Here is a 57,671-nt window from a genome sequence, read left to right as displayed (position 1 = left end):
TCACCTCGATGCCATAGGACGCAGGAATCAGGACGAAGTCGCCGGCCACGAGTTCGAGCGGCGCGTGATCGTCGATCGTGATGCAGCACCCGCCATCGAGGATGACGCAATAGAAAGGCTCGCCCGCACCCGAACGACTGATGCGCCAGGGGCCGGCGCCGAGGACGAGTTTGGAGAAGCGCGCACTCGGCTGCAGCAGCGTCACGACTTCAGCCAACGGATCGATCATGGCCGGACTCCTGCAAACGAAATTCGGACCTTTGATTGTAGCAAGTACGGTCTGCGCGATCTATCGTATGGACACACGCAAACCAAAGGAGATTCCATGCAAACCGTGCTGATCACCGGCTGCTCGTCCGGCTTCGGGCTCGAGATCGCCCGCTACTTCCTGGCCCGTGACTGGCGGGTCGTCGCCACGATGCGTACGCCGCGTGACGACGTGCTGCCGCCTTCGGAACACCTGCGCGTGCTGGCGCTCGACGTCACGAAGCCGGAAAGCATACGCGCGGCCGTCACGGCTGCGGGCCCGATCGACGTCCTCGTCAACAATGCAGGCTATGGCGCGGCGTCCCCGGCTGAGCTTGTTCCGATCGACGCCGTGCGCGAGGTCTTCGAGACCAACACGTTCGGCACGATCGCGGTGACGCAAGCCGTGCTGCCCCAGTTCCGCGCGCGCAAGGCCGGCGTCGTCGTGAACGTTACGTCGAGCGTGACGCTGAAGGCGCTGCCGCTGATCGGCGCGTACCGCGCGAGCAAGGCGGCGGTGAACGCGTTCACCGAGTCGATGGCGCTCGAACTCGAACCGTTCGGCGTGCGAGTGCGCCTCGTGCTACCAGGCCGTTCGCTGGAGACGCGCTTTGGAGAGAACGCGCGTGCCCACATCCACGGCTTCGACAATGAGGCCTATGCGGGTCTCGTCAAAGAAGTCATCGCGCGTCTGGAGGACACGGCGTCCCCGCTCACCCAGGCACAGGACGTCGCCGAAGCCGTGTGGCGCGCGGCGACCGATCCCTCGACTCCGATGCACATTCCCGCCGGTGCCGATGCACAGGCGTGGGCAGCTGAGGCGAGCTAATCAACACCAGGAGATTTGCATGCAGGACAATGTCATCGCGCTCGTCACCGGCGCCAATCAGGGAATCGGTCTGCAGATCGCGAAGGATCTCGCGTCACACGGCCTCACGGTGCTCGTCGGGTCGCGCAATTTCGAACGCGGTGAGGCCGCGGCCAGGGAGATTGGGCCGAACGCGCGTGCGCTCCAGCTCGACGTGACGGATCAGGCTTCGATCGCCGCCGCCGCGCAGCGCATTCGCGACGAGCATGGCCGCCTCGACGTGCTCGTCAACAACGCCGCGATTTCGAGCACGAACCGGCAGCCCGGCCAGTCCGTGGAGGACTTCGCGAAGACCACCCGCCCGAGCAATGTCTCTTTCGACGAAATGCGCGCGGTGTGGGACACCAACGTGTTCGGCGTGCTGGCCGTTTATCAGGCGATGCTGCCGCTCCTGCGCAAATCGATGGCCGCCTGCATCCTCAACGTGTCGAGTGGTATGGGATCGCTCACGACAAACTCGGACCCTGCGTTCCCGTGGCGCTCGATCTTCGGTCCGGTGTACCCCGCGTCCAAGACGGCGCTCAACGCATTGACCGTTGCCATGGCGATCGAACTGGAACCGGAGGGCATCAGGGTCAACGCCGTTTCGCCGGGCTACACGCGCACGAACCTGAACGGCTTCACCGGCACGGAGACCGTCGAGGAAGGTGCCCGCGAAGCGGTACGCGTCATTCTGCTGGGTCCGAACGGCCCGTCGGGGACATTCACCCGCTGGGAAAATCAGACGATTCCGTGGTGAACGAGGGGCCGCCGCTGAAGCACCCTCATTAAAAGCGACGCGGCCGATCTAGCCCAGACTGCAGCGCACCGCAAGATTCCCTAATTTTGTTGTTGCGCCGTGTCGACACGAAGCGCCGCTATTTTTGTCGGCTAGATGAATGTCACACAGCTTGAGTAATCTGGCTATGCGCCTGCACACGGAATAGCCCCCGTCAGGTGCCCCCCTCGGCCGCGTCCCTGTATGCGGCTTTTTTTATGCACTGCAAACATTTGAGGCGGCTTTCAAAAGGCACACCACTTTCTTGCGGGCAGCATGGCGCATGAAAAGGGGTACTATGAAAGTGCTGTCGAACGCCAGGCCTCGCCGCGCCTGAGCGTGTAACGTCTCCTTACCATGGGGCCCGCCATGATCCAGTATCACTCCACTCCCGATTCGCCCGTCGTCGAAATCACCGTCGAAGGCAAAATCACCGACCACGATTTGCGCGAAGCCATCGAGCGCATGCGTGGCGATCTTGAACTGAACGGGAAAACCCGTGTGCTCGAACGCATCGAGCATTTCAGCGGTATCGAGCCAAAGGCGCTGTGGACCGACATGACGCTAGCCGTGTCCGTCGCCCGCAAGGTCACGCGCGCCGCGGTGGTGGCCGATGCGGCCTGGATTCGCGCCTCGATGCATTTGGCGCGATTCTTTACCAAGGCTGAAATCAAGGCGTTCCACGTCAACGAGCTGGAACAGGCGCGTGCCTGGATCAACGCGTGAACGTCGCCTGCAACCGCACGCTTCGGACGGTGGGCGGCGAGGAGCCGCCCACTGTTCCCCAACGTCGGATTGACTGATTTCGCAGTCACGATGCGTTTCGCCTTCATGGCAGCAGGCAGCGCCGTATCGAGGACGGCGTGGACACAATTTATTCCGGCAGATCGACGAAGGGTCGCCAAGTACCCGCCGCCAAGCCCCTGCGCGTAGCGCCTATCGACAGAACCGCAAAATCGCATCGGCAACGTCCTTTGGCGCTTCGCGCTGCGGGAAGTGGCCTACGCCATCGAGTACCTTCCTCTCATACCGTCCAACGAACAACGACTCCCGCCCGCTGGAACTATCGGGATGGTTGCAGGTGTCCGCGCCGCCGTGCAGCACCAACGTTGCGACCGACAGCCTCGGCGCGGGATTCAGACGCGCCTCATCCTCGGCATAGGCAGGGTCGCCGTCGACAAAGCCCCAACGGTGTCGGTAGCTATGAAGCACGACCTCTGCCCAATCGTCGCCCTCGAATGCCTGCGCCGCTTCGTCGAAGTCGGCCGGCGCATACCAGCCAGCCGGCGCCCAGGTATCCCACATCTGCCGGGCGAAAACCTCACGTTCGTCCCGCACCACGCGAGCGCCTCGCGGCGTCGCCATGAACCAGTGGTACCAGTAATTGCGCACCTGCTGCAGGGTCAGAATCTGGTTCGGATCATTGGTACCGTATCCCACTGATAGCATCACCAGCTGAGAAGCCACGCCGTCACGCAGGCCGCACGCATTCGCGACCGCGCGTGCGCCCCAATCATGGCCGACCAATACCGGCTGCTCAACGCCCAGCACGGCGAGAAAATCCAGAAGATCGCGGCCCAGCGCGGACAACTGGCCGCTGCGTGGCGTGGCCGTATCGCGAAAGCGGGTGGGCGCGAAGCCCCGCAGCGCCGGCGCGAGCACGCGGTAACCCGCATCGGCCAGAATGGGCGCGACGTTCTTCCAGGACTGGGGGCTGTCCGGCCAGCCGTGCACCAGCACCGCTGTGCGCGCCCCCTGCGGGTTCCATTCGAGCCAGGCGATGTCGAGCCGCCCGGTGGCGGCATGTTGGTAGGTGTTCATCGTGTTCCTCGTGCAAACAGGGAAGTCCCACGATAGCTCGACGCCTCGTGCCGATTGGTGAATAATCACTAATCATTGGTGATTTTTTGCGTTGAATGATCTGATGGACATTCTGCCCACTGCCGACGGTGTTCCGCTCGATACCGTGTTGCTGCGCACCTTTTTCGAAGTCGTGGACAGCGGCAGCTTTGCCACGGCCGCCGAGCGTCTGGCGCTGACCCCTTCGGCCGTGAGCGGACATATCAAGCGCCTCGAACAGATCGTCGGTGTCGGACTACTGACACGCACGACTCGCCACCTGGAATTGACGCAAGCCGGCGACACCTTGTACGCCTACGGCCGAAACATCCTGGATCTGGAACGCGAAGTCCGCGCGAAACTACGCGGTACGCCGCTGCGCGGGCTGCTGCGAGTCGGTGCATCGGAAGATTTCGCGGGCGCCTGGCTGCCCCAGGTGTTGCAGCGTTTTCGCCGCCAGCATCCCGAAGCGACAATCGACCTGAGAGTCGGCATCACGGCCGATCTGTTGCGTCAGCAGGAGCGCGGCCGTCTGGATCTCGTGTTCGGCAAGCAATGCAGCCGTGTCGGCAAAGGCGGCACGCTGCTGTGGGAAGAGCCGCTAGTCTGGGCCTACGCGGAAGATGCGGATCTGGATCTCGACCAGCCGCTGCCGCTGGCCGCTTTCCCCGATCCCTGCATTTATCGCGAGTCGGCGATCACCGCGCTGAACAGGGCCGGTCGAGCGTGGCGCCTCGTGTTCGAGAGCAGCAGCATGGCGGGCTGCCTGTCGGCGGCGAGATCGGGTTTCGCAGTGACGGTCATCGCCGATAGTCAGCGAGTCGATGGCTTGCGCTTGCTGGGTCGCAAGGAAGGACTGCCCGCGTTGCCAGCTGCCCGTTTCTACGCGTTTCCTCGTACCGACTCGCCGGCCTGCGCGACTTTGATCGATGCTGCATGCCGCGCAGGCCAGCAGGGCCGCTTCAGCCCACGCGCACTTCGCGGGTGATCAGTCGAGCCCGCCCTGGCACAAATACTTGATGCTCAGGTAGTCGTCGAGGCCGTACTTCGAGCCTTCGCGCCCATAGCCAGACTCCTTCACGCCGCCAAAAGGCGCCGCCTCGCTGGCCACGGCGCCTTCATTGATGCCCACGATGCCGACTTCCAGTTTTCGCGCCACGCGATCGATCCGGCGCACGTCGTTCGTGTAGAAGTAAGCCGCGAGACCGAAAGGCGTGTCGTTTGCGATCCTGATGACCTCATCCTCGTCCGTGAAGCGGAACAGCGGCGCGACAGGGCCGAACGTTTCCTCGCAGCACAGCACCATTGCGTCGGTCGCGTCGGCGAGCACGGTGGGCGCGTAATAGTTCGGCCCCAGTTCGGCGAGCCGCTTGCCGCCCGTTAGTGCGCGCGCGCCATTCGCCACGGCATCCTCGACGTGCTTCGCGATCTTCTCGATCGCACGCTCGTTGATCATCGGACCGATCTGCGCCTTCGGGTCCGTTGCGGGTCCCACGTGAAGCGCTGCGACGCGCTTCGCCAGCAGATCGCCAAATCGTTCGTAAACCGATTCATGCACGTAGATGCGGTTGGGGCACACGCAGGTCTGCCCGCCGTTGCGGAACTTGGCCGCCATCAAGCCGTTGACGGCTGCCTCGAGGTCGGCGTCCTCGAACACGATAAACGGCGCGTTGCCGCCCAGTTCCAGCGAGAGCTTCTTGAGCGTGGCTGCCGATTCGCGCGCCAGATGCTTGCCCACTGCGGTCGAGCCTGTGAAGGTGATCTTGCGCACGCGGTCGTCGGCGAGCCAGTCGGCAACAGCGGCGATCCCTTCGTCCCGCGCGGCCGAGATCATGTTGAGCACGCCGTCGGGCAAGCCCGCTTCCTGCGCGAGCGCGGCCAGTGCGAGCGCCGTAAGTGGCGTGTCCTCGGCGGGCTTCGCCACGACTGTGCAGCCTGCAGCGAGCGCCGGTGCGATCTTGCGCGCGATCATTGCGAGCGGGAAGTTCCACGGCGTGATCGCGGCGACCACGCCAATCGGCTCCTTGATCGCGCTCATGCGCTTGCCGCGCTGCGTCTGCGGAATGATGTCGCCGTAGACCTTGGTCGCCTCTTCGGCAAACCATGCGACGTACGACGCACCATACGCAACCTCGCCGCGCGCCTCCGCAAGCGGCTTGCCCTGCTCCATCGACATGAGGCGCGCGAGGTCCTCGGTGTTCTCGACAATGAGCGCGTGCCAACGGTTGAGCACGTGCGCCCGCTCGCGGGGCAGCCTGTCGCGCCAGGCGGGCAAGGCGCGGCTCGCCGCATCCGTCGCCGCGCGGGCGTCGGCGGCGCTGCTGCTGGCCACCTGCGCGAGCGTGCCCTGCGTCGCCGGATTCGTCACGGCGTAACGGTTGCCTCCGGCGGCGGCGATCCACTTGCCGTCGATGAAATTATCCTGTCGAAGCAGTTCGCCTCGCGTCAACTCCAAACTCACTGCGTGCTCCTTTCTACAAGGGATGTCGTGATCCGTTAAACCGTCGCGACGGGTGTGACCGGCGAACCGAACGCGCGCGGCATTAGCCCGCCGTGCGCACGTCCGCGAAATCGCGCGCGAGCTTGCGCGCCGCGTTCGCGAACATCAGGATGTCCACGCCCGTCGCGACAAACGTGCAGCCGAGCTCCAGGTAGTGACGCGCGAGCGCCGGGTCGGACGTGAGTGTGCCCGCCGCCTTGCCCGACGCGACGATCGTGCGGATCGCGTTGTCGATCGCCTGCTGCACTTCGGGATGCGTGGCCTTGCCGCGATGGCCCATCGAGGCCGCGAGATCGGCCGGTCCGATGAACACGCCGTCCACGCCGTCCACCGCGCAGATCGATTCGAGGTTGCCCAGCGCCGTCGCCGTTTCGGCTTGCACGAGCAGGCACACTTCGTGATCCGAAATATCTAGATAATCGGTCCGCAGACTCCAGCGCGACGCACGGCCCACGGCGCTGCCCACGCCGCGAATGCCATGCGGCGGATAGCGCACGGCGGCGACGAGCGCGCGTGCTTCTTCGTCGGTATCGACCATCGGCACAAGCAGGTTGCGCGCGCCGATATCGAGCAGCCGCTTGAGCAGCGCCGGATCGCCGTTCACGGGGCGAACGACCGGCTCGACCGGGTACGCCGCCACGGCCTGCAATTGCGCGAGGATCGTGCGCAGTTCGTTGGGTGCGTGCTCGCTGTCGATGAGGAGCCAGTCGAAACCGGCCGTCGCGCTCACTTCGGCGAGATACGGATCGGCCATGGAAAGCCAGAAGCCGACTTGCTTCCTGCGCGCGGCGAGCGCGGCTTTGAACGGATTAAGCCCTGACGTCTGCGGGTTCATGAATGCGTGTCTCCTGTGAGGGGTCGCCGAATTGAATGGGTTCCACCTTCCCGAGGAGGAACAGATAGTTGAGGATCGCGATGCCGATCAGCGCCGCCGAGAACAGCAGCGCGGCAACGAACGAGCCGGTCGCGCCGACGATGGCGCCCGTGACGATCGGGCCGACCACACCGCCGAGATTCGACACCGTGTTTTGCAGCCCCGCGATCATCGAAACCGCATTGGGCGGCGCGACGTCGCCGGGCAGCGCCCACACTTGCGAGGCCGCGACCGTGGTGCCGGACTTCGCGATGCACAGCAGCAGCACCGCCACGAGCGCCGAATGCGCGAACGCCGCGAAGCCGATGCTCGACGCCATCACGAGCCCGATCACGAGAAAGAGCTTGCGCGTTGCCGTGAGAGAAAGCTTGCCGCTCGCGAAGACGCGATCCGAGGCCCAGCCCGCGAAAATCTCGACGACGATCGACACGAGCAGCGGCAACGAGGCCATCCAGCCCATTTGCAGCACGCTCATGCCGCGTTCCTTCATCAAATACGTGGGCAGCCACGTGATGAAGAAGTACGAGTTGTAATTGATCATGAAAAAGCCGATGCACATCGCCCACACATTGCGGTGCGCAAGCAGCTTGCGCCACGGCGGACGCACGGGCGGTTGCGCGCTGTGCACGCCTTTATCGCTTTCGATGTGCGCGAGTTCCGCCGCATTCACGCGCCGATGATCGGCGGGTGAATCGGTGAAGCTCACTAGCCACACGACGAACCACACAACGCCGAGCAGGCCCGTGAGCACGAAGGTCATCTTCCAGTCGAACGCGGCCAGCATCCACGCGATCAGCGGCAAGGCAATCGCGCCGCCCAGCTTCGAGCCGCTGTCGAAGATGCCCGCGACGGTCGCGCGTTCCTTGCGCGGAAACCAGCGCGTGGCGATACCGGCGTTGCTCGGGTACGCACCCGCCTCGCCCACGCCCAGCGCCACGCGCAACGCGACGAGCGAGCGAAAGCCGCTCGCGAGGCCCGTCATCGCGGTTGCGAGCGACCACCAGAGCACCGCGAAACCCAGCACTTTCTTCTGGCCCAGGCGATCGGCGAGCAAGCCCGCGGGCAATTGCAACAGCGCATACGACCAGAAGAACGCCGACATGACGATGCCCATCTGCATCGCGTCGAGATGAAACTCCGACTGAATTTTCGGGGCTGCCGCCGAGAGCACCGTGCGATCGATATAGTTGATCGCGATGGCGGCCCACATGAGGCCCGCGACCCACCAGCGCATCTTCGATCGGCCATGCCGTTGTGCAGATTCGAGCATCTGCTGTCTCCCTTCCTGTTCTATTGATACCGATTCAAGGCGCGCAGTTACGCGCCTTCAGCTCACGATACCCATGTGCCAGGGCACGAATTCGTTGTCGCCGAGTCCGAGCAGTTCGCTCTTCGTGCGCTCGCCGGAAGCCGCGCGAACGATCAGATCGAAGATGTCCTGACCCATTTCCTCGATCGTGCGTTCACCGTCGATCACGACACCGCAGTTGATGTCCATGTCCTCTTCGAGGCGCGTGAACATAGGTGTGTTGCTCGCGAGCTTGAGCGTCGGCGCGGGCTTCGAGCCGAACATGGAGCCGCGGCCCGTCGTGAAGCAGATCAGGTTCGCGCCGCTCGCGATCTGCCCCGTCACCGCGACGGGATCATAGCCGGGCGAGTCCATGAACACGAAGCCCGCGCGATCGATCGGTTCTGCGTATTCGTACACGGCCTGCAGCGGCGTCGTGCCGCCCTTCATCGCGGAACCGAGCGACTTTTCGAAGATGTTGGCGAGACCGCCCTGCTGGTTGCCCGGCCCGACCACGCCGTTGAACTGACCATTCTGGCCGCGCGTATAGCGCTCCCACCACGCGAGCCGGTCGAGCAGCTTCTGGCCGACTTCGGGCGACACGGCGCGGCGGGTGAGCATGTATTCGACGCCATGAATCTCGGGCGTTTCGGACAGGATCGCGGTGCCGCCGTGCCGCACGAGCAGGTCCATCGCCGCGCCCAGCGCCGGATTCGCGGTGATGCCCGAGAAGCCGTCCGAGCCGCCGCATTCGAGACCGATCTTCAGATGGCTGACGGGCACCGGCGTACGGACGATGTCGTTTGCGGCAGGCAGCATGTCCTGCACGGCCTTGATGCCGGCTTCGATCGTCGCGCGCGTGCCGCCCGTGTCCTGCATCACCAGCGCGTGCACGGCCTTGCCCGTCTCCAACCCTTGCGAGTCGAGCAGATCGCCCACCTGGTTGCGCTCGCAACCCAGTCCGACGATGAGCACGCCGCCCAGGTTAGGATGACGCGCGTAGCCCGCAATGGTGCGGCGGAGCACGTCGAAGTGCTCGCTCGGCGAGGACATGCCGCAACCGCTGGTTTGCGCGAACGCGACCACGCCGTCGACATTGGGATAATCGCGCAGGCGTTCGGGCGTGAAGTAATCGGCGATATGGCGAATGACCGTGGCCGAACAATTGACCGACGCGATGATGCCGACGAAGTTGCGCGTGGCGACGCGGCCGTCGGGCCGCACGATGCCGTTGAACGTCGCGCGCTGCTCGGGCGCAACGTAATCGACTGGCTTTACGTCGAGACCGAAGCCTGGATCGCGGTCGAAATCGACGAGCGTGATGTTGTGCGTGTGAACGTGGTCGCCGGGCTCGATGTCGCGCGCGGCCACCCCGATCACGGTGTCGTACTTGCGGATGGGCTCGCCCGACGCAATGCGCCGCGCCGCCACCTTGTGGCCCGCGGCGACCTGCGCGCGCAGGCGAATCGCTTCGCCTTCGATCAGGACTTGATGCCCGATCGTCAGCGGCTCGCGCGCGATCAGGACGTTGTCGTTTGGGTTGAGCCGGATCAACGGCCCGCTATAGGACTTGTTGGACTGGAGCATTCGCCTGTCTCCGCTGACGATCCGGACGGCGCGCAGGGGCACCTGCTCCGGTCCCATGCGAGATGGTTGCTGGCGGCGCCGGGAAACGCGCTGCCTATCGTTCTGGAACAAAGTTACCGGTTAATGTAACCGGTAACATAGATGCCATCGTAGTACAGTTTTGGGATAATTGCCAACACCTTTTTGCAGCAGGAGCGCCCGCGCCCGTGACCAAGACCTCGACAGAATTCGCCCCGCCCGCCACCGGCACCGCGTCGCGGCGTGCCCGCAAGAACACCGGCCGGGTCACGCTCAGCGATCTGGCCCGTCTGACCGGGGTCACGAAGGTCACGGTTTCGCGCGCCCTCAACAACCCCGAGCTCGTTTCGGTCGAAACGTTGGAGCGCGTGCGCGAGGCCGTGCGGCAAACTGGCTACACGCCCGACCTGATCGCGGGCTCGCTCGCCTCGAATCGCAGCCACCTCGTCGTCGCGCTGATCCCGGCGATGGCGGGCAGCGTGTTCCAGGAAACCGTCGCGGCCCTGACCGCAGAGCTGGAGACGGCCGGCTATCAGTTGCTGCTCGGCCAGAGCGGCTACGACGAATCGCGCGAAGAGGCGCTGCTCGACGCCATCATCGGCCGGCGTCCGGCCGGCATCGTGCTCACCGGCGTGATCCACTCGGAGGCGTCGCGGCAGAAACTGCGCGCGGCCGGCATTCCCGTGGTCGAAACGTGGGACATCACGCGCTCGCCGCTCGACATGCTGATCGGTTTCTCGCACACGCGCGTGGGCGAAGCGGCTGCGCGCTACCTGCGTGAGCGCGGCGCGCGGCATCCGGCCATCGTCACCCCGGGCGACCGCCGGGCGAAGCTGCGCGCCGACGCCTTCATCGAAGCCTTCGGCAGCGAGCGCGAGATTCCCGTGGCCGCCGTGCCCTCACCCGCGCATCTCGGCGACGGACGACGCGCGTTCGCAAAGCTGCTCGACGACCATCCGCAGATCGACGCAATCTTCTGCGGCGCCGACATCATGGCGCTCGGCGTGCTCATGGAAGCCCATGCGCGCAAGCTCGACGTGCCGGGACGCCTCAGGGTGATTGGCTACGGCGACCAGAATTTCGCCGCCGACGCCGACCCGCCGCTCACGACGATTCGCATCGACGGCACGAAAATCGGCAAGCTGGCGGCGTCCATGCTGATCGAGAAAATCGAGACCGGCACGAGCAAGCGCGCGAAAGTGGACGTCGGTTTCACGCTGATCGAGCGCGGCTCGGCCTGAGATTCGTCGTCTCGCGATGACTACGCAAAAAGGCCTCGCAAACATCGCGAGGCCTTTTGCTTTTAGTGCCTGAAAGCGCGCTCAGAACTTCGTGCGGATACCCGTGAACACGTCGACCTGGCGATTCGTGGACGATGCGCCGCCCGCATAGGCGATCGCCGCGATCCGGCTGTAAGTCGAACCCACGCGCGTCGACGCGTCGCCGGCCGCGAGTTGATACGTGCCCGAAAGGTAGACGTCCGTGCGCTTCGAGAGCGCGTAATCCACGCCCAGCGTGAACTGATGCCACTTCGGCTTGAGCGTCGCGCCGCCCGTGCCCGGCAGACCGTTCGCGCGGCCGTCGGTGAACGTGTACACGCCGATCAGCGTCGTGGCCGGCGTGAGCAGGTAGCGCAGGTTCGCGTCGTAGTTGTTGAACTTGCGCGTGGAACCGTCGTTGTAGTTGAGTTCGGTGTGGCTGAACGCAAAGCCCGCAATCGCGCTGCCGATCTTGTAGTTCGCGCCGGCCACCGCAATCTGCTGACGGGCTACGCCGCCGTCGAGCCCGTAGAAGAATCCGCCGCTGTAGTCGTCGCCGGTCGTGCTCGACGCGCCGCCGATCGCGCCGCTCGTGTTGGTCGTCGTGTTCGGATGATCGAGCAGCACGTAGCCGCCGCCGATCGAGAGCGGTCCGTTCACGTAATTCGCGGCGACGCCCCAGGCGCGATTGTTGCCGAAGCCTTGCCCGGCCGAGCCGCTCGCCTGGTTGCTGAACGCGTACATGCCGTCGACAGTGAAGCCCGCGATGGTGTCGCTGCGGAACTTCAACGCGTTGTTGATGCGGAACGTCTGGTTCAGGTTGTCGTTGTCGCCCACGTGGGTGGACGGCGACCACGTGCCCGGACCTGCGTACTGCGCAACGAGATCCGCCAGCGGTTCATACTGGCGGCCGAGCGTGAACGTGCCGATGCCGCTCTTCGCAATGCCTACGAACGCGCTGCGGCCGAACAAACGCCCGCCTTGCGCGGCCGTGCCGTCGCTGGGCTTGAAACCGCCTTCGAGCGTAAACACCGCGCTCAATCCACCGCCGAGATCCTCGTTGCCTTTCAGGCCCCACCGGCTGCCGCTCAGGCGGCCGCTCGTCAGCTGGAACGCCGAGCCGCCCTTGATGTTGTTGACGTAGCCAATACCGGCATCGACGAGACCATACAGCGTGACGGAACTCTGGGCCTGCGCCACGACGGGTGCGACGGACAAAAGCCCGGCCGCTGCGAAAAGTGCTTTTTTCATACAGGTGACCTGTCTGGTTTTAATATTTACAGGAGTACTACGCATTCCGGCTTGAAAGGAATTAGCGGGAATTTTTCCATCGACAAAACGAGGGCCGAACCGGTGGATTTACGGGGCGTTGCTGTACTCGCGCGCCTGCGGCTGCGTCGAGGCACCGTCGAGACGAATCGGCTCGACCTTGCCCAGCAGGAACAGATAGTTGATGATCGCCACGCCGATCAGCGCCGACGACACCACGAGCGCGGGCACGAATGAACCCGTCGCGCCGACGATCGCGCCCGTCACGATCGGGCCAACCACACCGCCGATGTTCGATACCGTGTTCTGGACGCCCGCAACCATCGACACGGCGTTGCGCGGTGCGACGTCAGCTGGGAGCGCCCAGACCTGCGAAGCCGCCACGGTCGTGCCCGACTTCGCGATGCATAGGAGCAGCACCGCAACGGCGGCCGAGTCGGCGAACGCGGCGAAACCAATGCTCGATGCCATCAGCAAGCCGATCACGAGAAAGAGCTTGCGCGTGGCGGTGAGCGAAAGCTTGCCCGAGGCAAACACGCGATCCGAGGCCCAGCCCGCGAAAATCTCCACGACGATCGAGGCGAGCAGCGGCAGCGACGCCATCCAGCCCATTTCCATCATCGTCATGCCACGCGCCTTCACGAGATACGTGGGCAGCCACGTGATGAAGAAGTACGAGTTGTAGTTGATCATGAAGAAGCCGATACACATCGCCCAGATGTTGCGATGCGCAAGCAGCTTGCGCAGCGGCGGCCTCGCCGCCCGGTCGCTTTGCTCCGCCAGCAAATCGCTCTCGATGTGCGCGAGTTCCTCGGAATTGACCCGCTTGTGGTCACGCGGCGAATCGCTGAACGTGAACTGCCACACGACGTACCAGATCAGGCCGAGCAATCCAGTCAGCGCGAAGGTGATCTTCCAGTCGAACGCCGTGAGCATCGCGGCGATGAGCGGCAGCGCAATGGCGCCGCCGAGCTTCGAACCGCTGTCGAAAATGCCCGCGACCGTCGCGCGCTCGCTGCGCGGGAACCACTTCGACGCAATGCCCGCGTTGCTCGGATACGCGCCCGCCTCGCCCACGCCAAGCGCCACGCGCAACGCGACGAGCGATTTGAAACCGTTCGCCACGCCCGTGGCCGCCGTCGCCAGCGACCACCAGAGCACCGCGAAACCCAGTACTTTCTTCTGGCCCAAACGATCGGCGAGAAACCCCGCGGGCAATTGCAGCAGCGCGTATGACCAAAAGAACGCCGACATGACGACACCCATTTCGACCGCGCTCAAATGGAATTGCGACTGGATGCGCGGCGCCGCCGCCGACAACACCGTGCGGTCGATGTAGTTGATCGCGATCGCCGCCCACATGAGGCCGGCAACCCACCAGCGAATCCTGGAACGGCTCCGCGCGTTGGTGGCGAGATGCATCTCGTGTCTCCTGTTCTATTAATAATGGTCGCTTCCGGCCGCGCCGGGGTGAATCCCGGCTTTGCCCGCCGCAATGTTACCGTTTACTGTAACCGGTAACATTGGGCGCAATCGTAGTATGCCCGCCGGAGAAATGCCAGCGTCTTTTCCTTGGGGTAATTGCGGATACCCGCCTTTCAATTCGCAAGGATTGCCTGCGTTGGCGAGTATGAAACGGCGGAGGACTGGCAAGCGGAACAGGTTGATTTGATATTCCCGCAGGCTCTCGTGCAGACAAGTTACGGACCTCGCGCCATCAACCCAGTATTCGGCGTGGATTTGTTCGTGTGACCAGTAGGAGTCTTAACTAAATTGACAGGCGTTCGCCGCGTGCAGCGAATCTGTCGATGCTTTCGGAGCCTGGCGCGCCCGACTTCTAAGCTATACACCGCCCCTGACACGTTCCCAACCGTGCCTCACAGCCGTCTTGAAGCGTTCCCATCCACTTTCCGGATATCGCGACTCCCAGTTCGCGCGCGCACTCGCTTCCACGCCCTGCCAGTCTGACCCGCGAAACCGCTCGTCGCGTCCGAGCGTGGCGCCGTGTGAGTAGGCACGTCGATACTCGTCGAATGACGCACCCGTGTTCGCGTAATGTGCGTCGTAGTCCTTTTTAAATTCGCTGTCGTACGGGTGTGGGTCGTCATGCTGGGCGCCGAGACCGGGGTCGCCCATGAAGCCCGTCATTGGACGCTGGGCGTTTGCCGCGGCGGCGTTGCCGTCGGGCGCTTGCGCGGCGTGAGGCTGCTTCTCCCCTGCCGGGGTCGGCCCTCGCCCTGCCGCGGCAGGAGCACCCGGGGAAGACGCCGGCCGCGCCGCCGATGCGGCCCGCGTGTCGCCTGGCCACCCGTGTGTGACTTCCAGCGGCTTGGCGCGTTCGCCGATCACGCCGCCGCCTGGATGCGCTGTGTGTTCCGGACCTTGCGCCTTCGCAGAGCCCGTACGCCACGCATTGGCGCGCTCCTCGATGTCGGCAGCGCCCATGCGGCTCATCGTTTCAATCGCCTGATCGACCTGTGATTCAGAAACATCGGCGCTGACTACCGTGCCACCGCGACGGATGAATTCCCTGTAATCCTCCGCATCGGATGGATACGCTCCCTTCGTGAAGATGCGCGTGAACAACTGTTCCAGTCGATCGAAGACTTTCTTGTGGTGGTGCGTATCGACAGCGCCCTGCACATAGACACGTGGCCCCTTTTCGCGGGGAGCATCAGCCGATATCGAGTAGATGGCAATATCCGCTTGGGCTATCCCAGCCTCGCCCAGTGCGCGCTGCGCCGAACTCGCATTCGCGTAGCTGTCGTACACGCCTACCACGGTTGGCCTCATGACTTTCCCCTCCGCAATTGCGCGCGGCGTCCTCGCCGCCTGTCGGCGCAAGCCGCATAACTCGTGCCCGCGTTCGTCGTATAGACCGCCACGAAGAAGCTTGCACGCCTTGGATTGTAGGCCGTGACCGATATGCGCGTAACATGATCCGCGAGCTCGCACGAGATCGACAGTCGCATCGGAGAGATACAGGTCGATCGACACCTCGGGGTAGAAGCCCGGCAGCAGCGGCGCGACCCAGCGCAGGCCGAACGACATCGGCACGGCCAGGCGCACCGGTCCGCCCGGCTGCACCGACATTTCGCGCGCCGCGCTCTCCGCTTCCTCGGCCTGCCGGTAGATCTCGCTCGCCTTCGCACAACTTTTTGTAGAAGCTTCAGCAGATGGCAAAGATCTCCCGGTGATGCGCTCGTCGTGTTATCGGCATCGCAGACGCAAGATCAGCTTGGGGCGGTATTGATCGGGTCAACTGTAATCTGCTCAAAGCGCGTCAGCGTCGCAACGCTACACACCATGATCTCGTACAAGTCGATTGCCAGCCCGGTCTCGATACCGCGCCGTTCGAGCCCGGATATCCGGCGCTCCTGCTCGGCCACCAGTTCGAAGGCGCGCGCAACGCGCTGATGCTGCCGATTCGCGCTTGCCGATGTCATGCCCGATTTTCCCACCCCGTACGCGGCGCGACGCGACTTCGTGAATTCGCTTGCGCTTCCATACTTCTTGCGCTCTGAAAGGCTCGCAAGGGCATCGAGAAGCAGGCTTGGGTCAAAAGGTTTGTGGAGAAAACCTTCGGCAACGATACCTGCGCGTGTGTCGTCTCCAGACATGAGAATGACTGAAACATCGCAAAACCGTGGGATAGCTCGCAACATCGATACGGCGTCCGGCCCTTCGAGAACAGGCATGTGGACGTCGGAGACAATCACCTCTGGCGTGGCGGCCAGGGCCGCCGAAACCGTTTCCAGGCCATTGCCGGCGGTCGCGACTTCATGGCCGGCGTCGCCCAGCAAGGTCTGAAGTGCATCACGAAAAGCGGTATCGTCGTCAGCCAGTAGTACGCGGCTCATCGCTATTTCCCATACAGTTGGCTACTTCGCCGCATCGGTCGTTCCCACCGACAAATACCAGAAACTGATTTCGGAAACCACGGAGCGGTCGTGCCCCGAATTGGCTCATTGCTCCACTAACGAGGTGCTAGAAAATTTGCGACGTCCTGCACGGCGTCACTGGCGCTTGTTAGGGATGCAAATAAATGAGGCAGGCCGGACGGCTTGTGTAGTGCTCCAGTTGCATAGTGGGAAGCAAACCCTTCAAATACACTACACCCTGTAATGTTTGGTAATAATCGGCGCATACAATCGTATTCGTGACAGCTGTCCGTCGACGGCGATAACGAAAGGTGCTGACCAGATAGGCGCGCCGGGAGCAGAGGTTACATGCAGGAAAGCAAGGGTGACGCCGGCGTCGCACAAGTTAGCCTCGAACAGGCTTCCGTCTCCACTGGCGTCGCGCACCTGCGGGACTTGACCACGGGCGGTCAGCCGGCACCGCCCGTCACTCCGTTGCCCCCGGAATTACCAGCTACCCGCAAAGGCGCGCGGGCATTGGCGACTTCACGATTGTTCGTCGGGCTGCTTGCATTCGCGCTCGTTTGCGCCTGGCTCCTGCCTGGCACGCTCGGCCACGATCCCTGGAAGCAGGACGAAACCTACACCTTCGGCATCATCGAGCACATGCTCGACACCGGCGATCTGGTCGTCCCGACCAGCGCCGGGCAGCCCTTCGTGGAAAAACCGCCCGTCTACGATTGGGTAGCCGCCTCACTCGCGTGGATGTTCGGCCGCTTTCTGCCGCTGTACGACGCGGCCCGTCTCGCGAGCGTCGTCTTCGCTGCACTCACGCTTGCCTGCACGGCGCGTCTCGCCCGGCGCGCTACCGGCGCCGTGCGGTGGACCGATCCGCGCGTGCCCGGAACGCTCGCACTCTTCGCCAGCACGCTGGTAGTCGTCAAGCATATCCACGACATGATGACGGATGTCGCGCTGATGGCCGGCGCCGCGCTGGCATTCTGCGCACTTTACGAGCTTGTCTGCGCTCACTTGCGGATGGAAGGCGGCTTGCGTCGTTCTCCTAACGGAGGCCGCAACACAGCACCCGCGTGGCCAGAATCCACAACTTCACAGCAAGCGTCCAGCGACTGCGAGAACAGCCGCATTCAAGGGCGCGCTGCCCGTCATGCCGCTGCGATGTTCGGTATTGGCGTCGGCATCGCCTTTCTGGCGAAAGGCCTGTTCGTGCCGCTCGTGTTGGGTGCGACCATCTGCGCGGCGATGCTGCTTTACCCTGCGTGCCGCAGCAGCCGTTTTGCGCGCTCACTGGCACGTTCGGCGCTCTACTTCGCTCCCTTCGCGCTGATCTGGCCGCTTTGCTTCTATCTGCGCTCCGAAGCGCTATTCAAGATCTGGCTGTGGGACAACAACATCGGCCGCTTCTTCGGCTTTTCGGTGGCGCAACTCGGCTCGGAAAACGTCGGGCACCTGTTTGTGCTGCGCACGGCGTTGACAGTCGGCTTTCCGGTCGTTCCGCTCGCCCTCGTGGCGCTTGCGGGCGGCGCATGGCGACGTCTACGCGATCCCGAAGTCGCACTGCCGGTGCTGTTTTCGGGGATTGGCTTCGCGGTACTGCAGGCGTCGTCGACAGTGCGCGAGCTCTACATCCTGCCGTTCATTGCCCCGCTCTCGCTGTTAGCCATGCAGGGAATCCGCTATCTGCCGCCGCGCGTGCACCTCGCGTGGGATATCATGAGCCGTATCGTATTCGGATCGTTCGTGGTGCTTGTATGGGTCGTGTGGTGGAAGATGACGGGCGCCCCCGAGACCCACGGTGTCCTGCATTTGCTTGGCCGCTGGCTGCCGCTCGAATGGGTGATGCCCATTCAGCCGAAGCTGATCATCGCGGCGCTCGCCCTCACGCTCGGGTGGGTATTGCTGCTTCCCCGGCTCAAGTCAGCGGGCAACTGGCGCGGCGCATTCAGCTGGTGTCTGGGCGCCATCGTCGCATGGGGGCTCGTCGGCACGCTGCTGCTGCCCTGGCTCGACGTCGCGAAGAGCTATCGCGCACCGTTCGAGGATCTGCGTGCCAAACTGAACAGCACCTGGAAAGCCGGAGACTGCATGGCGAGCAGTGGGCTGGGCGAATCTGAAGCGCCCATGCTCTATTACTTCGCCGGTGTCATGCACGTGCCCACCGCGGACCCTCAGACCACGTCCTGCAACTGGCTCATCGAACAGGGTCGACCTGCAGACGGTCAGTCGCCCGTCGGGGGCTGGCGACTGTACTGGGAAGGCAGCCGTCCGGGTGACAACGACGAGGTGCTGCGCGTCTATCAGCGCATGGCGACGAAGACGGCTTCGTAATCGGTGCCGCTGAGCCGTTTGAAGATCGCTTCGCCGAAGGGCATGCCGCGCGGTTGAAGCCGTCCCTGGCCTCCAGGACTGGCAAACTCATTTGCCGATTGGCTACACAATCCGTCTCAGGTCACGGTTGCAAAACTACCAGGACCGAAGAACAGGCGGCTTTCACACCAGCGACGCTTAGTTGGACAGGAAGTCCAGCACCATGCGATTGAACTTGTCCACGTGTTCCCATTGCACCCAGTGACCACAGCGGTTGAACATATGGAATTCGGCATTGGGGAGACCCGCCATCAGACGAAGACCCATGTCGTAGGGAAGGAACTATCCACTATCCCGATACTGCAAGAACCGTAGCCCGACTGAGTCAACGCTGAGCAAGAAGGGGGCAAGGGCGAAGACTTGAACTCACAACTCGACCTGTTTCGACTCGCCAGCGCGATAGCGGTCGGCTGCCGGCGCACGAGACGGTGGGCCGGCACTTACGCCATCAACCGCAAATGTGCGACGTCTCGGCCCCGTGCATCCGATCGCCGATCCGATTCAACACCTTGCTTTCCTGACATCGCCGCTCGTGCGCTCAGACAGAATGGCGCTCGCGATGACCTGAAAGAGATGGTCGGCCCGTGGTGCGAATGAGGGTTGGTCACCGAGCCAGCCGAGCGCCGACATCAGGGCGAACAGGTCGTCGCCATTCACATCGGCACGCGCGGACCCCTCGGCCTGAGCACGGAGCAGCAAGCGCTCGCCCGCTGAGTGCACCGCTGCACATGAAGCGTAAAGCGCGGAGTCCGGGGTCGCGTGGGCACTCGCCATCATCGCGACAACGCCGCTATAGCTATGGACGAATGCCACCCCTTCGCGAAACCAGGACACGAGCGCTTCATCAGGTGGATTCGACCTTTCGAGTTCGACTGCCTTCTGCGTCAGCGCGTCCAGATCCTCTCGCAGCAGCGCTTCGAACAAGGCTTCTCGAGTCGGGAAATGACGAAACAGCGTGGCCAACCCGACGTCGGCCCGGCGGGCGATATCTCGCATTGACGCATCGGCACCATGCGCGGTGACGACGTCCCGCGCAACTGCTAATAGATGGTCGTAATTCTTTCTGGCGTCGGCCCGCATAGTTTTCTTGACAAGTGGATCGGTGATCCGTATCTTCGGAATCTGGATGTGGATCAGTGATCCACAAGATACAGCGATTTTGTGCAAATGGGAACAGAGACGCTGTCCGACACCACGAAAGGAGCCATTATGGGAAAGCTCGAGGGTAAGGTTGCAGTCATCACCGGTGGATCGAGCGGCATGGCGCTGGCAAGCGCCAAGCGGTTCGTTGAAGAAGGTGCCTACGTTTTCATCACGGGCCGGCGGCAGCAAACGCTGGACGAAGCCGTCAACGCGATTGGCCGGAACGTCACCGGCGTGCGCGGCGACGCCGCCAATCTCAACGATCTCGACCGCTTGTTCGATACCGTCAAGCGGGAAAAAGGCAAGATCGATATCCTCTACGCGAGCGCCGGCTGGGGCGAAGCCGTACCACTGGGCGAGATTACCGAGCAGCACTACGACGCGATCTTCGACCTGAATGCGCGCGGCACGCTGTTTACGGTTCAGAAGGCGTTGCCGCTGTTCAACGATGGCGGATCGATCTTCATGACCGGGTCAGTCGCTTCGGTAAAAGGCTTTCCTGGTTACGGCGTGTATGCGGCGAGCAAGGCGGCGTTGCACTCATTCGCACGCACGTGGCTCAACGAGCTAAAGGGCAGGAATATCCGCGTGAACGTGCTGAGCCCGGGGCCGATCGCTACACCGATGCAAGACCAGGTTCTCGACGAAGAGGCGAAGCGGATGTTCGAATCCGTGATCCCGCGGGGAAAGATGGGGCGCCCCGAGGAAATCGCGACGGTCGCGTTGTTTCTTGCTTCAGACGATTCGAGTTTCGTGAATGGGGTGGAGTTGTCCGTCGACGGCGGCTTGTCGGCTATCTGAAATCGTGCCGTAAAGCCAGGAGTGAGTGATCCAGATTGTGTATATAAATATGGATTCCTGATCAATAGGCGGAATTTCCGCCTGCATGGAGAGTTCGCATGAGCTATTCGATTATTGGCTTTGGCGCCGTAGGCCAGGCGCTCGCCCGAGCGTTTGCAAGAAAGAACATCGACGTGAGCGTCGCCAGCCGGCGCCCACCCGATGCGTTGATGGAGCAGGCACGAGCGATCGGCCCCACCGTTGTCCCGAGAACGCTGCAGGATGCGATCGCGTCCGACACGATCTTCCTGGCAGTTCCGTTTTGGGAACATCGCGAAGTCGCGAAACTGCTCACGACCTGGCAGGACAAGACGATCATCGACACGACAAATGCTTTCGGCGTTCCCGTCGCAGACCTGGAAGGACTGCCGTCGTCCGCGGTTGTCGCCCGGGCGTTTGCCGGCGCCAGGTTCGTAAAGGGCTTTAACCATCTGCCCGCTGCCGTTCTGGCCGCTGATCCGAACGTGAAGGGCGGCAGCCGTGTCGTATTTCTGTCGAGCGATGACGAAAATGCGGTGGCACCGGTCGCAGCTTTGGCCGAACAGCTCGGTTTCGCGCCCATTGCGCTAGGCCCGCTCAAGGATGGCGGCTCGCTTGTCCAGGCCAAGGGGAATAGCTGGGCTCAGCTGATCTTCAAGGATCTCGTCAAGTTCAAATAGCGGCGCGTTGCGACAAAGTCAGATCGGCCACGCGCATCGCTAAATGCGTGCTGGTGATCTGGCCGGGAATCAGTTGGCGCGCTCCTCACCGCCCGCGAATGAATTAATAGGCGCCACCCGTATCGACGGTCAGGTAAAGCATGTCATGCTCGAGAATGCTGATGAAATGTTCGTCTTCCTGGATCAATTCTTCGAGGACATCGCTAGTGGATAGCACGCCGATTACCTGTCCTGAATCGATGACCGGCATATGCCGGATCCGCCTCGTATGCATCAACGCCAGGCACTGGTCACAGATATGCTCTGGCGTGACGTAAATCACCTCGGAAGTCATGATCTCGCCGACCTTCGTCTCTGCCGCGTTGCGCCCGGCCAGTTCGACCTTGCGCGCATAATCGCGCTGAGACAGGATGCCGACAAGATTGCTGCTCTGCAGCACCAGCACGGTGGTGACATCCTTATCGGCCATCAGACGCAGCGCCGTCAGCACTGAGTCCGCGGGGCCGACCGAGATCACCTCCCGGGGGTTCCCGGACAGAATTTGCCGGGCTGTTTTTCGCTCCTTTTTCATGGTCGTCTCCTATAGAAGACTGGCAGTTGCGCGCCGACGCCATCAGTCGGCTCACAACGAAAGGGTACGCTCCTTCGCGTCGCTAAAGGAATGTCTGCTGCCGCGAAAACCAGGAGACATTCAGCGTCGAAAACGGAAGCTCAAGGCATGGGCCACTATTGCCGCGTGAGCATGAGGTTCAGGTTCTGAACCGCAGCTCCGGATGCGCCTTTGCCAAGATTGTCGAAAACCGCCGACAGCAGGACGTGCCCGTGTTCCTCGTCGTGAAATACGCTCACGTGCATGTCGTTCGTGCCGTTCAGTACTTGCGGATCCAGCTGTTTTAAGGCGCTCGATTCGTGCAACGGCAAAACTCGTACGTGAGTTGCCTCGGCATAGTGGCGTGCGAGGCATGCGTGTAGCGTGGCGCCATCCACGCCGGGTGCCAGCAGCGGCAACGCCAGCGGCACCGTCAGCACGATGCCCTGACGGAACGATCCGTACGCAGGAACGAAGATGGGACGCTGCGCAAGCCCGGTATGCTGCTGGATCTCCGGCGTGTGTTTGTGCGCGAGTTCCAGGCCATAGACCTGGTATGAAGGCGCGTTGGCGGCTCCCTGTCCCTCATGTTCCTCCACACCGGCACGTCCGCGCCCGGAGTAGCCGGATACAGCATGAATGCTGATCGGGTAATTGCCCGGTATGAGCCCGGCGTGCACCAACGGACGCAGCAGGCCGACTGCACCGGTCGGATAGCAACCAGGATTGGTGACCCGACATGCGTTCGCAATTTGCTCAGCCTGCCCCGGCGTCATTTCCGGAAAACCGTAAGTCCAGTCCGGCTGCGTGCGGTGAGCGGAGCTTGCGTCGATCACCCGGACGGCAGGATTGGCAATGGCGCCCACTGCCTCGCGCGCGGCGGCATCCGGCAAACAGAGGATAGCGATGTCGCAGGCATTGATGGCTTCTGCGCGACGCCGCGAATCTTTGCGCTGGGCAGCGGCAAGTGTGAACAGTCTGATGTCGGTCCGGTTGCGCAGCCGGTCGTGGATTTGCAGCCCGGTGGTGCCTTGGTCGCCGTCGATGAAAACTACGGGAGAGCTCATATGTGGATGACTCCGCTGACTATGGATTGGAACAGTTGAACCGAGGTAAAGCGAACCCCTATGTTGCGCGGACGGCTAGAATAGGGAAAGTTGAATTTCACAACGCAAACATTCAGTTTTTCTGAATCTGGACGTCGTCATGCGAGAGATCAGCCTGGACCGCCTGCGCACTCTGGTCGCCGTCACCGACCGTGGTTCATTTGCCGATGCGGCGCGTGCATTGCACCTGGCGCCGCCAACGGTCAGCCTTCACATCGCCGAACTCGAAGACCGCGTTGGGGCTCCCCTCCTGTTACGCAAGCGCGGAAATGTGGGGCCGACCTCGCTCGGCGAGGTGCTGGTGGAGCGCGCGCGCCGACTGCTGGCCGACGCGGAGCAGGCGTTAGACGATATTCAACGCCAGGTAGAGGGGCTCGAAGGGCGTGCGCGTCTCGGCGCGTCCACGGGCGTGATTGCGCACCTGCTGCCGCAAGCGCTCGAGGTCCTGCGCGAGCACCACCCTGCCATCGACATTCAGATTGCAGTGCTGACTTCGCAAGAAACGCTGTCCCGGCTGGTGGATGGAACGCTGGATGTCGGGCTGGTCGCGCTGCCTCAGCCCCCGGTGCCTGGACTCGTGATAAAGCCTTGGCGCCGCGACCCTGTGATGGCCTTTGTGCCGGCGCATTGGCGGTGTCCGGCCCGCGTCACCCCCGAATGGCTCGCCGCCCAACCGCTCATTCTCAATGACTCGACCACGCGTCTCTCGCGTCTGACTGCGGAGTGGTTCGCGACGGCGGGGCACCATCCTTCGCCGCGCATACAGCTCAACTACAACGACGCGATCAAGAGTCTGGTAGCGGCGGGTTACGGCGCAGCGCTCTTGCCCCATGAGGCCACCACGCCATTACCCGACAATCGCATTGTCATGCGTCCACTGCGCCCGGCGTTGTGGCGACGGCTCGGCATTGCATATCGCGCGGGGTACGTTGAACGTTCCACGCAACACGTACTCGATGTGTTGTGGGATTTGCGATTTGCGTAGGAGTTACCGGTTCTCGCTCAGATTCCTTTTCGCTGATCCATGCTCTTGCCCGCGACGACGATCTGCCTCGCGTCAAAGCTTTAGGCGTAGCGGCATCTATTCTTTCTTGTTTAGGGAATTCGCCGCGGGCAGTGCCGAGGAAGCTCCGTCAATCTTTCGAAATGAAAGGTGAATAAAAGGATAGAGAAAGGTATGACGTGTCCTCGACGTGGCGCATCCCGGCCATCAACACCGGTTAAACTGCCCATTTTGGGCAGCCTGATTTCGACGCGAGGGACAACATGCGAGTAGACATGCCATCTTATGTATCGAAGAATCTGCGCATCTTGCTTGCGAGCGCAACGAGACGATAGCCGGCCTCTGCAACCTTCACCTATCTGTCATGCAAGACTCGTAGCCTCTATGGCGAACCGTTGCGCAACCACACAGGCATTGAGTGCCACAATGCACCGGGCCCCGACCGCGCACCAAAGACGGCTAGCGACACCCCTGCGTCGCACCTCGACCTCATTTTTTCGGCACATATATAACTCAGTATGCCGAAATAACCGACGAAGCAACAGAGAACGATTCGCATTCTGAATATCCACGCTCAGAACATGTCATTCGATTGACATTCGAAACTGACTAAATGTTACCGGGCTGAAAGCGCCGGGATGGCGCCACTGCAATACATCCCACCTGGTCCAATCGCTTGCACGTCTCCGCAATCAGGGGCAACAGACCTGACAAATGATTCCGCTTGAATCGAATTTGGCTTTTCTGTTTTGATTATCTGGAGAGAACCAAAATGAATCGAAACGTCGTTCAATCTGGCATTGCATTAGGATTACTGACTAGCTGTATTGCATTTGCAGCACCGCCGCAAGGCAACATGGAACTTCTGCCGACGGGCCAGTTCATCTCCCCGGGAGCCATTCCGGGTGCTGTGCAGCAGTTGCTCAACCCGCAACTCGCCGCAAAGCCGACCCAGGTCGTCAGCGGCGCCATCCGGTCGCAACTCAGCCCGGACGGTAATACCCTCGCCGTGATCACGGCAGGCTACAACACCGTCTACACGGGCCCCAGTAACAGCACGCTCGACAAGACTGACTCGACTCAGTACATATTCATCTATGACGTGTCGGGCGCCAACAAGGCCAATCCGAAGTTCGTCCAGGCCATTCACCAGAACAACGCGTTCGATGGCCTCGTCTGGAATGGAAACCAGACCCTGTACGGCACCGGCGGCGCTGACGACGCGGTCTACGTGTACGGCCGCCCATCGGCGCTTCCGTCGGCCCAATGGTCGCAAACCGCAGCCATCGCCCTGAATCACAGCAAGGGGATCGGCAACGGTGTGAAACCGAACGCCGGTGGTCTCGCCCTCTCCGGCAATGGCCGGATCCTCGTCGTTGCGAACAACTACAACGACTCGATTACCATCATCGACACGACGACGAACACGGTTACGTCGGAATACGATCTGCGTCCGTTCAACACATCGGGCACGCAAGGCGCCGCAGGTGGCGAATACCCGTGGGCCGTCTCACTGAAGTCCGACGACACCGCGTTTATCTCGTCGGTGCGGGACCGTGAAGTCGTGGTGCTGAACCTGTCGAACCCGGCCGCACCGCAATTCATCACTCGCATCCCGGTGAAAGGCAATGCTTATGGCATGACCCTCTCGCCCGATCAGTCGAAACTCTATGTCGCCGTGGCGAACACCGACCAGGTTGCGGTCATCAATACCGCCAGCCACAGGGTCGAGAGGACGATCGACATCGCCAGCCAGTCCGGCGACGGCGACCGCGACGATCAGGGCCACGGCAACAACAAGAAGTACAGCGGCCGCGACACGGTGAACGTGACCGTGTCACGCGACGGCAGAACCCTGTATGCGGTCAACAATGGCGACAACTCGATCGCCGTGATCTCGCTCGATGGCGACGAAGGCTACCACGTCACCGGCCTGATCCCGACAGCCTATGCGCCCAAGGACATCACGCTGAGCGCCGACGGGTCGCAGATGTACATCATCAATGGCAAGTCGAACACCGGTCCGAACCCGCTGTACACCTCGGGTACCTCGGCGCAGTACCAGTTCGGTCTCGAGCAGAGCAGCCTCGTGAGCGCACCGGTTCCGCGGGGCGACGCGCTTGCCCGGCTGACCAGCCAGGTCGCTGAAAACAATCACTACTCGATCAGAGAGTCGGAAAGCGAGCGCCAAACGATGCATTTCCTGCGCGATCACATCAAGCATGTGATTTATGTCGTCAAGGAAAATCGCACGTTCGACCAGATCCTCGGCGACCTTGGCAACGGCTCGAACGGCGATCCCTCGCTGACGATGTATGGCAAGTCGACCACGCCGAACTTCCACAATATCGCCGGCAACTTCGTCACGATCGACAACTTCACCGATCCGGGCGATGGTTCGATGGACGGCTGGTCGTGGGTGCAGCATGCGCACGTCACGCCGACCGAGGAGGTTTCGCAGCAGGAAAACTACGCTGGCGTAAGCCGCGGCATGTCGTATGAATCCGAAGGCGCCAACCGCGGTCTGCCGGTCGGCCTCGCCACGACTGCCATGCGCGACACCGTCTCGGGCGGCGCCTACTCCACGGTAACGTCGTCGCTGCCGGGCGGCACGGCGAACGCGCTGCCGGGAATCGCCGATATCTCGGTGCCGGATGCCCCGTTCGGCTATCAGAAAGCGAGCATCTACGATGCGGTGCTGCAAGCCGGCGGTACGGTCCGCAACTACGGCGGCATGGTCAACAACACCGGCTCGATCGGCACGATCGCCAGCCCCCTCCTCACCCCGTTTGCCTCCGGCAATATTCAGGTCTACCCGCTCAAGCCGTCGCTCGTCACCTTGACGGACCCGTACTATCGCGGCTTCGACCAGGCCTATCCGGACACGTTCCGCGAACTCGAATGGAACCGCGAATTCCAGCAGTACGTCGCGAACGGCCATCTCCCGTCGTTTGAATTCGTCCGCATGGGTTCCGATCACACCGGCAGCTATGCGCAGAACGTCGGCCAGATGGGCACGGCCGAGCAGGAGCAAGCGGACAACGACTTCGCGGTCGGCAAGCTGATCGAGACGGTCGCGCACAGCCCGTACGCGAAAAGCACGCTGATCGTGGTGGTCGAAGACGACTCGCAGGCCGGCTCCGATCACGTCGATTCGCACCGTGCTCCGGCCTACGTCGTTGGCGCGTATGTGAAGAAGAACGCCGTGGTCAGCACCGCCTACAGCCAGGTCAACGCGGTCCGCACCATGGAAGACGTGCTCGGCACCCAGCACATCGACCTGAACACGGCGTACGCGCAACCGATGGCCGATGTCTTCGACACCGGTTCGGACGGTTCGTGGACCTACACCGCCGTTGCGTCGACGATCCTGAAGGGCACGAACGTGGGCAACGTGGCGACTGGCCCGACGTCGAGCGGCAACGACGGCAACCAGTATGCACAGGGTCCGGACATTCACCCGCTGCATGACGCGACCTACTGGGCGAACGCGACGAAGGGCTTCGACTTCTCCAAGGAAGATCGCGTCCCGCCGGAAGTGTTCAACCGCGTGCTGTGGGCGGGCGTGATGGGCAATAAGCCGTATCCGGAGCCGCACTCGGTCTATACGAAGCCCACGACCGATGGCGCGAAGACGGTCGCCGCTGCTGACGACGATGACGATTGAGCGAATCACGTCGTCCGGGCGTCGCGTTGACGGGATCGTGACGCCCGCTGCGTTAAGCGCACTGTAGCTGGCATCGGCGGGCGGCTGTCCATAGGGGCAGCCGCCCGTTGGCATCGACTGCGCAGACGTTCGATAAAGCGAACCGCTTGAACCGGATCTAACGCATGCACATTTCGCTTCCTTTTATTGCCGATCGCGAGCCGGCATGGCCCGACAGACCCAATGTCCGCGCAACGAGCGCCATCGTTGTCGTCGCTGCCATACACGCGGCGCTACTCGCGATCGTGTCGAGCAGTCGCAACGATCCTGTGCCGCCGGCCGCCGAGCCGCGCACGATCACGGCCGAGTTGCTGAGTCCCGCGCCGGTTACGGCACCTGCCGTCGCGCAGTCGCCTCCTTCCCCGCTCGAGCACCGTGCGACATCCGTCGACATTGCGAAGCCGAAGGTGCAGCCGCAAAATATCAGGAAACCGAATCATGTGACGACGCTGCGTGAAACCATGACTCCCTCACCGCGCAGGCTTGCTGCAACCGAACCCGTCTCGGCGCAGTCGAGCTCTACCTCCACCTCGACACCGGCGGCACCCATGGCCGCTGCACAGCAGGCAGCCGCGTCGTCGCCCGATGCCGTCTCCACCCGCCCAACAATCGCACTGGCCGCTCCGCAGGATATCTCGCATCTGCATTGCAGCATTGCACAACCGCCCTACCCGGCGCTCTCGCAACGACGAGGCGAAACAGGTTCTGTGATGGTGAAATTCATCGTAGGACTGACGGGCCAGCCTGAATCCGTGGAACTGAAGAGCGGCAGCGGGCACGACCGCCTCGACGAAGCGGCGCTTGCCGCTGTGCGCGACAGCACGTGCCAGCCGTATCTCGAGAACGGAACGCCACGCCGTGTGCCGACGTCTGTGCCTTTCGTATTCGCCCTGAACAACTAGTGCGGACGTTTATAGGGAACCCGCCATGCAAAACTATGGTATTTCGCACTTCCTGGCAGCCGGAGACTTTGTGACGCGCGGCATCGCGCTCGTACTGCTGGTCATGTCGGTGCTCTCGTGGAGCGTGATCATCGTCAAGGGCTGGAATGTCATCCGGCTCAAAAAACTGGCTCGCGACATCGATCCGACAATCGCACAACTCGACGATTTCACGGACGGGGCATGGCAACCGGAAAACCGCGCAAGCACCACGCGAGACAATCCGTTTCTCGCACTCGCGCTGGCCGGCAAGGAGGCCGCCGATCATCATCGCAGCGCGCAGCCGCTTTTGCGCGAGCGCATGGACGTATCCGACTGGATAACGCGCTGCCTGAAAGACACGATGGACGAGAGTGCCGCCCAAATGCAGGGCGGTCTTTCGATCCTGGCATCGATCGGCAGCACTGCGCCGTTCGTCGGATTGCTGGGTACGGTGTGGGGCATCTATCACGCCATGCTGGCGGTTGGGGCGACTGGCGAGTCGTCGATCGACCAGGTCGCGGGCCCCGTCGGCGAAGCGCTGATCATGACGGCATTCGGCCTTTTCGTGGCCATTCCCGCCGTGCTGGGCTACAACGCGTTGACGCGCGCCAACAAGGCGCTCGCCGGAAAGCTGAGGCGGTTCGCGCATCGGCTTCACGCGTACGTCGTGACCGGTTCGAGCCTCTCGCCGCCTGTCCACGACAGCGGCCTGCGGCTCGCCACCGGCAGCGACTGACCTCGAGATACGGCAATGGCCATAACCCCGTTTAGTGACGACGAAGACGATGGTCTGATGGGCGAAATCAACATGACGCCGCTCGTCGACGTCATGCTGGTTTTACTCATCGTCTTTATGGTGACGATCCCTGCGCTGCGCCATGCGGTAAAAATTGAACTACCACACGCAAGCAGTCAGAAGGAGGACGCGAAGGCGGCGCAGGTCAATGTTTCGATCGAGGCCAATGGCACCGTGCTATGGGACGGGCAGCCAGTCACCCCCAGTGCGCTGCGCGCGAAAATCGCCGCGGCCGCACACGAGAACCCGCTTCCCGAACTGCATCTCGGCGCAGATCGCAAGGTGGCATACGAAGCGGTGGCACAAGTGATGTCAGCTGCCTATGCAGGCGGCCTGACGAAGATCGGATTCGTCACCGAGCCCAAACCATAGACCATTGCTTCACCAAGCTGCTTCGAGGTAGCGGGCGGGCTGCTCGTAAAACGGCCCACACGTTGTCTATTTGCAGCTTACATATGCAAGTCATTTCCGTTCAAGAATATAGGGGGCGACGAATTATCAGAAATCCCCAAAAACAGGATGACGTTAATGAAATCGTCCCCGTCTCGCATCGCAATCGCCGTATCGGTTGCGTTTTCAACGCTGTCTTTTTCTAGCGCAGCGAACGCTCAACAGGCCCAACAATCTCAACCGCCATCCGCACTGAATACGGTCGTTGTCCGCGCAACCAGACCGACGACCGCCCCCGACAACGTCAACGATCCTGACCAGACTGCAGACGTCAGCAAGACCGGAACGCCGATAGGCGACCTGCCCATGACTGTGCAGGAAATCCCCAGCGGGCTGCTCAAGGAGCAAGGCGCCACGAAGCTTCAGCAGAGCCTCAGCAACGCCACCGGGGTGAATTCCGGCGGACCGGATGCCAAGGGCTTCTTCGATCACTTCATGATCCGCGGCCTCCAGGCGCAAATTTACACCGACGGGTTTTCCGACGGCGATCAGGTCAACGGCGTTTCGCATTCGCTGAATGGTGTCGAGCGCATCGAGGTTCTCGAAGGACCGGGTTCATCACTTTTTGGCAGCGGACCGCCGGGCGGCACGATCAATATCGTCCACTACACGCCGTCTCCCACGCTTCAATATGGAGGCAGCATCCAGGCCGGTTCATTCGGCACGGTCTGGGGCAGCGCGTATGTCACGGGGCCGACCGGCCTCTCGGGCTTGAACTATCGCGTCGACGCGACGGGTGCGAGATCGGACGGATACCGCAGCCTGTCGTACTGGGACAAGGAGATCCGTCCTGCAGTCGAATGGAAGATCGGCGACCACAAGATCGACTTCTCGCTCGAGGCGCAAGACTCCCGCTCGACGCCGGATTCGTACGGCATCATCTATTACAACGGCACCCCCATCCGGAACGTTCCATTCGACGCGAAATATTCGACGCCGTTCGCCTATGCGCGCGCAAGCTACGTTCGCCCGACCCTCACCGACGAGTGGAAGGTCAACGACGTGCTGACGATCAACAACCGGCTCTCGTTCCTGCACCGCTCCCTGGAGTTCTTTGGCAATGGGGATAGTTCGAAGACGAAGGTGGTCGGCAACGAGGTCGTCAACCGGCAGTTGCGCCAACAAAACGATTCGGACAATACGCTCGACTATCAGCTCGAACCTGTGTGGAAATTCGCAACGGGAAACGTCAAGCACACGCTGCTGACAGGCTTCGAGTATCAGCATCAGACCATCAATACCGATCGCTCCACGGCGGACCTTCCGAATATCGAAGATGTGTTCGCACCGGTGCCGCCTGAAACTTCGATTGCGAGCCTGCATTTCCTTTGCGATGCGAAGCATTCATGCGACAACGATCATCTGGTTGCGAACTTCTACAGCCTGTACGCCACCGATCAGGTGGATGCGACGAGCAAGCTGAAAATACGAGTCGGTGTGCGAAAGGACTGGTGGCAGACTTCGCTGACACCGAATATCACCGTGCCAGGACGGGTGGACAACGAAGGCGTACCGATACTGGCGGGCAATACCTACTCGCGCAATGATGCGCCGGTGAGCTGGAATATCGGCGCGCTTTACAAGCTCACGCCGTGGATGTCGCCGTACTTCGGCATATCGAAGAGCTATCTGACGAACTTCAACTCGGAGAACACGCAGACGGGTATCGGCGCGCCTGAATCGGCGCTGCAGTACGAGGTGGGCGTCAAGTTTTCATTGCTCGACGGCCAATACGTGCTGAACACGGCACTCTTCGACGTATCGCGCGACAACGTGGCGACGCCGACGACCGTCAACAACATCGAAACCGTCGTGTACGACAGCCAGCGCACACAAGGCGGCGAGGCGTCTCTCGATGCCGGCATTACGGACAACTGGCACGTGATCGCCAATTTCACGGCGCAGCACGCCTATGTCACGAGCAATCCCCAAGGGATAACGGCGGTCGGCCACCGCCCGCAGGACGTGCCCGCGTTCATGGCGAATCTGTGGTCGACCTACACATTCGCGATCGCGGGACATCCCGGGTTTCATGTCGGAGCGGGCATCAATTACATGAGCAAAGTGTACAGCGACATCTCGAACATCAATTCGGTGCCATCCTATGTCATCGCCAATGCGGCGTTCGGCTATCAGGCGAACCACTGGGGCGTGGATCTCAATGTCCACAATCTGACCAACCGGCGCTACTTCATCGCCGCCAATGAGGCCGGCGCCTATCTTGGTGAGCCCCTTAGCGCCTACGTTACCCTGCATGCGGATTTTTGAGGCATTCGGCCGCTATTGACTGGCTCCCTGCCCAATCCCCGCCTTTTTTTGCGCGTTCTGGAGATCCTGCGGATAGTTCTGATCATTGGCGCGGCCGGGTTGATAGCCCGCGGCCTCCAGCCTCTTCAATTCGGCATTCTTTTTCGCCCGGGCTTCCTTTCGGGCCTGCTTGCGCTCCGCTTTGGTTGGCTTCGCAGACGACGCGCCCCCCGGCACTGCGGCATTGGCTGCACCCGAAGCGTCGTCCTGCGCGAAGGTTGGTGTCACTGTGCCAATCCCAAGCGATGCCGCGACGAGCAGGGCCGATATTTGTCTGGCGATAGGCATTTTCTCTCTCCTGTTCCCGGTTAATTGATACGATTGCGAGGACGGCGCCGTTAATCGTTGCTTACGCAACCACCCATGCGCACGAAACCAGGACGCGATTGCCCCGGCGCGATGTGGTCAATCGGCACCGCCCCCGCCTGAACGTACGCAGTTCGACTATTCACTCACGCACGTCCACCCATGCCTCGCATGCGTCTTGCGAAATGGGCTCGCTCCGCGTCGTCCATTAGCGCCAGAAACTGGTCCCCGTCCATATGAACCAGTTCTTCGTGATCGCCCGCCTCGAAGTAGACGTCCGGCTGGCCGGCCAGGTTCGTCTCGAGGTAGGTTTTCATCCCATACGCCGCACAGATCGGCGGCAGCGCCCCCGCATCGCAGTCCTTGAACAGCTCACGCAGTTCGTCTTCCGTAGCAAGGCCGAGCCTGCGCCCTGTCTTGTTCCAAAGCTCGGACAATTGCACGGCATAGGTTGAGGGCAGGACGACGGCCACATAGCCGTGCTCGTCCTCGAGCAGCACCGTTTTTGCTAGACGGTCGCCGGGAATGTGCGCCGCAGCAGCACTTTCCATGCTCGAATGACTGTATGGGTGGCGCACGATTTCGTAGCGTGAGCCCTTGCTGCGCAGGCGCTCCTGCAAAGTGGTCGACATCGACATGGCACACCTCCTGTCGAATGCGGAGAAGAAAACCAGCCTCCACTAATCCTTTCAGGATAGTCCACTCGCGAGAGACCCGGTAGCAGAACTCCGCGTTGTTGCCGGGAAGTGGAGCGAATCCACCTTTCTCACCCGGGCGCAGACGGGTGGCACTCCGTGTTGAACCAATAGTCGACCACGCGCTGCGCCGCCTGCAGATCGTCTGGGTAGTACGGGTCGTCGTACCAGGGTGACGGGTTGTAACCCGCTTTCCTCAGGGCCGCCAGTTCGCTTTGGTGCTGCGCCATCGTCGGGGGCGCGTTGCTTCTGAGCGCAGCCAGATCACGGCACTCGGTTGGGCTCAGATGTGGCCCGCTTTGTTGCACGCTTTGTGACACGCCGATGGCACATCCCGCCAGCAGGAGCGCCAACGCAGTCAGCGTCGGGGACATTCTCGAGAGGCTCTTCATGGCGCATCTCCACGCGTCTGATGGGCGCAGCGCAACCCGGGGTTCCATCGCGCCGCAACTCCATGTTACGTGCATGCGAGCCAACGGGCAGGCGAGGCGGAAACACGAATCAGTCGCGACCGATGCAGCCGCAACGCGTGGAAGAACTGCGGTAGGATCAGCTTGCTGCACGAGCCGCTGCTGGTGACGGCATTGGACATTGTCGTCATCGCCCTCACGTGGCACGAGTACACGTATCTCCGGAGCAAGCGCAGTGCTGCCTGAGACGCCCGCTACCTCACGCATCCCCATTCCCCGCGCGGTACGCATGCTGGGATACGTGAGCCTTTTCATGGACCTTTCCTCCGAACTCATTCACGCGCTGCTACCTGTCTTCCTCGTCACCACGATGGGTATGAGCGTGAGCGCGCTGGGCTTGCTCGAAGGGGCCGCCGAAGCGACGGCGATGATCGTCAGGATCTTCTCGGGCCCCGTGAGCGACTGGCTCGGCAAGCGCAAGGCCCTGTTGCTGCTCGGCTACGGGCTGGGCGCGCTGTCCAAGCCGCTTTTTCCGCTGGCGCACACGCCCGCGCTTGTCGCGGTGGCGCGTCTCATCGACCGTGCCGGCAAGGGAATTCGCGGTGCGCCGCGCGACGCGCTCCTCGCGGATGTCGCGCCGCCGGAGATTCGCGGTGCGTGCTATGGGCTCAGACAGTCGATGGATACGATAGGCGCGTTCGCCGGGCCCCTCGTGGCCATCGTGCTGATGCTGCGCTTCTCGGATCACATCCGCGCCGTCCTCTGGTTCGCTGTCGTGCCAGCCGTCATTGCGGTCGGTCTGATTGTGTTCGGCATCGAGGAGCCGGCTCATGAACAGGCGTCTCGCAGCTTCCGGTCACCGCTGCGCTGGAAAGCGTTGCGGGAATTTCCGGGGCGCTACTGGTTCGTGGTCGCGATAGGCGCGACCTTCACCCTCGCGCGCTTCAGCGAAGCGTTCCTTGTGTTGCGCGCCCAGCAGACCGGCATCGATATCGCGTGGATTCCCGGCGTCATGGTGGTGATGAGTCTCGCCTATGCACTTAGTGCGTACCCCGCGGGCGCGCTGTCCGATCGAACCGACCGCCGCGTTTTGCTTGCGCTCGGCATCGTCACACTGATCGCGGCGGATCTGGTGCTCGGCGCGAGTGCGTCGATCATCACCGTGCTCATCGGCGTCGCACTGTGGGGCCTGCACATGGGGCTCACGCAAGGCCTTCTCGCTGCGATGGTCGCCGAAACCGCGCCGCAATCGCTCAGGGGCACGGCGTTCGGCGTCTTCAATCTCGCAAGCGGCATCTGCCTGCTGTTTGCAAGCGTCATCGCCGGCTGGTTGTGGGATCGGCACGGCGCGTCCACCACATTCTTTGCCGGCGCCGTCCTGGCACTGCTCCCCCTCGTAATGTGCCGCTTCGCACCGCGCCTCGCGAAGCTCAAACCCTGATAGGGCCTTGTGGCGAGAACAGAAGCTTCATACGTCATCGCATTCGTTCGTTATCCTCATAGGCGGCCGTAGCTGTGCAACCCGGACAGGAACATATTCACCCCGAGGAATGCGAAGGCGGTGACCATCAGGCCCGTGAGCGCCCACCACGCGGTAACATGCCCCCGCAACCCCTTCATCAGCCGCATATGCAGCCAGGCCGCATAGTTCAGCCAGACGATCAGCGCCCACGTTTCCTTCGGATCCCAGCTCCAGTAACCGCCCCACGCCTCGGCGGCCCACAGCGCGCCGAGAATCGTCGCAATGGTGAAAAACCCAAAACCGACAGCGGTCGACTTGTACATCACGTCGTCGAGCACATCGAGCGTCGGCAGCCGGTCCGACAGCACACCCCGCTCCTTCAGCAGGTACGCCACGCCGACCATTGCGGACAGCGCAAAACTGCCGTAGCCGATGAAGTTGGCCGGGACGTGAATCTTCATCCACCAGCTTTGCAGCGCCGGCACCAGCGGCTGGATCTGCTGCGCGTCGCGTGCGATCGAGTACCACATCAGGAACCCGACCGACGCGCTGATCACGAGCAACACGAAGGCGCCAAGCGAGCGCGTGTTGTAGTGCTCCTCGTAGTACAGGTAAAAGAGCGCCGTGATCACGCAGAACAGCACGAACACTTCATAGAGATTCGAAATCGGAATGTGGCCGACGTCCGCACCGATCAGATACGACTCATACCACCGCACCATCATCCCGACGAAACCCATCAATACCGCGACCCACGTCAACTTCGAGCCGATTGCACCGCCAGACGGCGAGCGCGACAGCGTGCCCAGCCAGTAAAACAAGGTGGCGAGCACGAAAAGCACGCTCATCCAGAGAATGGCCGACTGGCTGGACAGGCAATACTTCAGGAAGAACGTGCTGTTGGCGCGCCCCAGGTCGCCCTGGTACAACTGGATTGCAAACAGCGACAGCGCTGCGATTGCCGCGATCAGCAGCCGTGCCGGCTTCCAGCGCCAGCCGAGCACGACGAAGGCCGGCACCGAGCACACCAGCACCAGTTGGTCATAGACGCTCATGTACGCGTGGTAGCGCGACAAGGCAAAGCCAGCGCCTCCAGCCATCGCAAGGGCAAACAGCCAGTCGAATGCACCGAGGCGCCTCGCAAAGGGGCGTTCGTCGGACAGCAGGCTCGTTTGAGCCGCTCGCCACGTGGATCGTGGCCGATGTAGTGCCGCTGGCGTCGCCATCGCAGCATCGGAAGACGGTGAGGATGATTTCATGGCATTCGCTATTCAAAGACGACGTCGAAAAATCGCGGTCTGTGCGCCTGATTGCTCATCGATCGTCTGCCGGACTGACGGACGCCTCCCCTTCCGGCGGAAACACCTCGACGTAGGCCGCGACGGCACGCATGTCACGGTCCGACATGTTGGCGCACACAGCCTTCATGACAGCGCCGCGAGGCCGGGTATCCGATTGCTGGAAGACCTTGAGCTGCTTCATGACGTAGTCCGCGTGCTGGCCCGCGAGCCGGGGAAACTGATTTATCCCTTCGCCATGCTGTCCATGGCAAGCCATGCACGCCGAGACGCCCTTGTCCGGCAGGCCCGAATGATAGATCGCGTTGCCTTCGTTGATGAGCGCGAGATCGCTCGCTTCGCCGAGAACCGCGGGTTGACTCGAGAAGTACGTCGCGAGCTCGTCGATCTGCGCGTCGGTCAAATGGGTGAATCCCCACATGAAACGCTGCGCATTCGGGTCGGCCCGCGAATGACTCTTGAAGTCCGTCAGTTGATCGACCAGATATTCCTTGCGCTGCCCGGCGAGCTTCGGAAACGTAGGCGACACCGAAACGCCGTTCACACCATGGCAGTTCGAGCACACCTGCAAGGCGATGGTCTTTCCGCGCACCTGCGGGTTATCGACCTGTCGCGAATGCTCGAGGTCCTGACACGCCGACCCGGCCAGCAGCATCCCAATGGAGACGATATGCGTCACCTTGTTCATGGCAACAACCTCCTTGCTGCAGCCTTTGCTGTCCCCGGTAGCCACGGGACATCACCATGAAGCAGCCCACAGATAGATGAAAAGCGTGTCGTTGTCTCTCGCATTACGGCCCGCGCCGTCGTAATTCGACGTCGCACCGAGAAATTTGGTGTAGTGCGTGTACTGAATACCTATCCGGATGCGTTGATTCGGTATCCAGAATATTTCTGGCGTCCATCCCTGCGTATTGGGGTGGAAATTCGCGCTGGCCGCGTAGGCTGTGCTGTCTGGACTACCTGTCGTATTGAAGAACGAAAGACTGAACCCGTACTTGGCCTGATACACATACGATGCCTTGATCCTCAACGAGTCGAGATTCCCCGACGTGCTGTCGCTCAGGACCAGATTATTCGGATCGTGGACGTTCTCACGCACGTAGCGGGCTTGCGCGGTGATCGTGTGCGGCTCGAGCAGGTACTCGTACTGCGCGTCCACGCCGTAGTCGCGGTAGCGCGTCACGCCCTGCGTAAAGATCGGGAACTGGTTCGAGTCGTTCGGATAGATGTTCACGTTCAACAGGAACGCGCCGACCATTGCGCTATGAGGCCCCCAGTCCCGCGTCAACGCAATGCGTGCATACGGGTTGTAACCGCGCAGATAAATTTGCGGGTGAGCCGCGTTTCCTTCCCGGTTGCCGTGACTCATGAACGACCAGATGCCATCGGCCGTGCTGTACGCGGTCAGTTCGGCGTAGACCGTCTTGTTCCAGTACAGGTAGCCGCCGAAACCCACCACCTGCGACGCAAGACTTCCTTCGATAACGGGAAGATTGGGGATTTTGGCAACCGGACTGATCGTCGATGAAATGTACGGATAACCCCATGCCGGCGCGGAGTTCCAGACATCCTGCACGGTTGGATTGTTGTGCAGCGTTGCTCCGAGGATCAGGTCGTTCGCTTCGCCCATGATCCGGTCCACGAACCGGAAGTCTGTATTGTCGGATGCCCAGTGGCCTTCCCATTTGTTCGTTTCGCCATTCTGATGGTCGTAGTTCGTGTAGGTGAACTGCGTAAATGCACCAATTTTGTCGGTGATCTTTCCGGCAAGAAAGATGCTCGCAAAGTCGAAGATCGGCAGACCATTCTTGGTGTTGATGGTGTTGCCGCTCGCATCAGTATTGACTCGCGTCTGGCTCAGATTGCCGATTGCCATTGCGGCAATCGGGATCGTGCGTTCACCGAGCGTATAACCGGTGAGCTTGAACATTCGCCCATATGGCGTGAGCTCAGGAAATTGTCCTCCGGCGTGGCAAGCCACACAACTCTGGCCGGTTTGGCGCGCGAAGATCGGCAGCGCGTGTGCGATGGTCGCCGGCAACAACGCGAGCAACACGAATGCGAGTGCCCAGCCACAGAACAGCCAATGATGAAATGCTGCATGGCTGACGAGTAACTTTGTCATGGCTGCCACTCCTGCGCCGCATGGAGCAAATACATCGCGTCGGCAGTGAGAGCTGGAGTCCGTATTCCGTGTGCCGCGGCGATCGAGGAGCGCGAGGCTCCAACTGGTGAAACCGTTCACGATGAACCCTTTGCACGCACGCGACGTCTTCATTGTGCAAACGCGCAATCAGAATCGCGATGGGTCAACCCCCTCTATTTTTGGTAGGGGGCTCGCTAGCGACATGAACTGGATGCGGACAGTAAACGTGAAGTTTCCATTCGACATCTCCTGTGCGTACGATGGACCTGATCGATCATGACGGGTCGCGCAGCGTTGCTTCGCGCGACTCGCGTCCTGCGTAAACGAGAAGGCACCTCGAATATTCCCGCCGGGTTGTGGCGCGCCAATGGAAAGGCATCCGAAAGAATGCCTGGATAGATGAAGAAAGTTGAGCCGGTGCCGCAAGACGCCACCCGCCTGCGCTGGTTTACACGTGACCACCGCCCACGACGCAGCACATGAATCAATGGCGCAGACACGCGATGCGTGCGCGGGCCGGCACCCGGCCCGCGTCACCGCACCTCAAATGCGTTACCGCTGCGGTACGCCGTTGCGCCACTCGCCCCAATGCGTGACGATGTCCTGAACCAGCGGATTGCCCGCGAGGAACAGATTATCGATCGCGATCGTGAAGCCGCCTTGCGACGCGTAGTTGAGCAGATTATCGGCGCTCGACTGGCCCGCATACGGCCGGTCGAAGTCCGAGCCGGCGCGCAGCACCGCGACGCGATTCAGGTCGACGCGATGCACGTTTGCCGCACGTGTCAGCGCCTCGAAGGTGGCGTTGTCCTCCTGCTGCGTCGTGCAATAGGTGCCCTTGCCGTCGGTCAGGATCTTCGTCCATTGCCGCGCTCGCTCGCCGAGGTCGGTGCCTGACCACCAGGTGTCGCCCGCGAGCGTGTCGCACTGGATCACGCTCGGCGGACGGTTCGCGGGTGCATAGCTGTACCTGGCGCGCGCGGCCTGCGCCTGGGCGTCGTCGGTGAGCGTCACGTTGCGAGACAGCGCGAATGCCGCCTTCGTGAGCGCGGGGTTCAACTGGAACACTTCGGTACGATAGTCGAGCGGCGGCTTCTGCGTCGGGCCCGTCGTGTTGATGCCGAGATAGCCGGTGTTCCAGCCCGCCGGAATTTCGCGTCCGTCGATCTCCCACTGAATCCCGAAGTCGACGAGCCAGTTCGCCCACGCAGCGGAACCCACGGTCCCCTGAAGCGGATCGATACCGGCGATGCCCGCCACCATGAAGTATGTGTGGCGCAAGTCGAAACGCGGCGAGAACGTCAGCGCCATGATCGACGCGGCGGCGTTCGCGTGCCCCATGCCCGTCGTCATCACGCAGACATCCTGCCGGTTGCAATGCACGGCCGGGTAATCGGGGGACAGACCCGCGACGGTGATGTCCTGCCACGGTCCGAGATGATCGAGCCACACCTGCCCTTCCGGACCGAACATCGAAATGATCATCACCTTGACCGCTCGGCCATGCGACGCGTCGTCGTCCTGCGCGAAGCTGTCTTCGGCATGCGCGATGGCAGGTGCAGCGGCCGCGCCGGCCACGAGCAACGATGAAATCACTGCGCCAAAAGCACGATTTAGCATAAAAGGTCCCACCTGTCATGTAAGAACCGCGGTTACGAAACGTGAATCGCGTGCCGTGTTGTCGACGGAGGTCGTGGTTTTTTCTCGGCGTGCAGCGTGGGACCTGGGCATGCGCCATTCAGGCGAGAGTGAGTATAAGCGGAGAAAAAAATCGCCTGTTACGACCTGCAACGACTACGACTGAACCTCTCCCGCAAGCCACCGTCTCACCCGGAGCATTCGGCAGGGGATCGCGTCAGTCAAACGCGGTCCCGCCTTTCAACCGCGATCGGAGGAAACAAAACATGCCAAAGAAGCGCTCAGTTCGAACGTCAGCCAGCAATGGCAGTGACGGCGGCAACGGCCGCGTTCTCGCCGCCCCCGTCTTCTCGCAGCCGCAGCCAACGCCAGATCCGCAAACCTTCATCGTCAGGCACGCCTCCGATGTGGCGGCCTACCGGATGATCGACGAACTCAACCGCGAGCACAAACTCAAGGCCCTTCCGTTTCCTGCGCCGCGCGGCGGCGTCGAGCCCCGCCTGACACTCGCGGACGTGATCGACAACGATCAGACCGTCCTCGACCAGATCAACGCGAACGCACAGATCGTTTTTCACTCGACGGGCGATTGCGGCAGTACCCGCGGCCCCAAAACGCAGAACGAAGTCTCCGACAAGATGGTCAGCGACTTCGACGAAACCGATCCTGCCGAAGTGCCGCAATTCAACTTTCTGCTGGGCGACATTGTCTACAGCTTCGGCGAAGCGCAGTACTACTACGACCAGTTCTACGAACCCTATCGCGACTATCACGCACCGATCCTCGCCGTTGCCGGCAATCATGACGGGATGATCTCGCCTTTGCAGCACGAAAAGAGTTTGCAGGCGTTTCTGCGAAACTTCTGCTCCGACTGCTTTCAGGTCTCCCCCGATGCAGGCAATCTTTCACGTACTGCGCAAATTCAGCCGGGCGTCTTCTTTACATTCGAAGCGCCGTTCGTGCGCATCATCGCGTTGTATAGCAATACGCTCGAAGATCCTGGCGTGATCTCGAACAGCGACATCGGCAACAGCCAGTTGAAGTTTCTCAAGGCGGCGTTGACGCGGGTGAAAAAGGAGGGCTACAGGGGCGCATTACTGTTCGCGCATCATCATCCGCCGTATGTCGCTCGCGGACGTCACGGCTGGAGTATCGAGATGCAGCAGCAGATCGATGCGATATGCGAAGAGGTGGGCGTATGGCCTCATGCCGATCTTGCGGGACACGCGCACAACTATCAGCGCTTTACTCGCACGCGTCCGGACGGCACCCACATTCCGTACATCGTGTGCGGCAACGGCGGACACAACGTACAACGACTGACCACCAACGGGCAACCGCCGCTTCGTGCACCGCAGCTGATCCAGGCGGCAACGAAGACCACCGATGCCGTCGTCATCGAAAACTACGACGACCAGAATTACGGCTATTTGCGCATCGTCGCAAACGCCACGCAGTTGCGCATCGAATATCACGCTGCCGTCGACGGACCGTATACCAAAGCGCCCGACGACCAGGTGACCGTCGATCTGGCCACACGCCAGCTTTCCCACTACGTGGCCCGCAATGCTGGCATACCGGCACTCGCCACGCGCATCCGCGAATTTGCGCAAAGCGGGAAACTCTGACGCCGATCGGAACGTCAGCCCCGGTGTTCTGAGGAATTCTGTGGCTCCTCCAGGTTCCTCTTCTCCGGAATCTGCGCACGGTTCATGCTGTCCCGGCGATTGATAAAGACTCTTATTCAAGCCCGCCCCTCGACGGGGATCACACGCATGACGTGTGGTCAGATCCGTACATGACGCCTGGAGACTTTGCCGATGCCAATTCTTCAAAATGCCATCGGCGAAAACACCCCACCGTACCAGGAAACGCCAGGGTGAGCGCGGCTGCATCGGGCGATGCATCGTATTTTTCGTAGTTATCCTTACTAGAATCGATTCCCCTGCTCATCGTGGCACATCGTATGCGCGAGACGGCTGCTGGCCTACGCGCAGAATTCGAGCGTGCACCGGCGCACTTTCGAAGCGGTTTGTAGGAAGAAAGGGGCGGACGATGAACCGAGCGACGAAATACACGGCGACATGGGTGGTGGCTTTAGCGCTGTCCGGTGCGGCTTACGCAGCGGCGGGTGGCAACGGCGGCGGCGGCGGCGGTGGCGGCCACGGTGGCGGCGCGGGCGGCAACGGCGGTGGCCACGGTGCTGGCGCAGGCGCAGGCGTGGGTGGCAACGGCAACGGCAACGGCAACGGCAATGGCAATGGCAATGGCAATGGCAACGGCAACGGCAATGGCAACGGCAATGGCGGCCACGGTGCGGGCGTCGGTGCGGGCGTCGGTGCGGGCGTCGGTGCGGGCGTCGGTGCGGGCGTGGGTGCGGGCGTGGGTGGCAATGGCGCGGGGGTCGGTGCGGGCGTCGGTGCGGGTGTAGGTGGCAACGGTGCAGGTGCGGGATCGGGAGCGGGCTCCGGCGGCAATGGTGCCGGGTCAGGCGGCAACGGTGCGGGCTCGGGAGGCAGCGGTTCCGGCTCCGGTGGTGCCGGTGCCGGTTCGGGCGGCGCGGGAGCGGGCGCGGGTGCGGGTGCGGGTGCGGGCTCCGGCGGCAATGGTGCGGGCTCGGGGGGTAGCGGTTCCGGCTCCGGTGGCGCCGGTGCCGGTTCGGGTGGCGGCGGTGCCGGTTCGGGTGGCGCCGGTGCCGGTTCGGGTGGCGCCGGTGCCGGTTCGGGTGGCGCCGGCGCCGGTTCGGGTGGCAATGGTGCGGGTTCGGGAGGGGGCGGCCACGGTGCCGGCAGCTCTGGCGCAGGCAGCTCCGGTGCAGGCAATTCGGGCACGGGTAGCGCAGGTGGAGGCGCCGGCGGTGGTAATGCGAGTGCTGGCGGCCCTGGCGTGGCATCGGCCAGCGCCCTGGGAAGCATGTTCGCCCGGCTGCGCATGAGGCAGAACGTAGTCGCGGTAATGCCCCGGACCGCGCCGAACTCCATCGCGCACCCCGCGCCGGCAGCATACGGCCAACCGAGGGCGGGTGCGGGCGGGAGCACAAACGCCTCCTCGACGGCGACCTCGGATACCGGCTACGGCCCGCCAGGCGCCGTTGGCACGGGCACGGGCACTCGTAGTACGGCAGCCGCCATACCGGTCAGCAGCCAGTACGGCCCGCCGGGTGACGTCGGCCCGAGTCCCGGTTCGGGTCCCTGGGGCGGCTTCGCCGTGGATACGGGCGGTATTGAACCACCGATCCTGACCCCCAACGGGCCGGTCAAGTGATCGAGGACGGCTGCCACGCCGAAGCGTCATAGCGACAGGGTTGGTGCTGCCGTTGCATCTTCCGCTTCTTGGGGTGGTTCCAGGCGAGTATTTCCGGATCAGCGAGTGATGCTTACGCCCGGCTCGATGGGTTGAGCCGGGATGTGCCCTCTCTTCGAAAAGCAGGTTGCGGTAGCGGTCGCTAACAGCTTTCCATCGAAGGACTTCAATGTACCCTCCGAGGTCGCGATGTTTCGAGAGATGTGGACCGAGCGAGCCTCGGCCACCAGATCCTGATCGATCGGTACGGGTCGCAACATCTAGACTTGCAGATCGATCGTGCCGTATCCAACGCCCGCTTCCAGCATCGAATGAACTGCGCAGCCCGTTGCGGAGTCGAGTACCGTTGCCGCGAAGCCGCCGTGGACGCCGCCAGGAGGGTTGAAATGTTGCTTCCCCGCGCGCTGAAAGCTTTACATAGCCTGGATCGACGTCCAGAGACGTCATCGGTGGAATACATTGCTATGTCGTCGTCCTTGCTTGCGTCGCGCCGAAGTCAGCGCGACCGCAGATCGCTCGACAGCGTCGGCGATCCGCTTCGACAGCGCCGGATCCGGCACCGCGCGCGCCAGCGTGACTCCGCCCGACAACATCGCAAGCAGCGCGATCGCACGGTCGTCGCGCACCGCGCCGGGTTCGTCGGGCAGCCCCGCCGAGACCTCCTCGATCAAGCGGCGCAACTCTGCCTCATTGGCTTCGCGAGTCTTTCGGTATCTACTGCGCCTCCCCCGCGACTGGTCTAAGGCAAAATAAACGCGGAAATCACGCGCGACGGGTGGCACCGCTCGTCGCGCCAATCGCACGCGTGGAGATGCGCCATGGAACGCCGCCCGAAAAACCGCTTCATGCTGACGGCGCTGGCGCTCCAGCTGGCTGGATGTGCCGCCGGCGGCGTCCCACCAGGCGGGCCACATCTGAGCGCAACGGAGTGCCGTGACCTCGCCGCACTCAGGAGCAACGCGCCTCCGACGATGGCGCAACACCAAAGCGAGGTTGCAGCGTTGAGGAAGGCAGGCTACGCCCCGTCACCATGGAACGACCCGTACTACCCCGAGGATCTACAAGTGGCGCAGCACCGGGTCGAGCAGTGGTTTGCAACGGAGTGCCGGCAGTCTCAAGCCGGGTGAGAAGCCCCGATACACCGGCAATCTTCAGCCGTCAGTCGAGACCGTCACGCTCTCCCAGGCACGAATTTCGTCTTCCAGCGCCGACAGCTTGTCCCTCACGAGCCCCAGAGCATCGCTACCGAGCAAAAGATGCGCGGGCGGGTGGTCCGCGGCTATTGCGGCAAGCATCGCGCGTGCAGCCTTTTGGGGATCGCCCAGTTGTTTGCCGCTTTTCTCCTCGCGCGCTTTGCGGACAGGGTCGAATATCGTGTCGTAATCCGGGATCGAACGCGGCGTCCGTTGCATCGAGCGACCGGCCCAGTCGGTGCGGAAGGAGCCAGGCGCGACGGCTGTCACCGCGATGCCCAAAGCCTTGACCTCTTTACCCAGCGCCTCGGAAATGCCCTCCAGTGCGAACTTGCTCCCGCAGTAATAACTGATGCCCGGCATGGTGATATAGCCGCCCATCGACGTGATGTTCAGAATGTGGCCACGCCTGCGCGCACGCATGAACGGCAGAACCGCCTTCATCATGGCGACAGCGCCAAACACATTGACGTCGAACTGTCTGCGCATTTCGGCCAGCGGCGATTCTTCCATGACGCCTTCATGCCCGTAGCCGGCGTTATTGACCAACACGTCGACCGGCCCGACGCTCGCCTCGATTTCCTCGACGATACCGTCGATCGCATCGAAGTCGGTCACATCGAGCACGCGTGCGAATGCGCAATCCGCAGAGAGAGACTCGAACTCGCGCTTCGCCTCCACACTTCTCACGGTACCGACGACTTTGTGACCTGCCACAAGCGCCTCTTGCGCAAGCGCGCGGCCAAAGCCGCTGCTTACGCCAGTGATGAGCAGAATTTTGCTGGACTCCATTGAAGCTTCTCCCGAATGTTGGCTGGTGAGTGCATACTAGTCTGACGCGCGGAGCGAGCAAAGCCAAATTCCGCTATTTTTCTTGCCTAAAACTATGATCACGAAGCGGGCCTCTACCCACAATCCCGACCTCCCGTCCCGCAGCCGCAAGCGCATCATTGCGTTGCTTCGCGCGTTGGCGCCCGAAGAGGGCTACAACCTCACCGCGCTGCCCGGCGTGCGTATTCTGCGTTCGAACCGGCCGCTGTCACGCACACCGGTGCTCTACGACCCCGGCATCGTGATCGTTTGCCAGGGAAGCAAGCGAGGCTATTTCGGCGACCATCTCTACCTGTACGACGAACAGCACTATCTCGCCGTGTCCGTGCCGGTTCCGTTCAGCATGGAAACCGATGCGACCGAGCAGCGGCCATTGCTTGCGCTCTACTTGCATCTCGATTTCACGCTGGCCGCGGAACTGGCGGTACAGATCGATCGCGAAGGCGTAACCGGGCACGTGCAAGCGCCCCAAAGCATGATGTCGACGCGGATGGATGACGCAATGCAGGTATCTGTGCTGCGCTTGCTCGAAGCGATGCATCGGCCTCTCGAAGCCGCAGTATTGGGCCCGTGCCTGCTGCGCGAACTCTATTTCCGGGTGCTCACAGGCGCACAAGGCGGTTCGATGCGCGAGGCTTTGGCGATGCGCGGTCAGTTCGGCCGAATTGGCAGATCGCTACGCCTGATCCATGCCGGCTATGCAAAGCCGCTGGACGTGATGCAGTTGGCGCAAGAAGCGGGCATGAGCGTTCCGAGCTTCCATAGCCACTTCAAGGCGATCACACAGGTTTCGCCTATGCAGTACGTCAAGTCGACGCGTTTGCATCAGGCTCGTCTGTTGATGCTCCGCCAGGACCTGACCGCCGAAGCAGCGAGCCTCGCAGTGGGTTACACAAGTGCATCCCAGTTCAGCAGGGAGTTCAAAAGACTCTTCGGCCTGACGCCTGCAGCGGAAACGAAGCGGATGCGCGCGAGCTTTGCCATTCCGGAGCCGTTAGCGGATGCGATATATGTTTCGTCGCATTGAGTCTGGCTCGCTTTGGGCTTAATGGGCGACAACGTTGCGGAAACGATGTCAACGGGCAGAGCCCGCGCTCTGTCACGGATGTTCCAGCAGATCCCGTTTCCGCATTAATGCTCTCAGTATTCCAAATTAATATTCACGCGATCTACTTACGCAGACATTTCGCTAGCCCTCTCCGTTCTGATAGGTGTGGAATGCCGCGGCACAGGCTACAGTTTGCATCGAGGGCGCCCCTGCGTCCTCTCTTGGTGTCTCCTCAAACCTCTTGCCCGCCTCGTGCGGGTATTTTTTTGCCTCGCGAATACGCGCGCGCAATCACCCTCCTCTTCGACGCAATACGCATAAACCCATTATTTGGGACGTCGAATGATTAAGTGTTTACACGAATGGGTTAGCACGCCACTCTTTTCATAATATCAACGCACTGAATGCGGCGGTACGAGACTACTCCACAGGAGGCACCGTGACGGGCATCCGACTGAGCGGCGTAACGAAGCGGTATGGCGAAACCGAGGTGATCACCGGCCTCGACCTCGACATTCAATCCGGTGAGTTCCTCGTCTTCCTCGGCCCTTCGGGTTGCGGGAAATCCACCTTGCTGCGCATGATCGCCGGCCTCGAAACCGTGAGCGACGGTCAGATCAACATTGGCGAGCGGCGCGTGAACGACCAGCCGCCAGGCAAGCGCGGCGTGGCGATGGTGTTCCAGCACTACGCGCTCTACCCACACATGACCGTGTACGACAACATGGCGTTCGGCCTGCGCAATACCGGCGTGAGCGCGGGCGAAGTCGACCAGCGCATCAACGAGGCCGCGCGCATGCTCGAACTCAGCCCGCTGCTGCAGCGCCGCCCTGCCCAGCTTTCGGGCGGCCAGCGCCAGCGCGTCGCCATCGGCCGCGCCGTCGTCAAGGAACCCGAAGCATTTCTCTTCGACGAGCCACTCTCCAACCTCGACGCCGCGTTGCGCACCCGCACGCGGCTCGAGCTCGCGCGCATTCATCAGCGCCTGCACTCCACCATGGTGTTCGTCACGCACGATCAGGTGGAGGCCATGACGCTCGCCACGCGCATCGTCGTCATGAACCGCGGGCGTATCGAGCAGATCGGCGCACCGCTCGACATCTACAAGCGGCCCGCCACGCGCTTCGTCGCGGGCTTCATCGGCACGCCGGCCATGAACTTCATCAATGTCGAGCGCGTTGGCGACAACGGCGGCCGGCTAATCGTCGCTCTGCCGTTCGATGGCGTTGAGGCGCCCACCGCGATTGCCGCGGCGAGGCTGCCAGCAGGCAAGCTCACGCTGGGCGTGCGTGCCGAACACGTGCTGCTGGACCCGCAAGGGCCGCTGGTCGGCCGCGCCGAAGTCATCGAACGGCTGGGCGACCGCTCGCTCGCGCATGTGAGCATGCCCAACGGTCAATTGCTCGTGGCCGAATTGCCGCGCGCACGCGAGCTCGAAATCGAGACGGGCGACACCATCCGCATGAGTCTCGACGCAGCCCACCTGCATGTGTTCGATGAAACTGGCAAGGCCTGGCATGGCCTCTAACCGCTCGCTCGCCATGCGGCTTCCGCAATCGCGCAAGGGCCGGCGGCGCAACCTGCGGGCGCCGTGGTCCAACGCGCTGTTCGTGCTGCCCTTCGTGATCGTCTACGTCCTGTTGCTGATCGTTCCGCTGTGCTTTGGCTGGTGGCTCAGCCTGCAACGCGTGGATTTGCTCGCCGGCACGAGCGAATTCATCGGCGTTCGCAACTATCTCGACCTCACCCTCGACCCGATCTTCCGCGGCGCGCTGTGCAACACGTTCTACTTCGTCATCCTCACGGCTCCCGTGTTCGTGCTGCTCGGCCTCGCGCTCGCGCTGGTGCTGAACCGGCCAGGGCGCTTCGGCGCCGCGCTGCGCGCGCTCTTTTTCGGCTCTTCCGTGTTATCGGTCACAATCGTCACGCTGGTCTGGAAACTCGTGATGATGCCCGGCAACGGCCTGCTCGCCGACCTGAGCCACGCGCTCCATTTGCCGGAATTCGTTCCGTTGATGCACGAGGCCACCGCGCTGCCCGCCATCGCCGTCGTCACGGTCTGGTGGATCATGGGCCTGCCGATGATGCTGTTCCTGGCCGCGCTCCAGCAGATTCCGCAGGAACTCTACGAGGCCGCGGCGCTCGACAGCGCCTCGCGCTGGCGCACGTTCACGAACATCACGTTGCCTTCCATCTGGCGCACCGTCGCGCTCGTGGCGGTGATCGAAGCCGTGCTGCAGTTTCAGTTGTTCGGCCAGGCCCAGTTGCTCACGGACGGCGGCCCGAACAATTCCACGCGACCGCTCGTGCAATTCATCTACGAAACCGGCTTCCGCCAATGGTCGTTCGGCTATTCCGCCGCCGCCGCGCAAGTGCTGTTCGCGCTGATGCTGATCGGCGTGGTTGCACAGGCCTGGCTTCTGCGCAAGAAGGAGAGGGCATGAGCACGCTCGCTTTCGAAACCCGCTCCCGCGGTTCGCTGACGGGCCGCATGGGCGACCGCCTGATGCTGGGCGCCGTGGTCGTGCTCGCGCTTTTCTGGATCACCCCGCTCGTCTGGGTGCTGTGCCTCTCGTTCAAGCCGAATGCATTTCTCGAACGGCACACCGACGTGCTCTTCTCGCCGCCCTTCACGCTGCAGAACTACACGAACATCCTCAATACCTCGGCGGTGGGCGGGTGGCTCGTTAACAGCCTCATCGTTTCGATCGGCCAGACGCTGCTCACGCTCGTGATCGCCTCGCTCGCTGGCTATGGCTTCGCGCGCACCGAGTTTCCCGGCAAGCGTTATATCTACGTGCTTTGCCTCTGCGGACTCGCGGTGCCCGAACAGGCGCTCGTGATTCCGCTGCACCATATCTTCGCCACGCTCGACTGGCACAACACCTATGGCGCGCTGATCCTGCCGCGCCTTGCCTCGCCGTTCGGCGTCTATCTCATGACGCAGTACTTCAAGGCCGTGCCCATCGAGATCGAGGAGGCCGCCTTGCTCGACAATGCCTCGCGCTTCAAGGTGTTCTGGCGCGTCGTGCTGCCGCTTTCGCTGCCGGCGCAGGCTACGCTCGCCATCTTCACGTTTCTCAGTGCGTGGAACGACTATCTCTGGCCGCTCGTCTCCGCGTCCAAGCCAGAGATGTACACGCTGACGATCGGGCTCGCCTCCACGCAAGGCAATTTCGCGCAGTCCGAGGGCATCGGCTACCTCATGGCGCAGGCCGTCTTCGCCGGCTTGCCCATCTTCGTGCTGTATCTGTTCTTCCAGAAGTACATCGTGGCGGCCGTAGCCGGCACCGCAGTTCGGTAGGCGGTGACACCGAACCATACATCGGCCGGTCGCCCATTGATTCGCAGTACAAACAAACGATCCACTGGTAGCACGTGAACAACGCGCCAGCGGGGTCTAGCACAGGAGAGAGACATGAGAAGATCGTTGGTGCGCGGCGTACTCACGCTGGCTGCGCTCGGCCTCGCGGCGACCTTGACCGCGCCGGCCCACGCCAAAACGGAAATCACACTGTCACGCTTTTTCGGCGCGTGCGACGCCGAATACGGCAAGGTCAATGACGTGAGCCAGGCCTCGGGCGAATGCGGCATCATCACGACGCTCGTGAACCAGTTCAACGCGACGAATAAGGAAGACATCGTCGTCAAGCCGCAGATCATCGAGTGGGCGCCCTACTATACGCAGATCGATGCGCGCATTCTGAGCCGCGACGTGCCGACCATCTCGGTCATGCACGAGGCGGTCCTGGGCGACTACGTGAAGCGCAATCTGGTCGAGCCGCTCGACGACGGCTTCAAGTCGGTCGGCGTGGACACCAACGATTTCACGCCCCAGGCCCACCGCGCCGTGACGTTCGGCGGTAAGACCTATGCGCTGCCGTTCGACACGCATTCGTGGCTCTGGCACATCAACGTCAACCTGTTCAAGAAGGCGGGACTCGTCGACGCGAGCGGCAAGCCCATCCTGCCGAAAACGCCCGACGAACTGCTCGCGCAGGCGAAGCAGTTCAAGGACAAGACGGGTCTGCCCTACTTCGCCGTGCCGATCGCCAATGAATCGGCCGCGCAAACGCGCACGTTCGACACGTGGGTCTATCAGCAAAATGGCACGCTGTTCCCCGCCGGCCCGACGAAGATCGACATGCACACGCCGGCAGCCGCCAACGCGCTCACGCTCTACGACAAGCTCATGAAGGCGGGAGACGTCACACCGGGGCTCGACTATGGCGCCGCCAACCAGGCGTTCGAGAACGGCAAGGCCGGCGTGCTGATGGTCGGCACGTGGATGATCGAGGACTTCACGAATCTCGCGAAGAAGCCCGATTCCCCGCTCGCGAATGGCTACGACGTGGTGCCGTTCCCGAATCTGTATCAGAAGAAGGCGGTCTGGGCAGACGGCCATTCGTGGGTCATGCTCAAGGGCGGCGCGAAGGACGAAAAGACGCGCCACGCCGCGCTCGTCTTCCTCAAGTTCCTTTACGACCACGATGGCGACTGGGCGCGCACCGGCCATCTGCCCGCGCGCCAGTCGATCATCACGAGCGCCACGTTCAACGCGCTGCCGCATCGCGCCGAAATCAAGGAAATCTCCACCACCGGTTACGCACTGCCGAACACGGTGCCGCGCCAGTTCGCGATCCAGCAGATCGTGGGCGAAGAGATCAGCAACATGCTCTCGACCGGCAAGTCGGTCGCCGACGTGCAGAAGGAAGCCGAACAACGCACCAACGCCCTGCTCGCGCGATAACGCCACCGGAGGTCCGCGCCCACGCGGCGCGGCCGCCTCACTTCACACCGCTACAGGATGGATAGAGGAACACCATGATCGCTTCCCGCCTCATCGTCGACCGCGACTTCGTCATTTCCGAGCTAGACCGGCGCCTGTTCGGCGTCTTCGTCGAGCACATGGGCCGCTGCGTCTATACCGGCATCTTCGAGCCCGGCCATCCGGACGCCGACGAGCGCGGCTACCGCAAGGACGTGATGGCGCTCACGCGCGAACTCGGCCCGACGATCGTGCGTTACCCTGGCGGCAATTTCCTCTCGGGCTACAACTGGGAAGACGGCGTGGGACCGCGCGAAAAACGCCCGCGCCGGCTCGATCTTGCGTGGTACTCCACCGAAACCAACCAGTTCGGCACGAACGAATTCATCGAATGGTGCCGCTCGCTCGACATCGAACCCATGTACGGCGTGAACCTCGGCACGCGCGGCCCCGACGAAGCGCGTCGCTTCGTCGAATACTGCAATCATCCAGGCGGCACGGCGCTCTCCGACCTGCGCCGCGAGCACGGCTATGAACAGCCCCACGACATCAAATTCTGGTGTCTCGGCAATGAAATGGACGGCCCGTGGCAGATCTGCCGCAAGACCGCCGAAGAATATGGGCGCGCCGCGCTCGAGACGGCCAAGCTCATGCGCTCGGTCGACCCGACCATTCAGCTCGCCGCGTGCGGTTCCTCCACGCACGAAATGCCCACCTACGGCGCGTGGGAGGACCGCGTGCTCGACCATTGCTTCGAGCAGGTCGATTTCATTTCGCTACATACTTACTTCGAGAACCGGCGCGATTCGACCGCGGAATTCTTCGGCAACATCGAAGTGATGGATCTGTTCATCAAGGAAATCGTCTCGGTGGCGGACAGCGTGGCCGCGCGCAAGCATTCGTCCAAGCGCATCATGCTTTCATTCGACGAATGGAATGTCTGGTACAAGGCGCGCACCATCAACGACCTGCGCAAGCCGGGCTGGCCCGAGGCGCCACGGCTGATCGAGGAGGTCTACAACCACGAAGACGCGCTCGTGGTGGGCGGCGCGCTGATCACCATGATGAACAATTCGGACCGCGTGAAGACCGCCTGTCTCGCACAACTCGTCAACGTAATCGGGCCGATCATGACGGAGCCTGGCGGCCGCGCGTGGCGCCAGACCATCTTCCATCCGTTCGCTCAGGCCTCGAAATTCGGCCATGGCCGCGTGCTCAAACCGGTGATCGATTCTCCCACCTATGAAGCGGAAACCTTTCCGGAGATCCCCTATCTTTGCGCAGCGGTGGTGGACGATCGCGTCACGGGCACGACGACCCTCTTCGCGCTCAACCGCCACCTGAGCGACGAAATGGAACTCGATGTCGAGCTGCGCGGGCTCGGCAAGGAACGTACGCTCGATCACGCGCTCGAGTTGTATCATGCCAACATGAAAGCGGTGAACACGGTGGAAGCGCCAACGACGGTGGCGCCGGCAGTGAACAACGCCGTGACGGTCGAGGGGGAACGCGTGCGCGCGAAGCTCAAACCGGGCTCGTGGAACGTGATTGTGACGACCGCCCGATAACACAGCACGGACACGCTGTGCACGACGTCCATGAAGGGGAAGTGATGTTCGAGCGCGAACCGATCGTTGGCAATATAACAACGCAGATCGCCAAGATTATCGGCATGCGCGTGGTCTCGGGCGAGTTTGCGCCCGGCGACGCGCTGCCGGTCGAAAGCGAACTGTGCAGCGCGTACGGCGTGAGCCGCACCACCCTGCGCGAAGCGATCAAGCAGTTGGCGGGCAAACGGCTCATTGCCGTTTCGCCCAAGATCGGCACACGTGTCCTGCCCTTCTCCGACTGGAACCTGCTCGACCGCGATGTGCTCGCGTGGCGCCTCAATGCGCAGTTCGACTCGAAGATCGTCGAAGACATCTTCGAAATGCGCATCTGCTTCGAGCCGCGCGCGAGCTTTCTCGCCGCACGCCACGGCAAGGAAGAGACCTTCCAGATCATCGAGCGCCGCTACCTGGAATTGGCTAGCGCTTACGGCCAGTCTGCCCAGCATGGCGCCTCGGACATACGCGCGGCCGCCGACGCGAATCTCGAGTTCCACCTCGCCATCATCACGGCCTCGCAAAACGGCATGTTCATCACGATCGGCAACGCCATCAAGGCCGCGCTGCGCGTGTCGTCGGAAATGATGCAGCGCCAGGCCGCGAAACCTAGCGAAGATCTCGAACTGCACGATGCCGTGCGCCGGCACATCGTCGCGCGCGAAGCCGACGCTGCGGCGGCTGCGATGACGCGCCTGCTCGAGCAGTCGCGCGACCGGATCCTGCGTTATACGATCGCGCCTTGACGAGCGCAGGCGCGCGTTGGCATGGATTGCCGCGTTGTGCCGATTGCACCTGAATCGGACGTCTTCCCCGGGGTGCCAGATCGCCCGTATCGCCAGTTCCGCAATCGGGCATGACCGTTGCGCCCACGCCTCGTACGCGGCGGCACCGCCCGTCGAAAGCGAAGGGAGACAGTCATGAGGCAAACCGTATTGGGCGTCTACGACAGCTATGGGAGCGCATGTTCCGCGCAAAAGGCACTAGGCGACGCAGGCGTCGCGCAAGCCGATATCGCCATTTACTCAATGTCGATGGAGGCCCCGGTGGAAAAAGGACCGCGGGTGTATGCAGCGGGCGCGAGCGATACTGAGCAACGCACGCCGGTATTCGATCAACTCGAACGCTTGTTCGCGCGGCTCTTCACGCCCGGCGCGTATCCGCCGGTGACCGAAGATTACCGGGAGTTCATCCGTCGAGGCGGAACCGTCGTCAGTGCAGACGTTTCCGAAATGCAGGTAAATCTGGCCCGCGATGTGATGCGCAGCGCGGGTGCAGCGGACATCGAGGAACGCAGCCGTGCCTGGCACCAAGCTTCGTCGGGCATTGCACCCTCCAGGAGTACGGCTCGCGCGGCCGGCAGTTTTCACCAGACGTCGCCCGAAGCGCCCGCCGAAACACGTCACGCGGCCTATTCATCTGCAGTGCCAACTGTAGTCAGCGGCATGCAGCAGGTCTCGACGCGCACAGCGACGGAACCCGAACGGACATCGAGCACGGCCAATGCGCCACAGACATCGGCGAGAGGCCTCGTAGGGGATCCCGTCATGGGCACCCCGCTCGACGACGGATCCGACGAGACGGAAGTCCGCAAAGACTATGACGCAAATTACGCGGACTCCGGCATGTCCTACGAAGAATATTGCGCAGCCTACGAGCACGGCGCAACGCTCAGCCAGGATGAGCGGTATCGCGGACACGACTGGCAAGGCATTGAGCCGAGTGCTCGCGAGAATTGGGAGTCGCGCTACCCGGAAAGCGGCTGGGAAAGATTCAAGGCGGCCGTGCGGCACGGCTGGGAACGCATGAAGAGGGTTTGACGCCGCCTGCTTCCGCCTTATTTTTCTTTCACCCAGGCTGCTGAGCCAGGCAGCCAGCCTGGGAACGTGCGCTCGCCTCACCTTTCTCGTCCTCCCCACCCCTTACACGCCGCGCGCAAATCGCGTTTGCGGATTTCCTTCGGTTCCAGCCTAGTTCTGCGCCTCGTCAGCGGCTCCCCGCCGAATTCCCGCCTTTCAAACTTGCACATTCGTATACCCCTGGAAGGACTCGTAAGCGATTGGCCAAAGGCCACGCTGATTCCCGCTTCATGCACACGCTCTGGAAGCGAAGATTTGCCTCGCCGCACGTCGATTGCCCCCCGATCGGCGTAAGGCGGGGCGCGCTTCCCCCTTCTCGGCGCGCCCCTTTTTTGTTCCATTGCGCCAAGGAGGCCCATCATGACCAGCCCTATCGGTTCGAGCAACATCGTGCACACGTCCTCGTTGACGACGCTGGGCGAAAACCGCAACACCAGGAACTCCAGCACGGGAGGTACCGCCGGTAACCCCTTTCCGCAGCAGGAAACCGTGAATCCGGCCCCACCGATCGGTCCGCTCGGCCACAACATCAACACTTCGGCATGACCACTTCGCTGTCACGGGAGCCGTCGACGCAGCGCTCGCCCATGTGCCTGACACCCCGGTTGTCAACGCATCTGGCGCGCGCCGCGTCGGCCATTGCCCTCGCCTGCCTGGCTCTGCCGCTCGACGGCTGCGCCGTGGTGGCCTTTCCATGCCGGGTCGCATCGGCCACGCTGAAGATCGTGCCGCTGGTCGGCCATCCCGCAGCCGTGCCGTTCGACGCGTGCGCGGCGGCGGTCGACTGATCGAGGTTTAGCCGATGAAACGGGCGTCATTGATCGCTTGCGCTTTGAGCGGCGCATGCCTGGCCGCGCCGCTCTCGCCCGCGCATGCGGACACGCACTACGAAGGGCGCGTGCAAATGTACGTCGCGCCGCAGGCCCCTGCGCCGGCGAGCCCGCCGAGCGCATTGATTACCGCGAACGCGGTGCATGAGGCAAGCGCAGCGAAACCGCCCGCGGCGCCGGCGAGAAAACGGCGGCCGTCGCCCGTTTCACCGCCCACCCGTCCGCGCGTTCCGGCGCCGGATGAATCGCCCTTTGCGTTTCGCGGCATTGTGCTCGGTACGCCGCTGAGCGCGCTGCGACAAACGGACATGGTGCGCGCAACGCCGCACGAGAGCGAACTGCTTTGCGAGACCGACATCGCAGGCAGCGACATCGGCATGATGGTCAAGAGTTACACGAGCCAGACGGTCGCTTGCCGGTGGGCTCACCATACGGCGCAAGGCTGGACGCCCTCGCGCGCCGTCGTGGACGGCGTGCCCGCGGTGGACCATATCCTGCGCTTTGCGCACGCATCGGCGGGCGACCCGCTGCGGCTCTATGAAATGTCGTTCGTCGTGGACTCGACAACGGCATTCGACCTGCGCAATCTGCTCGCCTCGCGCTACGGCGCGCCGCGCGTGCTCGGCGCGTCTTCGCTGCCGCTGCTCGTGTGGGAGAACGCATCGAGCACGATCACCATCTGCCTGCTGCCCGACAGCCAGCGCGCGACGCTCACCTACCTGCTCAAGCCCGCCACGCTGCGCGGCAAAGGCAGCGAGAAGACGCTCAAGCTGAGCCAGTTCGACGAAGGCTGAAACGATGCGCGCCAACCCGTCGCCCGAACGAACTCGACGAATCTGCTGACTTCGCTGAATTCGCCAAATCCGATGAATCACTCTTGCACCCGCCCCACCGCCATGCCCTACGATCAATCGGAATCCTCAATGTCCAGCGCATGCCGGACGACTCGTTCGAAAAGCTTGCGGTACGTGTTGCTGTGCGCGTCGCTCGGCGCGGCGCTGGCTGGCTGCGCGACGCCGGAGTCGATCGTCAACACGCCGATGACGCCGCCGCTCGCGGAACCGCTGCTGAACGTCAACACCAGCGGCGCGATCTATCAGTCGGGCACCGCCATCTCGCTGTACGAAACACCGCGGGCGCAGCGAATCGGCGACGTGCTCACAATCCGGCTTTCCGAAACCTATAGCGGCAACGATGTCGCGAATGCGGCTGCGAAGCGCGACAGCAACATCACGGCCACGGCCGCCGACCAGTCGACCGGCGCGGCGGCGCGACTTGCGCGCCTGTTCAATATCGGCTCGGCTTCGACCTCGTTCAACGGCAGCGGCAGTCACACGCTTTCGAGCGACATGACCGGCACGCTGGCCGTCACGGTCATCAGCAAGACGCCTACGGGTAATCTGGTTGTGTCCGGCGAGAAGATCATCGCAATGAGCGGTGAGCATCAACGGTTGCGGCTTTCCGGGATCGTTAATCCTAACGATGTCGAAGCCGATAATTACGTTGAGTCGGGGAAGATTGCCAATGCCCGGATCGAGCAGGTGGGGCGTGGGTTGCTGAATGACGCGACTACTGTTGGGTGGTTGCAGCGTATGTTTCTTAGTGTGCTGACGTTTTGATTGTTTTTGTGTTTTGTTGTTTTCTTGTTTTCGCGTCGGTATGCATGCGTTGCCCCTGTGCGGGGCGGCACCTACTTTCTTTGCGGCGGTGTATGGACCGGAGACATGGGTAACAGGTGTGCGGGGACATGGGTAACACTTCGGGCGAGTGATTCGCCTGGAGCCGTTCATGCCCTGGAACCCGAGAAACACCATGAACCTGCGTCTGGAATTCGTGAATCTGGCCCTGCAGGACGGCGCCAACCGGCGTGAACTATGCCGGCGTTTCGGCATCAGCCCGAAGACCGGCTACAAGTGGCTTGCCCGGCATGCACAGGATGACGGCGCCACGGCGTTGGCGGACCGCTCGCGCCGGCCCCTGCAGAGTCCGGCGCGCACCATAC

General features: G+C 62.4%; 52 protein-coding genes and 3 pseudogenes (1 of these 55 running past the window's edge). 30 read left to right on the top strand and 25 right to left on the bottom strand.

Annotated elements, in window-relative coordinates:
- Nucleotides 1-229 carry the 5' end (the start) of an AraC family transcriptional regulator gene (locus BFD71_RS21915; RefSeq protein WP_069266417.1) on the bottom strand. 689 nt of this gene lie to the left of the window's left edge, so 229 of the gene's 918 nt are visible here — the first part of the coding sequence; it begins with the start codon at nt 227-229; the stop codon falls past the left edge of the window.
- Between the two features lie 96 nt (nt 230-325).
- Here BFD71_RS21915 and BFD71_RS21910 point away from each other — a divergent pair, with 96 nt between their 5' ends.
- The 3 genes from BFD71_RS21910 to BFD71_RS21900 all read left to right on the top strand — a co-directional run bounded on the left by BFD71_RS21910 (nt 326) and on the right by BFD71_RS21900 (nt 2,597).
- Nucleotides 326-1,075 (top strand): SDR family oxidoreductase, encoded by a 750-nt coding sequence (locus BFD71_RS21910; protein ID WP_069266416.1) that lies wholly within the window; start codon nt 326-328, stop codon nt 1,073-1,075.
- 19 nt (nt 1,076-1,094) lie between these two features.
- A complete protein-coding gene (locus BFD71_RS21905) occupies nt 1,095-1,853 on the top strand; it encodes an SDR family oxidoreductase (protein ID WP_069266415.1) in 759 nt (252 codons plus the stop codon).
- A gap of 387 nt (nt 1,854-2,240) precedes the next feature.
- Nucleotides 2,241-2,597 carry an STAS/SEC14 domain-containing protein gene (locus tag BFD71_RS21900; protein WP_069266414.1) on the top strand — a complete coding sequence of 119 codons (357 nt, stop codon included), beginning with the start codon at nt 2,241-2,243 and terminating at the stop codon, nt 2,595-2,597.
- 210 nt (nt 2,598-2,807) lie between these two features.
- Here BFD71_RS21900 and BFD71_RS21895 read toward each other — a convergent pair whose 3' ends face one another.
- Nucleotides 2,808-3,692 carry an alpha/beta fold hydrolase gene (locus tag BFD71_RS21895; protein WP_069266413.1) on the bottom strand — a complete coding sequence of 295 codons (885 nt, stop codon included), beginning with the start codon at nt 3,690-3,692 and terminating at the stop codon, nt 2,808-2,810.
- Between the two features lie 103 nt (nt 3,693-3,795).
- Here BFD71_RS21895 and BFD71_RS21890 point away from each other — a divergent pair, with 103 nt between their 5' ends.
- Nucleotides 3,796-4,698: a LysR substrate-binding domain-containing protein gene (locus BFD71_RS21890; protein ID WP_069266412.1), complete on the top strand. Its 903-nt coding sequence runs from the start codon at nt 3,796-3,798 to the stop codon at nt 4,696-4,698.
- Here BFD71_RS21890 and BFD71_RS21885 read toward each other — a convergent pair whose 3' ends face one another.
- The 4 genes from BFD71_RS21885 to BFD71_RS21870 form a co-directional block, all read right to left on the bottom strand.
- Nucleotides 4,699-6,171, bottom strand: a complete 1,473-nt coding sequence (locus BFD71_RS21885; protein ID WP_069266411.1) for an NAD-dependent succinate-semialdehyde dehydrogenase — start codon at nt 6,169-6,171, stop codon at nt 4,699-4,701.
- Nucleotides 6,172-6,253: 82 nt separating this feature from the next.
- Nucleotides 6,254-7,045 (bottom strand): 4-hydroxy-2-oxoheptanedioate aldolase, encoded by a 792-nt coding sequence (gene hpaI / locus BFD71_RS21880; protein ID WP_069266410.1) that lies wholly within the window; start codon nt 7,043-7,045, stop codon nt 6,254-6,256.
- Nucleotides 7,020-8,354 carry an MFS transporter gene (locus BFD71_RS21875; RefSeq protein ID WP_069266409.1) on the bottom strand — a complete coding sequence of 445 codons (1,335 nt, stop codon included), beginning with the start codon at nt 8,352-8,354 and terminating at the stop codon, nt 7,020-7,022. Before BFD71_RS21875 ends, hpaI begins: the two co-directional genes overlap by 26 nt.
- Before the next feature lie 57 nt (nt 8,355-8,411).
- Nucleotides 8,412-9,959, bottom strand: coding sequence for a UxaA family hydrolase (locus tag BFD71_RS21870; RefSeq protein WP_069266408.1), 1,548 nt, complete (start codon nt 9,957-9,959; stop codon nt 8,412-8,414).
- A gap of 206 nt (nt 9,960-10,165) precedes the next feature.
- Between BFD71_RS21870 and BFD71_RS21865 the strand changes: the two genes are divergently transcribed.
- Complete coding sequence (locus tag BFD71_RS21865; protein ID WP_069266407.1) at nt 10,166-11,218, top strand: LacI family DNA-binding transcriptional regulator; 1,053 nt, start codon at nt 10,166-10,168, stop codon at nt 11,216-11,218.
- Nucleotides 11,219-11,299: 81 nt separating this feature from the next.
- Here BFD71_RS21865 and BFD71_RS21860 read toward each other — a convergent pair whose 3' ends face one another.
- The 4 genes and pseudogenes from BFD71_RS21860 to BFD71_RS21845 form a co-directional block, all read right to left on the bottom strand.
- Nucleotides 11,300-12,487: a porin gene (locus tag BFD71_RS21860; protein WP_069266406.1), complete on the bottom strand. Its 1,188-nt coding sequence runs from the start codon at nt 12,485-12,487 to the stop codon at nt 11,300-11,302.
- Nucleotides 12,488-12,595: 108 nt separating this feature from the next.
- The gene (locus BFD71_RS21855; RefSeq protein ID WP_069266405.1) at nt 12,596-13,927 is read right to left on the bottom strand and encodes an MFS transporter; all 1,332 of its coding nucleotides are present in this window, start codon (nt 13,925-13,927) and stop codon (nt 12,596-12,598) included.
- 1,530 nt (nt 13,928-15,457) lie between these two features.
- Nucleotides 15,458-15,652 (bottom strand): annotated as a pseudogene (locus BFD71_RS39265) (LysR family transcriptional regulator); the annotation flags it as partial.
- Between the two features lie 86 nt (nt 15,653-15,738).
- Nucleotides 15,739-16,365, bottom strand: coding sequence for a response regulator (locus BFD71_RS21845; RefSeq protein ID WP_069266404.1), 627 nt, complete (start codon nt 16,363-16,365; stop codon nt 15,739-15,741).
- A 369-nt stretch (nt 16,366-16,734) separates the two neighbouring features.
- On the opposite strand from BFD71_RS21845, the gene BFD71_RS21840 reads away from it, so the two are divergent.
- Nucleotides 16,735-18,714, top strand: coding sequence for an ArnT family glycosyltransferase (locus tag BFD71_RS21840; RefSeq protein ID WP_370684301.1), 1,980 nt, complete (start codon nt 16,735-16,737; stop codon nt 18,712-18,714).
- A gap of 177 nt (nt 18,715-18,891) precedes the next feature.
- Here BFD71_RS21840 and BFD71_RS42255 read toward each other — a convergent pair.
- Nucleotides 18,892-19,035: pseudogene (locus BFD71_RS42255) on the bottom strand (2-hydroxy-6-oxo-6-phenylhexa-2,4-dienoate hydrolase); the annotation flags it as partial.
- Between the two features lie 219 nt (nt 19,036-19,254).
- Nucleotides 19,255-19,833, bottom strand: coding sequence for a TetR/AcrR family transcriptional regulator (locus tag BFD71_RS21835; protein WP_069266402.1), 579 nt, complete (start codon nt 19,831-19,833; stop codon nt 19,255-19,257).
- A 129-nt stretch (nt 19,834-19,962) separates the two neighbouring features.
- Between BFD71_RS21835 and BFD71_RS21830 the strand changes: the two genes are divergently transcribed.
- Both BFD71_RS21830 and BFD71_RS21825 read left to right on the top strand, forming a co-directional pair.
- The gene (locus tag BFD71_RS21830; protein ID WP_069266401.1) at nt 19,963-20,697 is read left to right on the top strand and encodes an SDR family NAD(P)-dependent oxidoreductase; all 735 of its coding nucleotides are present in this window, start codon (nt 19,963-19,965) and stop codon (nt 20,695-20,697) included.
- Nucleotides 20,698-20,795: 98 nt separating this feature from the next.
- Nucleotides 20,796-21,395, top strand: a complete 600-nt coding sequence (locus BFD71_RS21825; RefSeq protein ID WP_069266400.1) for an NADPH-dependent F420 reductase — start codon at nt 20,796-20,798, stop codon at nt 21,393-21,395.
- Nucleotides 21,396-21,498: 103 nt separating this feature from the next.
- Here BFD71_RS21825 and BFD71_RS21820 read toward each other — a convergent pair whose 3' ends face one another.
- Entirely contained in the window at nt 21,499-21,966 is a 468-nt protein-coding gene (locus BFD71_RS21820) for a CBS domain-containing protein (RefSeq protein ID WP_069266399.1), read from the bottom strand.
- Between the two features lie 155 nt (nt 21,967-22,121).
- On the bottom strand, nt 22,122-23,051 hold the full coding sequence (gene argC, locus BFD71_RS21815; protein ID WP_069266398.1) for an N-acetyl-gamma-glutamyl-phosphate reductase: 930 nt from the start codon (nt 23,049-23,051) through the stop codon (nt 22,122-22,124).
- Between the two features lie 139 nt (nt 23,052-23,190).
- Between argC and BFD71_RS21810 the strand changes: the two genes are divergently transcribed.
- The 6 genes from BFD71_RS21810 (at nt 23,191) to BFD71_RS21785 (ending at nt 32,236) form a co-directional block, all read left to right on the top strand.
- On the top strand, nt 23,191-24,075 hold the full coding sequence (locus BFD71_RS21810) for a LysR family transcriptional regulator (protein ID WP_069266397.1): 885 nt from the start codon (nt 23,191-23,193) through the stop codon (nt 24,073-24,075).
- An 874-nt stretch (nt 24,076-24,949) separates the two neighbouring features.
- Nucleotides 24,950-27,760, top strand: a complete 2,811-nt coding sequence (locus BFD71_RS21805) for a bifunctional YncE family protein/alkaline phosphatase family protein (RefSeq protein ID WP_256094853.1) — start codon at nt 24,950-24,952, stop codon at nt 27,758-27,760.
- Between the two features lie 164 nt (nt 27,761-27,924).
- Nucleotides 27,925-28,701 carry an energy transducer TonB gene (locus BFD71_RS21800; protein ID WP_069266396.1) on the top strand — a complete coding sequence of 259 codons (777 nt, stop codon included), beginning with the start codon at nt 27,925-27,927 and terminating at the stop codon, nt 28,699-28,701.
- A gap of 25 nt (nt 28,702-28,726) precedes the next feature.
- Entirely contained in the window at nt 28,727-29,458 is a 732-nt protein-coding gene (locus BFD71_RS21795) for a MotA/TolQ/ExbB proton channel family protein (RefSeq protein WP_069266395.1), read from the top strand.
- Nucleotides 29,459-29,473: 15 nt separating this feature from the next.
- Entirely contained in the window at nt 29,474-29,890 is a 417-nt protein-coding gene (locus BFD71_RS21790; protein ID WP_069266394.1) for an ExbD/TolR family protein, read from the top strand.
- Between the two features lie 384 nt (nt 29,891-30,274).
- Complete coding sequence (locus BFD71_RS21785) at nt 30,275-32,236, top strand: TonB-dependent receptor (RefSeq protein ID WP_256094852.1); 1,962 nt, start codon at nt 30,275-30,277, stop codon at nt 32,234-32,236.
- A gap of 12 nt (nt 32,237-32,248) precedes the next feature.
- Here BFD71_RS21785 and BFD71_RS21780 read toward each other — a convergent pair whose 3' ends face one another.
- The 3 genes from BFD71_RS21780 to BFD71_RS21770 form a co-directional block, all read right to left on the bottom strand.
- Nucleotides 32,249-32,563 (bottom strand): hypothetical protein, encoded by a 315-nt coding sequence (locus tag BFD71_RS21780; protein WP_069266392.1) that lies wholly within the window; start codon nt 32,561-32,563, stop codon nt 32,249-32,251.
- A 164-nt stretch (nt 32,564-32,727) separates the two neighbouring features.
- Nucleotides 32,728-33,219 carry an aminoacyl-tRNA deacylase gene (locus BFD71_RS21775; RefSeq protein ID WP_069266391.1) on the bottom strand — a complete coding sequence of 164 codons (492 nt, stop codon included), beginning with the start codon at nt 33,217-33,219 and terminating at the stop codon, nt 32,728-32,730.
- Between the two features lie 128 nt (nt 33,220-33,347).
- Nucleotides 33,348-33,668: a DUF4148 domain-containing protein gene (locus BFD71_RS21770; protein WP_069266390.1), complete on the bottom strand. Its 321-nt coding sequence runs from the start codon at nt 33,666-33,668 to the stop codon at nt 33,348-33,350.
- A gap of 307 nt (nt 33,669-33,975) precedes the next feature.
- Here BFD71_RS21770 and BFD71_RS21765 point away from each other — a divergent pair, with 307 nt between their 5' ends.
- Complete coding sequence (locus BFD71_RS21765) at nt 33,976-35,127, top strand: MFS transporter (RefSeq protein ID WP_069266389.1); 1,152 nt, start codon at nt 33,976-33,978, stop codon at nt 35,125-35,127.
- Between the two features lie 56 nt (nt 35,128-35,183).
- On the opposite strand, the gene ccsB is transcribed toward BFD71_RS21765, so the two are convergent.
- The 4 genes from ccsB to BFD71_RS21745 form a co-directional block, all read right to left on the bottom strand.
- Nucleotides 35,184-36,407, bottom strand: a complete 1,224-nt coding sequence (ccsB, locus tag BFD71_RS21760) for a c-type cytochrome biogenesis protein CcsB (protein WP_370684300.1) — start codon at nt 36,405-36,407, stop codon at nt 35,184-35,186.
- Between the two features lie 55 nt (nt 36,408-36,462).
- Nucleotides 36,463-37,134: a c-type cytochrome gene (locus BFD71_RS21755; protein WP_069266387.1), complete on the bottom strand. Its 672-nt coding sequence runs from the start codon at nt 37,132-37,134 to the stop codon at nt 36,463-36,465.
- A 51-nt stretch (nt 37,135-37,185) separates the two neighbouring features.
- The gene (locus BFD71_RS21750; RefSeq protein WP_256094851.1) at nt 37,186-38,694 is read right to left on the bottom strand and encodes a cytochrome C; all 1,509 of its coding nucleotides are present in this window, start codon (nt 38,692-38,694) and stop codon (nt 37,186-37,188) included.
- A 453-nt stretch (nt 38,695-39,147) separates the two neighbouring features.
- A complete protein-coding gene (locus tag BFD71_RS21745) occupies nt 39,148-40,215 on the bottom strand; it encodes a purine-nucleoside phosphorylase (RefSeq protein WP_069266385.1) in 1,068 nt (355 codons plus the stop codon).
- A gap of 41 nt (nt 40,216-40,256) precedes the next feature.
- On the opposite strand from BFD71_RS21745, the gene BFD71_RS21740 reads away from it, so the two are divergent.
- Nucleotides 40,257-41,861 carry a metallophosphoesterase family protein gene (locus BFD71_RS21740; protein WP_256094850.1) on the top strand — a complete coding sequence of 535 codons (1,605 nt, stop codon included), beginning with the start codon at nt 40,257-40,259 and terminating at the stop codon, nt 41,859-41,861.
- A 469-nt stretch (nt 41,862-42,330) separates the two neighbouring features.
- On the opposite strand, the gene BFD71_RS40680 is transcribed toward BFD71_RS21740, so the two are convergent.
- The 3 genes and pseudogenes from BFD71_RS40680 to BFD71_RS21730 all read right to left on the bottom strand — a co-directional run bounded on the left by BFD71_RS40680 (nt 42,331) and on the right by BFD71_RS21730 (nt 44,216).
- Nucleotides 42,331-42,546 carry a hypothetical protein gene (locus tag BFD71_RS40680; protein WP_141710762.1) on the bottom strand — a complete coding sequence of 72 codons (216 nt, stop codon included), beginning with the start codon at nt 42,544-42,546 and terminating at the stop codon, nt 42,331-42,333.
- 1,049 nt (nt 42,547-43,595) lie between these two features.
- A pseudogene (locus BFD71_RS42250) lies at nt 43,596-43,986 on the bottom strand (PaaI family thioesterase); the annotation flags it as partial.
- Nucleotides 43,980-44,216 carry a hypothetical protein gene (locus BFD71_RS21730; RefSeq protein WP_069266382.1) on the bottom strand — a complete coding sequence of 79 codons (237 nt, stop codon included), beginning with the start codon at nt 44,214-44,216 and terminating at the stop codon, nt 43,980-43,982. The pseudogene BFD71_RS42250 and the gene BFD71_RS21730, both read right to left, overlap by 7 nt.
- Before the next feature lie 138 nt (nt 44,217-44,354).
- Between BFD71_RS21730 and BFD71_RS21725 the strand changes: the two genes are divergently transcribed.
- The gene (locus BFD71_RS21725) at nt 44,355-44,663 is read left to right on the top strand and encodes a DUF4148 domain-containing protein (RefSeq protein ID WP_069266381.1); all 309 of its coding nucleotides are present in this window, start codon (nt 44,355-44,357) and stop codon (nt 44,661-44,663) included.
- A 24-nt stretch (nt 44,664-44,687) separates the two neighbouring features.
- Here BFD71_RS21725 and BFD71_RS21720 read toward each other — a convergent pair whose 3' ends face one another.
- Nucleotides 44,688-45,521: an oxidoreductase gene (locus BFD71_RS21720; RefSeq protein ID WP_069266380.1), complete on the bottom strand. Its 834-nt coding sequence runs from the start codon at nt 45,519-45,521 to the stop codon at nt 44,688-44,690.
- Between the two features lie 94 nt (nt 45,522-45,615).
- Between BFD71_RS21720 and BFD71_RS21715 the strand changes: the two genes are divergently transcribed.
- From BFD71_RS21715 to BFD71_RS21655, 13 genes are all read left to right on the top strand, one after another.
- A complete protein-coding gene (locus BFD71_RS21715) occupies nt 45,616-46,587 on the top strand; it encodes an AraC family transcriptional regulator (RefSeq protein ID WP_069266379.1) in 972 nt (323 codons plus the stop codon).
- A 460-nt stretch (nt 46,588-47,047) separates the two neighbouring features.
- A complete protein-coding gene (locus BFD71_RS21710) occupies nt 47,048-48,136 on the top strand; it encodes an ABC transporter ATP-binding protein (RefSeq protein ID WP_069266378.1) in 1,089 nt (362 codons plus the stop codon).
- Nucleotides 48,126-49,052, top strand: coding sequence for a carbohydrate ABC transporter permease (locus BFD71_RS21705; RefSeq protein ID WP_083245387.1), 927 nt, complete (start codon nt 48,126-48,128; stop codon nt 49,050-49,052). The genes BFD71_RS21710 and BFD71_RS21705 overlap by 11 nt, the downstream gene beginning before the upstream one ends.
- Entirely contained in the window at nt 49,049-49,912 is an 864-nt protein-coding gene (locus BFD71_RS21700; protein ID WP_069266377.1) for a carbohydrate ABC transporter permease, read from the top strand. The genes BFD71_RS21705 and BFD71_RS21700 overlap by 4 nt, the downstream gene beginning before the upstream one ends.
- Nucleotides 49,913-50,026: 114 nt before the next feature.
- Nucleotides 50,027-51,358 (top strand): extracellular solute-binding protein, encoded by a 1,332-nt coding sequence (locus BFD71_RS21695; RefSeq protein ID WP_069266376.1) that lies wholly within the window; start codon nt 50,027-50,029, stop codon nt 51,356-51,358.
- A 74-nt stretch (nt 51,359-51,432) separates the two neighbouring features.
- On the top strand, nt 51,433-52,944 hold the full coding sequence (gene arfA, locus BFD71_RS21690; RefSeq protein WP_069266375.1) for an arabinosylfuranosidase ArfA: 1,512 nt from the start codon (nt 51,433-51,435) through the stop codon (nt 52,942-52,944).
- A gap of 17 nt (nt 52,945-52,961) precedes the next feature.
- Nucleotides 52,962-53,726 carry a FadR/GntR family transcriptional regulator gene (locus BFD71_RS21685; RefSeq protein WP_256094849.1) on the top strand — a complete coding sequence of 255 codons (765 nt, stop codon included), beginning with the start codon at nt 52,962-52,964 and terminating at the stop codon, nt 53,724-53,726.
- Between the two features lie 174 nt (nt 53,727-53,900).
- Nucleotides 53,901-54,800, top strand: a complete 900-nt coding sequence (locus BFD71_RS21680) for a hypothetical protein (protein ID WP_069266373.1) — start codon at nt 53,901-53,903, stop codon at nt 54,798-54,800.
- Between the two features lie 399 nt (nt 54,801-55,199).
- Nucleotides 55,200-55,385: a hypothetical protein gene (locus BFD71_RS21675; protein ID WP_069266372.1), complete on the top strand. Its 186-nt coding sequence runs from the start codon at nt 55,200-55,202 to the stop codon at nt 55,383-55,385.
- Nucleotides 55,382-55,627, top strand: coding sequence for a DUF6726 family protein (locus tag BFD71_RS21670; protein ID WP_141710761.1), 246 nt, complete (start codon nt 55,382-55,384; stop codon nt 55,625-55,627). The genes BFD71_RS21675 and BFD71_RS21670 overlap by 4 nt, the downstream gene beginning before the upstream one ends.
- A 14-nt stretch (nt 55,628-55,641) precedes the next feature.
- Nucleotides 55,642-56,463 carry a hypothetical protein gene (locus BFD71_RS21665; RefSeq protein WP_069266371.1) on the top strand — a complete coding sequence of 274 codons (822 nt, stop codon included), beginning with the start codon at nt 55,642-55,644 and terminating at the stop codon, nt 56,461-56,463.
- A gap of 129 nt (nt 56,464-56,592) precedes the next feature.
- The gene (locus BFD71_RS21660; RefSeq protein ID WP_083245386.1) at nt 56,593-57,288 is read left to right on the top strand and encodes a flagellar basal body L-ring protein FlgH; all 696 of its coding nucleotides are present in this window, start codon (nt 56,593-56,595) and stop codon (nt 57,286-57,288) included.
- A 169-nt stretch (nt 57,289-57,457) separates the two neighbouring features.
- The coding region (locus tag BFD71_RS21655) for a helix-turn-helix domain-containing protein (RefSeq protein WP_141710760.1) at nt 57,458-57,671 on the top strand (214 nt) is incomplete at its 3' end.

The sequence above is a fragment of the Paraburkholderia nodosa genome (genome assembly GCF_001718195.1).
In the GTDB taxonomy this organism is placed as follows: Bacteria; Pseudomonadota; Gammaproteobacteria; order Burkholderiales; family Burkholderiaceae; genus Paraburkholderia; species Paraburkholderia nodosa_A.
The sequence above is the reverse complement of the archived record's forward strand: the minus strand, read 5'-3'. Positions and strand labels throughout refer to the sequence as shown.

Coding starts and splice junctions, on each gene's coding strand:
- BFD71_RS21910 (WP_069266416.1), top strand. CDS start 326: ATGCAAACCGTGCTGATCACCGGCTGCTCGTCCGGCTTCGGGCTCGAG.
- BFD71_RS21905 (WP_069266415.1), top strand. CDS start 1,095: ATGCAGGACAATGTCATCGCGCTCGTCACCGGCGCCAATCAGGGAATC.
- BFD71_RS21900 (WP_069266414.1), top strand. CDS start 2,241: ATGATCCAGTATCACTCCACTCCCGATTCGCCCGTCGTCGAAATCACC.
- BFD71_RS21895 (WP_069266413.1), bottom strand. CDS start 3,692: ATGAACACCTACCAACATGCCGCCACCGGGCGGCTCGACATCGCCTGG.
- BFD71_RS21890 (WP_069266412.1), top strand. CDS start 3,796: ATGGACATTCTGCCCACTGCCGACGGTGTTCCGCTCGATACCGTGTTG.
- hpaI (WP_069266410.1), bottom strand. CDS start 7,045: ATGAACCCGCAGACGTCAGGGCTTAATCCGTTCAAAGCCGCGCTCGCC.
- BFD71_RS21875 (WP_069266409.1), bottom strand. CDS start 8,354: ATGCTCGAATCTGCACAACGGCATGGCCGATCGAAGATGCGCTGGTGG.
- BFD71_RS21870 (WP_069266408.1), bottom strand. CDS start 9,959: ATGCTCCAGTCCAACAAGTCCTATAGCGGGCCGTTGATCCGGCTCAAC.
- BFD71_RS21860 (WP_069266406.1), bottom strand. CDS start 12,487: ATGAAAAAAGCACTTTTCGCAGCGGCCGGGCTTTTGTCCGTCGCACCC.
- BFD71_RS21855 (WP_069266405.1), bottom strand. CDS start 13,927: ATGCATCTCGCCACCAACGCGCGGAGCCGTTCCAGGATTCGCTGGTGG.
- BFD71_RS21845 (WP_069266404.1), bottom strand. CDS start 16,365: ATGAGCCGCGTACTACTGGCTGACGACGATACCGCTTTTCGTGATGCA.
- BFD71_RS21840 (WP_370684301.1), top strand. CDS start 16,735: ATGCAGGAAAGCAAGGGTGACGCCGGCGTCGCACAAGTTAGCCTCGAA.
- BFD71_RS21835 (WP_069266402.1), bottom strand. CDS start 19,833: ATGCGGGCCGACGCCAGAAAGAATTACGACCATCTATTAGCAGTTGCG.
- BFD71_RS21830 (WP_069266401.1), top strand. CDS start 19,963: ATGGGAAAGCTCGAGGGTAAGGTTGCAGTCATCACCGGTGGATCGAGC.
- BFD71_RS21825 (WP_069266400.1), top strand. CDS start 20,796: ATGAGCTATTCGATTATTGGCTTTGGCGCCGTAGGCCAGGCGCTCGCC.
- BFD71_RS21820 (WP_069266399.1), bottom strand. CDS start 21,966: ATGAAAAAGGAGCGAAAAACAGCCCGGCAAATTCTGTCCGGGAACCCC.
- argC (WP_069266398.1), bottom strand. CDS start 23,051: ATGAGCTCTCCCGTAGTTTTCATCGACGGCGACCAAGGCACCACCGGG.
- BFD71_RS21810 (WP_069266397.1), top strand. CDS start 23,191: ATGCGAGAGATCAGCCTGGACCGCCTGCGCACTCTGGTCGCCGTCACC.
- BFD71_RS21805 (WP_256094853.1), top strand. CDS start 24,950: ATGGAACTTCTGCCGACGGGCCAGTTCATCTCCCCGGGAGCCATTCCG.
- BFD71_RS21800 (WP_069266396.1), top strand. CDS start 27,925: ATGCACATTTCGCTTCCTTTTATTGCCGATCGCGAGCCGGCATGGCCC.
- BFD71_RS21795 (WP_069266395.1), top strand. CDS start 28,727: ATGCAAAACTATGGTATTTCGCACTTCCTGGCAGCCGGAGACTTTGTG.
- BFD71_RS21790 (WP_069266394.1), top strand. CDS start 29,474: ATGGCCATAACCCCGTTTAGTGACGACGAAGACGATGGTCTGATGGGC.
- BFD71_RS21785 (WP_256094852.1), top strand. CDS start 30,275: ATGACTGTGCAGGAAATCCCCAGCGGGCTGCTCAAGGAGCAAGGCGCC.
- BFD71_RS21780 (WP_069266392.1), bottom strand. CDS start 32,563: ATGCCTATCGCCAGACAAATATCGGCCCTGCTCGTCGCGGCATCGCTT.
- BFD71_RS21775 (WP_069266391.1), bottom strand. CDS start 33,219: ATGTCGATGTCGACCACTTTGCAGGAGCGCCTGCGCAGCAAGGGCTCA.
- BFD71_RS21770 (WP_069266390.1), bottom strand. CDS start 33,668: ATGAAGAGCCTCTCGAGAATGTCCCCGACGCTGACTGCGTTGGCGCTC.
- BFD71_RS21765 (WP_069266389.1), top strand. CDS start 33,976: ATGCTGGGATACGTGAGCCTTTTCATGGACCTTTCCTCCGAACTCATT.
- ccsB (WP_370684300.1), bottom strand. CDS start 36,407: ATGAAATCATCCTCACCGTCTTCCGATGCTGCGATGGCGACGCCAGCG.
- BFD71_RS21755 (WP_069266387.1), bottom strand. CDS start 37,134: ATGAACAAGGTGACGCATATCGTCTCCATTGGGATGCTGCTGGCCGGG.
- BFD71_RS21745 (WP_069266385.1), bottom strand. CDS start 40,215: ATGCTAAATCGTGCTTTTGGCGCAGTGATTTCATCGTTGCTCGTGGCC.
- BFD71_RS21725 (WP_069266381.1), top strand. CDS start 44,355: ATGGAACGCCGCCCGAAAAACCGCTTCATGCTGACGGCGCTGGCGCTC.
- BFD71_RS21720 (WP_069266380.1), bottom strand. CDS start 45,521: ATGGAGTCCAGCAAAATTCTGCTCATCACTGGCGTAAGCAGCGGCTTT.
- BFD71_RS21715 (WP_069266379.1), top strand. CDS start 45,616: ATGATCACGAAGCGGGCCTCTACCCACAATCCCGACCTCCCGTCCCGC.
- BFD71_RS21705 (WP_083245387.1), top strand. CDS start 48,126: ATGGCCTCTAACCGCTCGCTCGCCATGCGGCTTCCGCAATCGCGCAAG.
- BFD71_RS21700 (WP_069266377.1), top strand. CDS start 49,049: ATGAGCACGCTCGCTTTCGAAACCCGCTCCCGCGGTTCGCTGACGGGC.
- BFD71_RS21695 (WP_069266376.1), top strand. CDS start 50,027: ATGAGAAGATCGTTGGTGCGCGGCGTACTCACGCTGGCTGCGCTCGGC.
- arfA (WP_069266375.1), top strand. CDS start 51,433: ATGATCGCTTCCCGCCTCATCGTCGACCGCGACTTCGTCATTTCCGAG.
- BFD71_RS21680 (WP_069266373.1), top strand. CDS start 53,901: ATGAGGCAAACCGTATTGGGCGTCTACGACAGCTATGGGAGCGCATGT.
- BFD71_RS21675 (WP_069266372.1), top strand. CDS start 55,200: ATGACCAGCCCTATCGGTTCGAGCAACATCGTGCACACGTCCTCGTTG.
- BFD71_RS21670 (WP_141710761.1), top strand. CDS start 55,382: ATGACCACTTCGCTGTCACGGGAGCCGTCGACGCAGCGCTCGCCCATG.
- BFD71_RS21665 (WP_069266371.1), top strand. CDS start 55,642: ATGAAACGGGCGTCATTGATCGCTTGCGCTTTGAGCGGCGCATGCCTG.
- BFD71_RS21660 (WP_083245386.1), top strand. CDS start 56,593: ATGTCCAGCGCATGCCGGACGACTCGTTCGAAAAGCTTGCGGTACGTG.